Annotated in this window: 48 protein-coding genes and 1 tRNA gene; 21 read left to right on the top strand and 28 right to left on the bottom strand. The window is 71.6% G+C overall.

The window, feature by feature from the left end; genetic code table 11:
• Positions 1–112 precede the first annotated feature (112 nt).
• Together ACGFYV_RS29660 and ACGFYV_RS29655 are read right to left on the bottom strand one after the other, a co-directional pair.
• The gene (locus ACGFYV_RS29660) at positions 113–1,426 is read right to left on the bottom strand and encodes a nitrate/nitrite transporter (protein WP_393881580.1); all 1,314 of its coding nucleotides are present in this window, start codon (positions 1,424–1,426) and stop codon (positions 113–115) included.
• Positions 1,423–2,073, bottom strand: coding sequence for a GntR family transcriptional regulator (locus ACGFYV_RS29655; RefSeq protein ID WP_393881579.1), 651 nt, complete (start codon positions 2,071–2,073; stop codon positions 1,423–1,425). Before ACGFYV_RS29655 ends, ACGFYV_RS29660 begins: the two co-directional genes overlap by 4 nt.
• A gap of 253 nt (positions 2,074–2,326) precedes the next feature.
• Between ACGFYV_RS29655 and ACGFYV_RS29650 the strand changes: the two genes are divergently transcribed.
• A complete protein-coding gene (locus ACGFYV_RS29650; RefSeq protein ID WP_393881578.1) occupies positions 2,327–3,232 on the top strand; it encodes a D-alanyl-D-alanine carboxypeptidase family protein in 906 nt (301 codons plus the stop codon).
• 230 nt (positions 3,233–3,462) lie between these two features.
• Here ACGFYV_RS29650 and ACGFYV_RS29645 read toward each other — a convergent pair whose 3' ends face one another.
• Genes ACGFYV_RS29645 through pdhA (ACGFYV_RS29635) form a run of 3 tightly spaced genes read right to left on the bottom strand, consistent with a single transcriptional unit; the run spans position 3,463 to position 7,116 of the window.
• Complete coding sequence (locus tag ACGFYV_RS29645) at positions 3,463–4,917, bottom strand: dihydrolipoamide acetyltransferase family protein (RefSeq protein ID WP_393881577.1); 1,455 nt, start codon at positions 4,915–4,917, stop codon at positions 3,463–3,465.
• A gap of 11 nt (positions 4,918–4,928) precedes the next feature.
• The gene (locus ACGFYV_RS29640) at positions 4,929–5,906 is read right to left on the bottom strand and encodes an alpha-ketoacid dehydrogenase subunit beta (protein ID WP_393881576.1); all 978 of its coding nucleotides are present in this window, start codon (positions 5,904–5,906) and stop codon (positions 4,929–4,931) included.
• Between the two features lies 1 nt (position 5,907).
• The gene (pdhA, locus tag ACGFYV_RS29635) at positions 5,908–7,116 is read right to left on the bottom strand and encodes a pyruvate dehydrogenase (acetyl-transferring) E1 component subunit alpha (RefSeq protein ID WP_393881575.1); all 1,209 of its coding nucleotides are present in this window, start codon (positions 7,114–7,116) and stop codon (positions 5,908–5,910) included.
• A gap of 553 nt (positions 7,117–7,669) precedes the next feature.
• Between pdhA (ACGFYV_RS29635) and ACGFYV_RS29630 the strand changes: the two genes are divergently transcribed.
• The gene (locus ACGFYV_RS29630; protein ID WP_393881574.1) at positions 7,670–8,713 is read left to right on the top strand and encodes a phosphotransferase; all 1,044 of its coding nucleotides are present in this window, start codon (positions 7,670–7,672) and stop codon (positions 8,711–8,713) included.
• Positions 8,714–8,900: 187 nt separating this feature from the next.
• Here ACGFYV_RS29630 and ACGFYV_RS29625 read toward each other — a convergent pair whose 3' ends face one another.
• Entirely contained in the window at positions 8,901–10,502 is a 1,602-nt protein-coding gene (locus ACGFYV_RS29625; protein ID WP_393881573.1) for a protein kinase, read from the bottom strand.
• 347 nt (positions 10,503–10,849) lie between these two features.
• On the opposite strand from ACGFYV_RS29625, the gene ACGFYV_RS29620 reads away from it, so the two are divergent.
• Positions 10,850–12,502 (top strand): protein kinase, encoded by a 1,653-nt coding sequence (locus ACGFYV_RS29620; RefSeq protein ID WP_393881572.1) that lies wholly within the window; start codon positions 10,850–10,852, stop codon positions 12,500–12,502.
• A gap of 196 nt (positions 12,503–12,698) precedes the next feature.
• On the opposite strand, the gene ACGFYV_RS29615 is transcribed toward ACGFYV_RS29620, so the two are convergent.
• Positions 12,699–13,238: a bacterial proteasome activator family protein gene (locus tag ACGFYV_RS29615; RefSeq protein ID WP_393881571.1), complete on the bottom strand. Its 540-nt coding sequence runs from the start codon at positions 13,236–13,238 to the stop codon at positions 12,699–12,701.
• Positions 13,239–13,499: 261 nt separating this feature from the next.
• On the opposite strand from ACGFYV_RS29615, the gene ACGFYV_RS29610 reads away from it, so the two are divergent.
• The gene (locus ACGFYV_RS29610) at positions 13,500–14,180 is read left to right on the top strand and encodes a hypothetical protein (RefSeq protein WP_393881570.1); all 681 of its coding nucleotides are present in this window, start codon (positions 13,500–13,502) and stop codon (positions 14,178–14,180) included.
• An 83-nt stretch (positions 14,181–14,263) separates the two neighbouring features.
• Here the strand turns inward: ACGFYV_RS29610 and ACGFYV_RS29605 are convergent, their stop codons facing one another.
• From ACGFYV_RS29605 to pdhA (ACGFYV_RS29575), 7 genes are all read right to left on the bottom strand, one after another.
• Positions 14,264–15,244, bottom strand: a complete 981-nt coding sequence (locus tag ACGFYV_RS29605) for an NAD(P)H-quinone oxidoreductase (protein WP_393881569.1) — start codon at positions 15,242–15,244, stop codon at positions 14,264–14,266.
• A 48-nt stretch (positions 15,245–15,292) separates the two neighbouring features.
• The gene (locus ACGFYV_RS29600) at positions 15,293–16,390 is read right to left on the bottom strand and encodes a potassium channel family protein (RefSeq protein WP_393881568.1); all 1,098 of its coding nucleotides are present in this window, start codon (positions 16,388–16,390) and stop codon (positions 15,293–15,295) included.
• The gene (locus ACGFYV_RS29595; protein WP_393881567.1) at positions 16,387–17,937 is read right to left on the bottom strand and encodes a molybdopterin-binding protein; all 1,551 of its coding nucleotides are present in this window, start codon (positions 17,935–17,937) and stop codon (positions 16,387–16,389) included. Before ACGFYV_RS29595 ends, ACGFYV_RS29600 begins: the two co-directional genes overlap by 4 nt.
• Positions 17,934–18,932, bottom strand: coding sequence for an NTP transferase domain-containing protein (locus ACGFYV_RS29590; protein WP_393881566.1), 999 nt, complete (start codon positions 18,930–18,932; stop codon positions 17,934–17,936). Before ACGFYV_RS29590 ends, ACGFYV_RS29595 begins: the two co-directional genes overlap by 4 nt.
• 167 nt (positions 18,933–19,099) lie before the next feature.
• Positions 19,100–20,605, bottom strand: coding sequence for a dihydrolipoamide acetyltransferase family protein (locus ACGFYV_RS29585; RefSeq protein ID WP_393881565.1), 1,506 nt, complete (start codon positions 20,603–20,605; stop codon positions 19,100–19,102).
• A complete protein-coding gene (locus ACGFYV_RS29580) occupies positions 20,605–21,609 on the bottom strand; it encodes an alpha-ketoacid dehydrogenase subunit beta (RefSeq protein ID WP_393881564.1) in 1,005 nt (334 codons plus the stop codon). Before ACGFYV_RS29580 ends, ACGFYV_RS29585 begins: the two co-directional genes overlap by 1 nt.
• Positions 21,606–22,814: a pyruvate dehydrogenase (acetyl-transferring) E1 component subunit alpha gene (pdhA, locus tag ACGFYV_RS29575; RefSeq protein WP_393881563.1), complete on the bottom strand. Its 1,209-nt coding sequence runs from the start codon at positions 22,812–22,814 to the stop codon at positions 21,606–21,608. The genes ACGFYV_RS29580 and pdhA (ACGFYV_RS29575) overlap by 4 nt, the downstream gene beginning before the upstream one ends.
• A gap of 190 nt (positions 22,815–23,004) precedes the next feature.
• Here pdhA (ACGFYV_RS29575) and ACGFYV_RS29570 point away from each other — a divergent pair, with 190 nt between their 5' ends.
• On the top strand, positions 23,005–23,487 hold the full coding sequence (locus tag ACGFYV_RS29570) for an Lrp/AsnC family transcriptional regulator (RefSeq protein ID WP_393881562.1): 483 nt from the start codon (positions 23,005–23,007) through the stop codon (positions 23,485–23,487).
• Between the two features lie 161 nt (positions 23,488–23,648).
• Here ACGFYV_RS29570 and ACGFYV_RS29565 read toward each other — a convergent pair whose 3' ends face one another.
• Positions 23,649–24,236, bottom strand: coding sequence for a TetR/AcrR family transcriptional regulator (locus ACGFYV_RS29565; RefSeq protein ID WP_393881561.1), 588 nt, complete (start codon positions 24,234–24,236; stop codon positions 23,649–23,651).
• Positions 24,233–25,747: a 3-hydroxyacyl-CoA dehydrogenase gene (locus ACGFYV_RS29560; protein ID WP_393881560.1), complete on the bottom strand. Its 1,515-nt coding sequence runs from the start codon at positions 25,745–25,747 to the stop codon at positions 24,233–24,235. Before ACGFYV_RS29560 ends, ACGFYV_RS29565 begins: the two co-directional genes overlap by 4 nt.
• Positions 25,748–25,906: 159 nt before the next feature.
• Here ACGFYV_RS29560 and paaN point away from each other — a divergent pair, with 159 nt between their 5' ends.
• The gene (paaN, locus tag ACGFYV_RS29555; RefSeq protein WP_393881559.1) at positions 25,907–27,595 is read left to right on the top strand and encodes a phenylacetic acid degradation protein PaaN; all 1,689 of its coding nucleotides are present in this window, start codon (positions 25,907–25,909) and stop codon (positions 27,593–27,595) included.
• 6 nt (positions 27,596–27,601) lie between these two features.
• Here the strand turns inward: paaN and ACGFYV_RS29550 are convergent, their stop codons facing one another.
• The 3 genes from ACGFYV_RS29550 to ACGFYV_RS29540 are packed head-to-tail and all read right to left on the bottom strand — an operon-like array spanning position 27,602 to position 30,416.
• Complete coding sequence (locus tag ACGFYV_RS29550) at positions 27,602–28,369, bottom strand: TrmH family RNA methyltransferase (protein ID WP_393881614.1); 768 nt, start codon at positions 28,367–28,369, stop codon at positions 27,602–27,604.
• Between the two features lie 5 nt (positions 28,370–28,374).
• Complete coding sequence (locus ACGFYV_RS29545) at positions 28,375–29,646, bottom strand: HTTM domain-containing protein (RefSeq protein ID WP_393881558.1); 1,272 nt, start codon at positions 29,644–29,646, stop codon at positions 28,375–28,377.
• Positions 29,643–30,416 carry a DUF5819 family protein gene (locus ACGFYV_RS29540; RefSeq protein WP_393881557.1) on the bottom strand — a complete coding sequence of 258 codons (774 nt, stop codon included), beginning with the start codon at positions 30,414–30,416 and terminating at the stop codon, positions 29,643–29,645. Before ACGFYV_RS29540 ends, ACGFYV_RS29545 begins: the two co-directional genes overlap by 4 nt.
• A gap of 548 nt (positions 30,417–30,964) precedes the next feature.
• Between ACGFYV_RS29540 and paaA the strand changes: the two genes are divergently transcribed.
• The 6 genes from paaA to ACGFYV_RS29510 all read left to right on the top strand — a co-directional run bounded on the left by paaA (position 30,965) and on the right by ACGFYV_RS29510 (position 35,960).
• On the top strand, positions 30,965–32,038 hold the full coding sequence (gene paaA, locus ACGFYV_RS29535; protein WP_393881556.1) for a 1,2-phenylacetyl-CoA epoxidase subunit PaaA: 1,074 nt from the start codon (positions 30,965–30,967) through the stop codon (positions 32,036–32,038).
• Positions 32,035–32,322 carry a 1,2-phenylacetyl-CoA epoxidase subunit PaaB gene (paaB, locus tag ACGFYV_RS29530; RefSeq protein WP_361117354.1) on the top strand — a complete coding sequence of 96 codons (288 nt, stop codon included), beginning with the start codon at positions 32,035–32,037 and terminating at the stop codon, positions 32,320–32,322. Before paaA ends, paaB begins: the two co-directional genes overlap by 4 nt.
• On the top strand, positions 32,319–33,038 hold the full coding sequence (gene paaC, locus ACGFYV_RS29525) for a 1,2-phenylacetyl-CoA epoxidase subunit PaaC (protein WP_393881555.1): 720 nt from the start codon (positions 32,319–32,321) through the stop codon (positions 33,036–33,038). Before paaB ends, paaC begins: the two co-directional genes overlap by 4 nt.
• Entirely contained in the window at positions 33,032–33,577 is a 546-nt protein-coding gene (gene paaD, locus ACGFYV_RS29520; RefSeq protein ID WP_393881554.1) for a 1,2-phenylacetyl-CoA epoxidase subunit PaaD, read from the top strand. The genes paaC and paaD overlap by 7 nt, the downstream gene beginning before the upstream one ends.
• Complete coding sequence (locus tag ACGFYV_RS29515; protein ID WP_393881553.1) at positions 33,577–34,638, top strand: 2Fe-2S iron-sulfur cluster-binding protein; 1,062 nt, start codon at positions 33,577–33,579, stop codon at positions 34,636–34,638. Before paaD ends, ACGFYV_RS29515 begins: the two co-directional genes overlap by 1 nt.
• Before the next feature lie 179 nt (positions 34,639–34,817).
• The gene (locus ACGFYV_RS29510; protein WP_393881552.1) at positions 34,818–35,960 is read left to right on the top strand and encodes an acyl-CoA dehydrogenase family protein; all 1,143 of its coding nucleotides are present in this window, start codon (positions 34,818–34,820) and stop codon (positions 35,958–35,960) included.
• Between the two features lie 41 nt (positions 35,961–36,001).
• Here ACGFYV_RS29510 and ACGFYV_RS29505 read toward each other — a convergent pair whose 3' ends face one another.
• From ACGFYV_RS29505 to ACGFYV_RS29495, 3 genes are all read right to left on the bottom strand, one after another.
• On the bottom strand, positions 36,002–36,331 hold the full coding sequence (locus ACGFYV_RS29505) for a rhodanese-like domain-containing protein (protein WP_393881613.1): 330 nt from the start codon (positions 36,329–36,331) through the stop codon (positions 36,002–36,004).
• Between the two features lie 49 nt (positions 36,332–36,380).
• Positions 36,381–37,193, bottom strand: a complete 813-nt coding sequence (locus tag ACGFYV_RS29500) for a hypothetical protein (RefSeq protein WP_393881551.1) — start codon at positions 37,191–37,193, stop codon at positions 36,381–36,383.
• A gap of 299 nt (positions 37,194–37,492) precedes the next feature.
• Positions 37,493–38,962, bottom strand: coding sequence for a DUF2252 domain-containing protein (locus tag ACGFYV_RS29495; RefSeq protein ID WP_393881550.1), 1,470 nt, complete (start codon positions 38,960–38,962; stop codon positions 37,493–37,495).
• Positions 38,963–39,304: 342 nt separating this feature from the next.
• Between ACGFYV_RS29495 and ACGFYV_RS29490 the strand changes: the two genes are divergently transcribed.
• Positions 39,305–41,614: a SpoIIE family protein phosphatase gene (locus ACGFYV_RS29490; RefSeq protein ID WP_393881549.1), complete on the top strand. Its 2,310-nt coding sequence runs from the start codon at positions 39,305–39,307 to the stop codon at positions 41,612–41,614.
• 100 nt (positions 41,615–41,714) lie between these two features.
• On the opposite strand, the gene ACGFYV_RS29485 is transcribed toward ACGFYV_RS29490, so the two are convergent.
• From ACGFYV_RS29485 to ACGFYV_RS29475, 3 genes are all read right to left on the bottom strand, one after another.
• Complete coding sequence (locus ACGFYV_RS29485; RefSeq protein ID WP_393881548.1) at positions 41,715–42,695, bottom strand: M56 family metallopeptidase; 981 nt, start codon at positions 42,693–42,695, stop codon at positions 41,715–41,717.
• A 3-nt stretch (positions 42,696–42,698) separates the two neighbouring features.
• Positions 42,699–43,091, bottom strand: coding sequence for a BlaI/MecI/CopY family transcriptional regulator (locus tag ACGFYV_RS29480; RefSeq protein WP_393881547.1), 393 nt, complete (start codon positions 43,089–43,091; stop codon positions 42,699–42,701).
• Positions 43,092–43,351: 260 nt separating this feature from the next.
• On the bottom strand, positions 43,352–43,735 hold the full coding sequence (locus ACGFYV_RS29475) for an ArsR/SmtB family transcription factor (protein ID WP_393881546.1): 384 nt from the start codon (positions 43,733–43,735) through the stop codon (positions 43,352–43,354).
• 132 nt (positions 43,736–43,867) lie between these two features.
• On the opposite strand from ACGFYV_RS29475, the gene ACGFYV_RS29470 reads away from it, so the two are divergent.
• A complete protein-coding gene (locus ACGFYV_RS29470) occupies positions 43,868–45,847 on the top strand; it encodes a heavy metal translocating P-type ATPase (protein WP_393881545.1) in 1,980 nt (659 codons plus the stop codon).
• Positions 45,844–46,242, top strand: a complete 399-nt coding sequence (locus tag ACGFYV_RS29465) for a (2Fe-2S) ferredoxin domain-containing protein (RefSeq protein WP_393881544.1) — start codon at positions 45,844–45,846, stop codon at positions 46,240–46,242. Before ACGFYV_RS29470 ends, ACGFYV_RS29465 begins: the two co-directional genes overlap by 4 nt.
• Before the next feature lie 377 nt (positions 46,243–46,619).
• Here the strand turns inward: ACGFYV_RS29465 and ACGFYV_RS29460 are convergent, their stop codons facing one another.
• The 3 genes from ACGFYV_RS29460 to ACGFYV_RS29450 form a co-directional block, all read right to left on the bottom strand.
• Complete coding sequence (locus tag ACGFYV_RS29460) at positions 46,620–47,231, bottom strand: sulfocyanin-like copper-binding protein (protein WP_393881543.1); 612 nt, start codon at positions 47,229–47,231, stop codon at positions 46,620–46,622.
• Entirely contained in the window at positions 47,228–47,506 is a 279-nt protein-coding gene (locus ACGFYV_RS29455) for an SHOCT domain-containing protein (RefSeq protein ID WP_393881542.1), read from the bottom strand. Before ACGFYV_RS29455 ends, ACGFYV_RS29460 begins: the two co-directional genes overlap by 4 nt.
• Positions 47,507–48,032: 526 nt before the next feature.
• A tRNA-Leu gene (locus ACGFYV_RS29450) sits at positions 48,033–48,116 on the bottom strand.
• A 594-nt stretch (positions 48,117–48,710) separates the two neighbouring features.
• Here ACGFYV_RS29450 and ACGFYV_RS29445 point away from each other — a divergent pair.
• The 6 genes from ACGFYV_RS29445 to pknB all read left to right on the top strand — a co-directional run bounded on the left by ACGFYV_RS29445 (position 48,711) and on the right by pknB (position 57,105).
• A complete protein-coding gene (locus tag ACGFYV_RS29445; protein ID WP_393881541.1) occupies positions 48,711–49,568 on the top strand; it encodes an FhaA domain-containing protein in 858 nt (285 codons plus the stop codon).
• 10 nt (positions 49,569–49,578) lie between these two features.
• Positions 49,579–50,106, top strand: coding sequence for an FHA domain-containing protein (locus tag ACGFYV_RS29440; protein ID WP_393881540.1), 528 nt, complete (start codon positions 49,579–49,581; stop codon positions 50,104–50,106).
• A gap of 132 nt (positions 50,107–50,238) precedes the next feature.
• Positions 50,239–51,819, top strand: a complete 1,581-nt coding sequence (locus tag ACGFYV_RS29435) for a Stp1/IreP family PP2C-type Ser/Thr phosphatase (protein WP_393881539.1) — start codon at positions 50,239–50,241, stop codon at positions 51,817–51,819.
• A gap of 27 nt (positions 51,820–51,846) precedes the next feature.
• Positions 51,847–53,313 carry an FtsW/RodA/SpoVE family cell cycle protein gene (locus tag ACGFYV_RS29430; RefSeq protein ID WP_393881538.1) on the top strand — a complete coding sequence of 489 codons (1,467 nt, stop codon included), beginning with the start codon at positions 51,847–51,849 and terminating at the stop codon, positions 53,311–53,313.
• Positions 53,314–53,482: 169 nt separating this feature from the next.
• Positions 53,483–54,958: a peptidoglycan D,D-transpeptidase FtsI family protein gene (locus ACGFYV_RS29425; protein ID WP_393881537.1), complete on the top strand. Its 1,476-nt coding sequence runs from the start codon at positions 53,483–53,485 to the stop codon at positions 54,956–54,958.
• Positions 54,959–55,128: 170 nt separating this feature from the next.
• Positions 55,129–57,105: a Stk1 family PASTA domain-containing Ser/Thr kinase gene (pknB, locus tag ACGFYV_RS29420; RefSeq protein WP_393881536.1), complete on the top strand. Its 1,977-nt coding sequence runs from the start codon at positions 55,129–55,131 to the stop codon at positions 57,103–57,105.
• Positions 57,106–57,272 lie beyond the last annotated feature (167 nt).

Genomic DNA, 57,272 nt, shown 5'->3' with positions numbered 1-57,272 from the left:
CGGGCAAAAAATCCCCCACCCAGGGAAAGCCGCCAACGCCCCCTCACCCCCACATGTCGCTCAACCTCTCAACCAACAGTCACGGGCGGGCCGGGTGGGAAACCCCGCCCCCTCACACCGGCACATGCACCGTCTCCACCCTGCTCCCCACCAACCTCTCCCTCTCCCTCCTCGCCGCCACCCCCCGCAACCGCAGAATCTGGCTCACCCCCACCACCTGCAGCACGAACACCGCCGAAAACGCCACCGCATACTCGTCCCCGGTCGCATCCAGCAGCACCCCGATCGCGAACAACGTCGTCATGGAGGCCACGAACCCGCCCATGTTGGTGATCCCGGACGCCGTCCCCTGCCGCTCGGGCGGATTCGCCGGCCGCGCGAAGTCGAAGCCGAGCATCGACGCCGGGCCGCACGCCCCGAGCACCGCGCACAGCGTCACCAGCAGCCACATGGGCGCCCGCTCCCCGGGCCACGCGAGCGTGAGCGCCCACATGACCGCGGTCGCCGCGACCGTCCCGAGCGCGAGCGGCAGCCGGGCCGTGTGGTGCCGGGCGACGATCTGGCCGTAGACGAGGCCGATGACCATGTTGGACAGGACGACCAGGGTCAGCAGCTCGCCCGCGGTGGCCCGGCTGAGCCCCTGCGCCTGGACCAGGAACGGCAGCCCCCACAGCAGCAGGAACACCATCGCGGGGAACTGGGTCGTGAAGTGCACCCACAGCCCGAGCCGCGTCCCCGGCTCCCGCCAGGACGCCGCGATCTGCCGCCGCACATAGGCCGCGCCCTGGTGCGGGGACTGCTCCGGCTCGTGTCCCTCGGGGTGGTCCTTCAGGAACAGCAGGGTCAGGACCAGGGCGACCACACCGGCGAGCGCGCTGCCCGCGAACGCCGGGGTCCAGCCGAGGCCGTGCAGCAGCCGGGCGAGGACGAGGGTGGAGACCAGGTTGCCCGCCATGCCGACCAGGCCCGCGAGCTGGGCGATCAGAGGTCCGCGCCGGGCCGGGAACCAGCGCGTGCCCAGCCGCAGCACGCTGATGAAGGTCATCGCGTCGCCGCAGCCCAGCAGCGCGCGTGAGGCGAGCGCGGTGCCGTACGTGGGGGAGAAGGCGAAGCCCAGCTGGCCGGCGGTGAACAGCACCGCGCCGATGCTCAGCACCTTCTTCGTGCCGAGCCGGTCGACGAGCAGGCCGACGGGTATCTGCATGCCGGCGTAGACCAGCAGCTGGAGGATCGAGAAGGTCGACAGGGCGGAGGCGCCCACGTGGAAGCGGTCGGCCGCGTCCAGGCCGGCCACGCCCAGGGACGTACGGAAGATGACGGCGACGAAGTAGACGGCGACGCCGACGGTCCACATGACGGCGGCACGACGGCCGCCCGGAGGATCACCCGGAAGGGTGGCGTTGTGTGCCGTACCGCTTCCCCTCATCGCACCTCACCCCGCGCGAGGTGCGAGAACCAGCCCACGTGCCGGTGCACGATCCCGACGGCCTCCTCCGCGTCCCCGGCGCGCAGCGCGTCCAGGATCTCCCCGTGCTCGGCGAGGGTCTTGGCGATCCGGTCGGGGTGGGAGTGCATGACGGCGACGCCCATCCGCAACTGCCGGTCGCGCAGCTGGTCGTACAGGCGCGAGAGGATCTCGTTGCCGCCGCTGCGCACGATCTCGGCGTGGAAGCAGCGGTCGGTGACGGCCGCGGCGGCGAAGTCTCCGGCGGCGGCCTGCGCCTTCTGCTGTTCGAGCAGCTCGGTCAGCCGCTCCAGCAGGCTCTGGGGCGCGGGTACGGCCTTGCGGGCGGCGTGTTCCTCGACCAGCAGCCGGGTCTCCACGACGTCGGCGATCTCCTGCGCGGAGACGGGCAGGACCAGGGCGCCCTTCTTGGGGTAGAGCCTGATCAGGCCCTCGACCTCCAGGCGCAGCAGTGCCTCGCGGACAGGCGTGCGCGAGACCCCGACGGCCTCGGCCAGCTCCCCCTCGGTCAGCAGGGTGCCGCCTTCGTAGCGGCGGTCGAGCACCCCCTGCTTGACATGGCTGTAGACGCGGTCGGCGGCGGGTGGCTGCTTGGTGGCCGTTTGCATGGCCACAGGATAGATACAACACGTACGCATGCGGCAGCCGGGTCCAGCATGCGGAACGAATCCGGCCGGCGGGCGAACAGAACCGGTCATCAGGGCGACGAGAACCGGCCCTGCGGGCGAGTGGCCGAAAATTCCTCACCGCAACCGCACAACCTTCTGTGCTACTTACGTGTCACACACCTGCGGCCCCTTGATCTTTCTACCTCAACTCGGCCGCACCCATAGGGCATTCAACACAATCGGGGTAACTCGCTTGAACACCGACATCAAGGGCACCCGCCGTATCCGCAGAGCAGCCGCCGTCGCCGTCACGTCCGGCGCGCTGATCGCGACCGGAGCCCTCACCGCGGCGCCCGCGCAGGCCGTCACGACGCCCTCGATCATCGCCAAGGGCGGCTACGTGATGAACAACGCGAACGGTTCGTCGCTGTACTCGAAGGCCGCGGACACCAAGCGCTCCACCGGTTCCACCACCAAGATCATGACCGCCAAGGTCGTCCTCGCCCAGTCGAACCTCAACCTCGACAAGAAGGTGACGATCCAGAAGGCGTACAGCGACTACATCGTCGCGAACAACGCCTCCCAGGCCCACCTGATCGTCGGCGACAAGGTCACCGTCCGTCAGCTCCTGTACGGGCTGATGCTGCCGTCCGGCTGCGACGCCGCCTACGCCCTCGCGGACACCTACGGCTCCGGGTCCACCCGCGCCGCTCGCGTGAGCAACTTCATCGGCAAGATGAACTCCGCCGCGAAGAGCCTCGGCCTGAACAACACGCACTTCGACTCCTTCGACGGCATCGGCAAGGGGTCGAACTACTCGACGCCGAAGGACCTGACGAAGATCGCCAGCAGCGCGATGAAGAACTCGACGTTCCGCACGATCGTCAAGACGAAGTCGTACACGGCGAAGACGATCACCAAGACCGGCAGCACCCGCACGATGAACGCGTGGACCAACACCAACGGTCTGCTCAGCAGCTACAGCGGCACCATCGGCGTGAAGACCGGTTCCGGCCCCCAGGCCGGCTACTGCCTCGTCTTCGCCGCCACCCGGGGCGGCAAGACGGTCATCGGCACCGTCCTGTCCTCGACCTCGATCCCGAACCGTGAGTCGGACGCGAAGAAGCTCATGAGCTACGGCTTCGCCAAGCTCGGCTGACGCCACCCGCAGAGCACGGGCCCGTCGCACGGAACCACGCGGCGGGCCCTTCGCATACCCGGCGGCACAGCGCCGGTGCATGTGCTCGACCGGTCCTGACCTCTGCCCAGGAACGAGCAGAGGGGGCGGTCGCGCGTCTGAGTCGCGGCCGTCCCCTCCAGGTCCCGAAGGTCCCCCATGCGGTCCCGAAGGTACCCAATGAGGTCCCGGAGGTACCTAACTGCCCGTCATCACGCCCAGGAGATCAACCGCTTCGGCTGTTCCAGGATCGCCGCCACGTCCGCCAGGACCTTGGAGCCCAGTTCGCCGTCGACCAGGCGGTGGTCGAAGCTGAGGGCCAGGGTGGTGACCTGGCGGGGCTTGACCTTGCCCTTGTGGACCCACGGCTGGAGCTTGATCGCGCCGACCGCGAGGATCGCGGACTCGCCGGGGTTGAGGATCGGCGTGCCGGTGTCGACGCCGAAGACGCCGACGTTGGTGATGGTGACCGTGCCGCCCTGCATGGCGGCGGGGGACGTCTTGCCGTCCCGGGCCGTCGTCACCAGCTCGCCCAGTGCCTCGGACAGCTGCGGGAGCGTCTTGGCGTGGGCGTCCTTGATGTTCGGGACGATCAGACCGCGCGGGGTGGCGGCGGCGATGCCCAGGTTGACGTAGTGCTTGAGCACGATCTCCTGGTTGGCCTCGTCCCAGGACGCGTTGATGTCCGGGTTGCGCTTGATGGCGACCAGGAGGGCCTTGGCGACGAGCAGGAGAGGGTTGACCCGCAGGCCGTGGAACTCCTTGTCCTGCTTCAGCTCCTCGACCAGCTTCATCGTCCGGGTCACGTCCACCGTCACGAACTCCGTGACGTGCGGCGCGGTGAACGCGGAGCCGATCATGGCCTGCGCGGTGGCCTTGCGGACCCCCTTGACCTGGATCCGGGTCTCGCGCGCGCCGTCGTACGACGCGACGGCGGGTGCGGGAGCCGGGACGGCACGTGCGGGAGCCGGGACGGCGACCGGGGCGGCGACCGGGGTCTCCACGGCCGGCGCGGCGGCCTGGGGTGCGACCGCCGCGTGGACGTCCTCACGGGTGATGATCCCGTCCGGGCCGGACGGGACGATCACGGCGAGGTCGACGCCGAGGTCCTTCGCCAGCTTGCGCACCGGCGGCTTGGCCAGCGGGCGGGGCCGGCCGGGGACGGCCACGCCGGCGTGCCCGTTCAGCTCGGCCTGGAGCGCCTGCGCGGCAGGCGGGACCGCGACCTCGGGAACCGCGACCTCCGGAACCGTGACCTCGGCAACCGTGGTCTCGGGTCCCTTGCGGGGGCGGCGCTTGGTGGAGGAGGCGGCCACGCCGTAGCCGACCAGGACCGGCTGGCGGCCCTGCGGCTTCTCCTCGGGCTCGGGCTCCTCCGCGGGCGCCGGCGCGGCGGGCGCCGTGCCACCCGTGACGTCCACGGCGATGATCGCCGTGCCCACGTCCACCGTGGTGCCCTCGGGGAAGCGCAGCTCGCGGACCACGCCGTCGTAGGGGATGGGGAGTTCCACGGCCGCCTTGGCGGTCTCGACCTCGCACACCACCTGGCCGTCGGTGACCGTGTCACCGACCTGGACGTACCACTTGAGGATCTCGGCCTCGGTGAGCCCCTCGCCCACGTCCGGCATCTTGAACTCGCGTACGGAAGCTTCCGTCATCGTCGTCACGAACCCTCTCCTCAGTACGCCAGGGCACGGTCGACGGCGTCGAGCACCCGGTCGAGGCCCGGCAGGTACTCCTCCTCCAGGCGCGCCGGCGGGTACGGGGCGTGGTAGCCGCCGACCCGGAGCACCGGGGCCTCCAGGTGGTAGAAGCAGCGCTCCGTGATCCGGGCGGCGATCTCCGCGCCGGAGCCGAAGAACACCGGTGCCTCGTGGACGACGACCAGGCGGCGGGTCTTCTCGACCGAGGCCTGGATGGTGTCGAAGTCCAGCGGGCTGACCGAGCGCAGGTCCAGGACCTCCAGGGACTTGCCCTCCTCGGCGGCAGCGGCGGCGACCTCCTGGCAGAGCTTCACCATCGGGCCGTAGGCGGCGAGCGTGAGGTCCGTGCCCTCGCGGACGACGGCGGCCTTGTGCAGCGGGCCGGGGATGGCCTCGGTGCTGACCTCGCTCTTGTCCCAGTAGCGGCGCTTGGGCTCGAAGTAGATCACCGGGTCGTCGCTCTGGATGGCCTGCTGCATCATCCAGTAGGCGTCCGACGAGTTGGAGGGGCTGACGACCTTCAGACCGGCCACGTGCGCGAACAGCGCCTCCGGGGACTCGGAGTGGTGCTCGACCGCGCCGATGCCGCCGCCGTACGGGATGCGGATGACGACCGGCATCTTGACCTTGCCCAGCGAACGGGCGTGCATCTTCGCCAGCTGGGTGACGATCTGGTCGTATGCGGGGAAGACGAAGCCGTCGAACTGGATCTCCACCACCGGGCGGTAGCCGCGCAGGGCGAGGCCGATCGCGGTACCGACGATGCCGGACTCGGCGAGCGGGGTGTCGATGACGCGGCTCTCGCCGAAGTCCTTCTGGAGGCCGTCTGTGACGCGGAAGACACCGCCGAGCTTGCCGACGTCCTCGCCCATGACGAGGACCTTGGGGTCCGTCTCCAGCGCGCGGCGCAGCGACTCGTTGATCGCCTTGGCCAGGGCCATCTTCTCGGCCATCTCAGTGACCCCCCTCTGCGTCGGCGAACGACGCCTGGTAGGCGGCGAACTGGGCTCGCTCCTCGTCGACGAGCGCGTGCCCGTCCGCGTACGCGTTCTCGAAGATGGCGAAGTGGTCCGGGTCCGGCATGGAGCGGACCGCTTCGCGTACTCGTTTGCCGAACGTCTCGGACTCGGCCTCGAGTTCCGCGAAGAATCCCTCGTCCGCGTGGTTTGAGGCCTCCAGGTACCGGCGCAGGCGCAGGATCGGGTCCTTCGCCTCCCAGGCGGCGCGCTCGTCGTCGTGCCGGTAGCGGGTGGGGTCGTCGGAGGTGGTGTGGGCGCCCATGCGGTAGGTGAACGCCTCGACCAGGGTGGGCCCCTCGCCGGCGCGGGCGCGCTCCAGCGCCCAGCGGGTGACGGCGAGGCAGGCCAGCACGTCGTTGCCGTCCACGCGCACGCCCGGGAAGCCGAAGCCCTGCGCGCGCTGGTAGAGCGGCACGCGGGTCTGCTTCTCGGTCGGCTCGGAGATCGCCCACTGGTTGTTCTGGCAGAAGAACACGACGGGGGCGTTGTAGACCGCGGAGAAGGTGAACGCCTCGCTCACGTCGCCCTGGCTGGAGGCGCCGTCGCCGAAGTAGGCGATGACGCCCGCGTCGGCGCCGTCCTTGGCCACGCCCATGGCGTAGCCGGTGGCGTGCAGCGCCTGGGAGCCGATGACGATCGTGTAGAGGTGGAAGTTGTTGCTGTTGGGGTCCCAGCCGCCGTTGTTCACGCCGCGGAACATGCCCAGCAGGTTCGCCGGCTCGACCCCGCGGCACCAGGCGACGCCGTGCTCGCGGTAGGTCGGGAAGACGTAGTCGTCGTCGCGGGTGGCCCGGCCGGAGCCGATCTGGGCGGCCTCCTGGCCGAGCAGCGAGGGCCACAGGCCCAGCTCGCCCTGACGCTGGAGGGCGATGGCCTCGGCGTCGAAACGGCGGGTGAGCACCATGTCGCGGTACAGGCCGCGCAGGTCTTCGGGGGTGATCCCGGCGACGTACGCGTCGTACTCCGGGTTCTCGACCCGCTCGCCCTCGGGCGTCAGAAGCTGGACGAGTTCGGGATCGGTGCTCTTCTTGGTGGTGCGGCTGGTGCGCTTGGCGCCGGTGGCTCCGGTACTGCTGCCGGTGGTACCGGCCTTGCCTGCGGCGGTGCGTCGCGGCTTGCGCGCGGCACTGCTCTCCACGGTCACGTGTGCTCCTCCGTCGGTCCGGCCCCCGGGGTTGCCGGTAGGCCAGTGCGGCTCACCTGTTGTCGACCACCGGGCACGGGGTGGGTGCCACTCGGCCGGGAACAGGCGTGACAGGTGCCCCGGCGAGCGCCCTGCGACAATTACGTTACCCAGTGCTCCACATTTCTGTGAAACCCCACCTGACCTGCGTTTTTGCTTGGATTTCCAAGTAAATCGCCGCAGCCTGGAAGCTCGCTGGTCACAGCCTCGCAGGAGGCCGGAACAACGGCACGTTATCCCGGGCACCCCGGACACGGGAAGAGTCGACGTGTGACTCCGAACTCGCACACGAAGACGGAAAAGTCGGGGTATCTCCGGTCGGTCACCACGGCGTGGCGAGTGACGGCGAGGGTCAGGCGAGGATCATCGGAAAAGTCTCCGGATTTTTCAGCCGGCCTTTCGATCGCCGTTCCGTAGTTCATCCCATGACCTCGTGTGACCAAAAGCGACCACTGACGACTGCCTGTGACAAGCCCCAGCTCACGGCCCCTTTTCTTGCCCTAGCATCTGCCGCGTGCCGCGCCTTTGTGTACCACCCCTCACGCTCCACGCGCCCCCTCTGAGCGCCCTTCTGCCCCTGTACTCCGCCGGTACGGCGCTCGCCTGCGAACCCGTCGACCAGGGCCTGCTCAACCGCGGCTACCGGCTGCGCACCACCCGCGGCCACTACTTCCTCAAGCACCACTTCGACCCCGACACCGCCGACCCCGCCGCCATCGAGCGCCGGCATCGCGCCACCCAGCGCCTGGCCGCCCTCGGCGTCCCGGTCGCCCCGCCGCTCGCGCACCGCGAGGGCCGCACCGTCGCCGTCGTCGGCGGCCACGCGTACGCCTTGCACCCCTGGATCGACGGCAGGCACCGCCACGGCGGCCAGCTCACCGAGGGCGAGAGCGCACGCCTGGGGGCGCTCCTGGGCGCCGTGCACGCCTGCCTGGAGCGCGTGATGCCCCCGAAGGGGCGCACGCGCCCGGCGACGAGCCCCCATCCCGTGGAGAGCGCCGACCCGGCCGACACCTACGCCCTCATCGACGACCTGCTCGCCCGGGTCCACCGCCACCGCCCCGCCGACGCCTTCGACGAACTGGCCCGCCACCGGCTCCTGGAACGCCGCTCGCTCCTGGAGCAGCACGCCGGCCGGCGCCCGCCCCGAGGCGGCCCGGTCGGCTGGGTGCACGGCGACTTCCACCCGTTCAACCTGCTCTACAAGGACGACGCCCCCGCCGCCATCGTCGACTGGGACCGGCTCGGCGTGCAGCCCCGCGCCGAGGAGGCCGTACGCGCCGCCGCGATCTTCTTCGTGCGGCCCGCGGGCGCGCTGGACCTACCGAAGGTACGGGCCTACGCGCGCGCGTACCGGCGCGCGGCCCGTGCCACGCCCTCGGAGCTGGCGGCGGCCGTGCACCGGGTGTGGTGGGAGCGGCTGAACGACTTCTGGATGCTGCGCTGGCACTACGAACGCGACGACACCCGCGCGGACTGCCAGTTCCCGGCCGCCTCGGCGCTCGCGGTGTGGTGGACGCGGGAGTACGACGCGGTGTGCGACGCGTTCGTGCGATGAGGCCCGCGATCAGGCCATGGCCGGCACGCGCGCGCGTGGCTGCTCGGACGACTGCGCGTGGCTACGGACCGTGGCCCGCACGCGTGCGTGACTGCTCGGACCGCGGGGCTCGCACGCGTGCGTGAGGCCGTGACCCGCACACGCGCGTGAGGCCGTAGCTCGGCTCGCACGCGCGCGTGGTGGCTGCTCAGGGGCCGGTGGTGCCCGTCGTGCCGGTCGTCGTACCCGCGTCGGTGCCGCCGCCGACCGTGGTGCCCGGGTCCGTGCCGCCGGCGGCCGGGTCCGTCGGCTGGGACGGGGTGGTCTGCGGGTCCGTCGGCTCCTGCGTGGTCGGCTCGTCCGTCGGCTGGTCGGTCGGCTCGGAGGTGGTGGTGTCGGTCGGAGCCTGCGTCGAGGTGTCCGTCGGCGTCGACCAGCCCGAACCGCCGTCCGTGCCCGAACTGTCGTCCGTGGTCGTGTCCGTGGGCTGGTCGGTGCTCTCGTCGGTCGGCGCCTCGGAGGGCGTGTCGTCCTTCGTGGTCTGCGAGTGGCTCGGCGGCGGCGTGGTGCCGGAGCCCGTGTCGCCGCCGGTGTTGTGCAGCGCCAGCGCGACACCCGCGACGACCGCGACCACCGCGAGGGCGGCGAGGATCCACAGCTTGCCGCGCCCGCTGCCCCTGTTGCCGTGCCCCTCGAAGCCGCCGTCGTCGCCGTTGCCGTACCCGGCGGGCAGGATCTGCTGCGGGATCTGTGTGGTGCCGGCGCCGAAGTCGCCGGGGTGCTGCATCGCGGTCGTCCGCGCGAAGCCGCCGGGCGGGGTGGCGCGGCCGTCGTGCATGTCCACCGGCCCGGTGTTCCAGGTGCCGGTGTGGCCGCCCTGCTCGTACAGCATCTGCAGGCTGTACTGGATCAGGCCGCGCATCTCCTCGGCCGTCTGGAACCGGTCGTCCGGCTCCTTGGCCAGCGAGCGCATGACCAGCCCGTCCAGCTCCGGCGGGCAGCCGGCCGCGACCTCGGACGGCGGGACCGGGATGTCCTGGACGTGCTGGTAGACCACCGACAGCGGGGTCTCACCGGTGAACGGGGGCCTGAGCGCGAGCAGTTCGTACAGCAGGCAGCCGGTGGCGTACAGGTCGGAACGGTGGTCGACGGCCTTGCCGAGCGCCTGCTCCGGGGAGAGGTACTGAGGGGTGCCCATGACCATGCCGGTCTGCGTCATGGTCGACTGCGCGCCGTGCAGGGCGCGGGCGATGCCGAAGTCCATCACCTTGACGGCGCCGTTGTCGGTGATGATGACGTTGGCCGGCTTGATGTCGCGGTGCACGATGCCGTGCTGGTGCGAATAGGCGAGCGCCTCCAGCACACCGGAGACGATGATCAGGGCCTGCTCGGGGCCCGGCGCCTGAGCGTTGATCAGCAGGTCGCGGATGGTGCGGCCCTCGACCAGCTCCATCACGATGTACGGCACGGACTGGCCGCCCGCGACGACGTCCTCACCGGAGTCGTACACGGCGACGATCGCGTGGTGGTTGAGGCCGGCCACCGACTGGGCCTCGCGCGTGAACCGCGCCTTGGAGACCGGGTCCTCGGCGAGATCGGCGCGCAGCAGCTTGACGGCGACGGTGCGGCCCAGACGGACGTCCTCGGCGGCGAAGACCTCGGCCATGCCGCCCCGGCCCAGGCGGTGGGTCAGCCGGTAGCGGCCGTCACCGACGAGCCCCGCGTTGCCCCACATCTCCGGCGCGTCCGACATACCGCCGCCAGCCGCCTCGGGGTCGGACGGGCCCTGGGCGCTGTGCGTCTGTGCCATCTGTCCTCGCCGTCGTTTCTGCCCGCGGTGCGCGCGGTGTTGTCACGGTCTCCGTCGGCCACGCTACAGCCTTCGCGGGAACCTCCGGTCCGGAACAGGCACCCGGGGTCGGCCCGCGACGGACCGGCCATGAAACCTCGCACACCTGCTGTCGTGCAAATTCTGTGTACCGGACGTACGACTGCGGTAACGCTTCCGCGACGCTTCCTTCGCGTACGGTCACGGAACGGGCACCGAGCTTGACGTGTCAGTGCCCTGGGGCAGACTTGGCCGGGAATGGCACATTCGATCAAGGCATGTTAGCCAGGCGACGGCGCCGGACGGCCAGTGGTGGGGGACGCGGAAAGATGAGCCAGGACGGCGCGCAGGGCCGGTATGCGGGGCGAGCGGTGGCCGGCGGCCGCTATCAGCTGCGTGACTTGCTCGGTGAAGGCGGCATGGCCTCGGTGCACCTGGCGTACGACGCCGTGCTGGACCGTCAGGTCGCGCTCAAGACGCTGCACACCGAGCTGGGCCGGGAGCAGGCCTTCCGTGAGCGGTTCCGCCGCGAGGCACAGGCCGTGGCCAAGCTCACGCACACCAACATCGTCTCGGTCTTCGACACGGGCGAGGACGACCTGGACGGCATGACCACGCCGTACATCGTCATGGAGTACATCGAGGGCCGCCCGCTGGGCTCCGTCCTCGACGAGGATGTCCGCCAGTACGGCGCGATGCCCGCCGACAAGGCCCTGAAGATCACCGCGGACGTGCTCGCCGCGCTGGAGATCAGCCACGAGATGGGGCTGGTCCACCGCGACATCAAGCCGGGCAACGTGATGATGACCAAGCGTGGCGTGGTCAAGGTCATGGACTTCGGCATCGCGCGTGCCATGCAGTCCGGCGTCACCTCGATGACCCAGACCGGCATGGTCGTCGGCACCCCGCAGTACCTCTCGCCCGAACAGGCCCTGGGCCGGGGCGTGGACGCGCGCTCCGACCTGTACTCGGTCGGCATCATGCTGTTCCAGCTGGTCACCGGCAGGCTGCCGTTCGACGCGGACTCGCCACTGGCGATCGCGTACGCGCACGTGCAGGAGGAGCCGGTCGCGGCGTCCTCCGTGAACCGCTCGCTGCCGCCCGCCGTGGACGCGCTGATCGCCCGCGCGCTGAAGAAGAACCCGAACGAGCGTTTCCCGACCGCCGAGTCCATGCGCGACGAATGCCTGCGCGTGGCCGCCTCCTTCCAGGCCGCGGCGCCGAGCATCGTGCAGGGCACGGGGCCGACGCAGAGCGGTTCGGGCGTGGGTTCCGCGGTGTTCCCGCCGGTCGGCCAGCAGACCCCGGCGGCCGGCGGCCCGGTGCAGACGCCGTACCAGCCGACTCCTGCGCCGGGCCCCTACGGCACCCCGCCGCCGACCAACCCGGGCCCGGCCCAGCCCCCGGCCCCCTCCTACGGCTACCCGCAGCAGGGTGGCTACCCGACCCCGGCGGTCGGGTACGGGCAGCAGGGGTCCTCGACCCCGCCGCCGTACAACCTCACGCCCCAGACCACGGCGCAGTCCTCCGGCGGGGGCGGCGGCAGGAACAACAAGCCGGTGATCATCGGCTCGATCGTGGTGTCACTGATCGCGGTCGTCGGCCTGATCGTCGCGCTGACGCTGAACGGCGGGAGCGAGGACAACAAGGGCGGCGGTGGCACCAGCCCCTCGGCGACGACCGTCGCACCGGAGCACCGGGGCCCCGACACCACGAAGACGATCGACAAGACCCTGTGCACGGAGCCCCAGGAGTCGTACAACGACCCGGACAAGATCCAGCTCCCGGACTTCCGGTTCAAGTACATCAAGTCCGTCAAGGAGTGTGCCGCGGGCGCGGGCTGGCGGGTGACGACGGTGAAGGTGGACGAGAACACCTACGGCGAGGGCGCGGTCATCGACCAGTTCCCGAAGCCCGGCACGGACGTCGACCCGAAGAAGGTCGAGATCCAGCTCAACGTGTCGACGGGCGACCCGTCGTAACGTCGGGAAGAACGGCAGGATCAACGGCATACGGAAGGGCCCGGCGGACGTCCGCCGGGCCCTTCCGATTGTCGGAGCCAGTGGCTACGGGTACGAGTTCCGGGGCCGGGGGCTACGGGTACGAGTTCCGGGGCCAGGGGCTACAGGTACGAGTTCCGGGGCCAGGGGCTACAGGTACGAGTTCCGAGGCCGGGGGCTACAGGTACGGGCCGCCCGACCGGCCGCCCGACTGCGGCTCGTCGCCGTCGTGGGACATGCCCGGCGGGAGCGCGCGGCGCATCTGCTCCAGCTGGGCCCGCGCGGCCATCTGCTGGGCGAACAGCGTGGTCTGGATCCCGTGGAAGAGGCCCTCCAGCCAGCCCACCAACTGGGCCTGCGCGATGCGCAGTTCCGCGTCGCTCGGGGTGACGTCGTCCATGAAGGGCAGGGAGATCCGCTCCAGCTCCTCGACCAGCTCGGGCGCCAGGCCGTCCTCCAGCTCCTTCACGGAGCTGCGGTGGATCTGCTTGAGCCGGGCCCGGCTCGCCTCGTCCAGAGGGGCCGCGCGCACCTCCTCCAGGAGTTGCTTGATCATGCTGCCGATCCGCATGACCTTGGCCGGCTGCTCGACCTGCTCCGTCACCGGGATCTCGCGGGGCTCCTCGCCGCCACCTCCGCTGCCGAGGGCCATTCCGTCCTGGCCCACGACGAGGATCTGAGGATTCTCCGGCGACCGTTCGTTCCTCGGCATCTCCATGCGGCCATTGTCGCGCACCGGTCCACGTCACCACCGTGGCACCCCCCGTTACCGCCGATCACCGGTGCCGCCGATGACCACACGGTGGTGCCCGCCAGGAGGGTCGCCTGGGGGTCGCCTGGGGGGGCGCCCGGGGGTCGCCGATCCGGCGTGTAGACCTGTCGGCCCAATCCGAAATGCCTGACCTGTCAGCAAATGTGAGGCTTGATTCCGTCGATTTCTCCGACGGTCACGGCAACAGGGTTCCGGGAGGTCACCGACGTGACTCCATGGCTGCGACTCACGCTCCGCCTCGTGCGGCTGCTCCTCGTCCTCGCGGCGAGCGCGCCCGCGTACGGCTCGGCCACCGCGTACGGCGCGGAGGCGGCCCCACCGGGCTCCCCCGCGTCCTTGGCCCGGACGTCCGCCCCTCCCCCTTCCTCCCCGTCGACGTCCTCCACGGCGTCCCCCTCGCCCTCGGCCTCGTCCTCGGCTTCCTCGTCCGCCTCCGCCGGTGTGCCGGTCCTCGGCACCGCCGACCGCTCCGCGTCCGCCTCGCCGCCCGAGCCCTCGCGGGCCGGCAGCCGGGCGGGCGAGGGACGGACGCGGCCGGGGCGGCCGGACGGGCCGGCGGCCGAGGAGGAGGGCGCCGAGACCGCGTCGGCGTCCGGGACCGCCGCGCCGTCCGAAGCCGCGGACGCCGAGGACACCGAGGACGGCTACGCGCAGGAGCCGGAGACGGTGGACAGCCGGGACGCGACGCCGACGGCCTCCGACACGCCCCGGGAAGCCGGGCTGGCCCCCGTGCGGACCGCGGCGCCGACCACGGCCGGGGCCGCCGTCCGCCAGAGCGAGGCCCCCACCGCGTCGGCGCCGCACATCCTCCCGCTGGGCAGCGGGCTCGTCCTCATCGGCCTGGGCCTGGCCCTGGCATTCGTCGGCCTGCGAGTACGACGAAGCTGACCCGCAGGACCGAGCGCCTGCCACGGCCGACGGCTGACGGCTCACCGTTTACGGCTCACGACTCACCGCTCACGACTCACCGCTCACGACGCGACGAGCAGCACCTTCCCGATGTTCCCGCTGTCCTCCAGCACCCGGTGCGCCTGGGCCGCGTCCGTCATGGGCAGCTCGCGGTCGACCACCGGACGGATGTGCCCCGAGGCGATCAGCGGCCACACGTGCTCGCGCACGGCCGCCACGATGGCCGTCTTCTCGCCCAGCGGCCGGGCCCGCAGCGAGGTCGCGCTGATGGCGGCCCGCTTGCCCAGCAGGGCGGCGATGTTCAGCTCGGCCTTGATGCCGCCCTGCATGCCGATGATCGCGAGGCGTCCGTTGACGGCGAGGGCCTGGACGTTGCGGTCCAGGTACTTGGCGCCCATGTTGTCCAGGATGACGTCGGCGCCCGCGCCGTCCGTGGCCCGCGCGATCTCGGCGACGAAGTCCTGCTCGCGGTAGTTGATGAGCACGTCCGCGCCCAGCTCGGCGCAGAAGTCCAGCTTCTCCTTGCTCCCGGCCGTCACCGCGACCCGCGCGCCGACCGCCTTGGCCAGCTGGATCGCCATCGTGCCGATGCCGCTGGAGCCCCCGTGCACGAGCAGCAGCTCGCCGGGGCGCAGATGGGCGACCATGAAGACGTTGGACCAGACCGTGCAGACCACCTCGGGCAGTGCCGCCGCCCGCTTCAGGTCGACGCCCTGGGGGACGGGCAGCAACTGCCCGGCCGGGACGGGCACCTTCTGGGCGTAACCGCCGCCCGCGAGAAGTGCGCACACCTCGTCGCCGACCGCCCAGCCGGAGACCCCGGGGCCGGCGGCCACGATCCGGCCGGAGCACTCCAGGCCGGGATAAGGGGACGCGCCGGGCGGCGGGTCGTAGAAGCCCTGCCGTTGCAGGAGATCGGCACGGTTGACGGCACTGGCCACCACCTCGACCAGTACCTCGCCCTCTCCGGGCACCGGATCGGGCACCTCGGCCCACACCAGCGCCTCGGGTCCGCCAGGTTCGGGAATCGTGATCGCATGCATGGCGACGACGCTACCCCCGGCGGATGCCCCCCGCTGGGGGAGACCCGCTCAGTCGTGCGGCAACGGGCGGGCCTGGGGCGTGACCCGGGCGCCGGGCGTCGCACGGACGATGGTGATCAGACGGTCCGTCAGCTGGAGGGTGCCGATGGACGGGTCGTCGTAGCCGAGGACCCGGTGGCCGCGGACGACGCTCACCACGAGGTCGTCCGTCTCGCGCGGCTTCTTGCCCACCTCGGCCCGCACCACCGGTCGTTCCATGATGTCCAGGCCGCTGCCCTGCTGGATCAGGTCCTCCATGACCATGCCGGCGGCGGGGCTGAACACGGAAAGGCCGAGCAGCCGGCCGGCCGCGCCGGAGCTGGTGATGACGGCGTCGGCACCGGACTGCTTGAGCAGCGGGGCGTTCTCCTCCTCGCGCACGGCGGCCACGATCTTCGCGCCCCGGTTGAGCTGGCGGGCCGTCAGGGTGACGAGGACGGCGGTGTCGTCGCGCTGCGGCGCCACGATGATCTGCCGTGCCCTGTGCACCTCGGCGCGCCGGAGGACGTCACTGCGGGTGGCGTCGCCCACGACGCCCGCGTAGCCCTCGGAGTTCGCCGCCTCGATCGCCTTGGAGCTGGGGTCGACCACGACGACCTGCTCCTTCTTCAGCCCGGTCGCACAGACGGTCTGGATGGCTGACCGCCCCTTCGTGCCGAAGCCGATGACCACGGTGTGGTCGCGCACGGTGGACCTCCAGCGGTTCAGACGCCATTCCTCGCGGGTGCGTTCGGTGAGGACCTCCAGCGTCGTGCCGACCAGGATGATCAGGAACAGCACGCGCAGCGGGGTGATGACGAAGATGTTGGTGAGCCGGGCGCTGTCGCTGACCGGCGTGATGTCGCCGTATCCGGTGGTGGAGAGGGTGACGGTCGCGTAGTAGAACGAGTCGAGCAGGTCGAGGGCGTTGTCGGCGTTGTCGTGGTAGCCGTCGCGGTCGGCATAGACGACGAACGCGGTGGCGACCAGCACCAGCAGGGCCACGATCAGGCGTTTGCCGACCTGCCGGATCGGCCGGTCGACCACTTTCCTCGGGAGTTTCACCCGGTGGGTCACCAGATCGTCGCCCGCCTGGCGGGCTATGACGTCATGGCCGGGAAGTTTCACGTGAAACACACCCCGATTCCCGCACTCGCCCAGGGCAGATCGAGCAGTTCGGTCTCCTCCCCGTGCCGGGCCCCGCCGGGCGGTACGACGGCCAGCGCGTCGGCGGCGGCGATCCCGCGCAGCATGGCCGGGCCGTTGTAGTGCAGCGGCACGGCGCGGTCGCCGCGCAGTACGACGGGGACGAGCCGGGTGTCGTACGGATGCCCGTGCACCGCCTCCGTCAGCGGCAGGGTGTAGGGCTCGGGGGCGGGCCGGGCGGCGAGGGTACGCAGCAGCGGCTCGGCGAGCGTGACCAGGCCGGAGACCGCCGCGAGGGGATTGCCGGGGAGACCGACGAGGTGCTGGTCCTCCTTCGTGCGGGCCAGCAGCATGGGGTGGCCGGGGCGCACCTTGACGCCGTCGACGAGGAGTTCGGCGCCGATGCGGTCCAGGGTGGGGTGCACGTGGTCGACCGGTCCGGCCGCGGTGCCGCCGGTGGTGACGATCAGGTCGGCGCGCGAGGTGGTGAGCGCCTTGCGCAGCGCCTTGGCGTCGTCCCCGAGCCGGCGTACGGCGATGACGTCGGCGCCGAGGGCACGCAGCCAGGGCGGCAGCAGGGGGCCGAGCGCGTCCCGGATCAGGCCGTCGCGCGGGAGTCCCTCGGTGAGCAGTTCGTCGCCGAGGACGAGGACTTCGGCACGGGGCCGGGGGACGGTGCCGAGCGTGTCGTAGCCGGCCGCCGCGGCGAGGCCCAGGACGGCGGGGGTGACCAGGGTGCCGACGGGCAGCAACTGGTCGCCGCTGCGGCACTCCTGGCCACGCGGGCGGATGTCCTGACCGTGACTCATCTCCCGGGTGGAGTGGAGCCGGCCCTGGGCGTCGGTACGGCCGTGCTCGGTGCGCAGCACGGCGGTGGTGTCGGCGGGGATGCGGGCACCGGTGGCGATACGGACCGCCTCGCCGTCGGTGAGCGGCTCGGGCCGGGCATGTCCGGCGAGCACACCCTCGTCCCGCACCTGCCAGGGGCCGGGGCCGGCGACGGCCCAGCCGTCCATCGCGGAGGTGTCGAAGGACGGCAGGTCGCTGAGCGCGTCCAGGGGCGCGGCGAGGACCAGGCCGAGGGCGTCGGCGAGGGGGACGGAGACGGGCGCGTGACGGCTGCCCGCGCTGCGAGCGGACCCGGTGACTCGGGCGGCGCGCACGGCCTGGGCCGCGATCTCGCGGGCCCGGGGCCAGGGCGTGGCCCGGTGCCGCTCGTGCGGGCGTGCGGTGTGCGGGGCCGGGTGCTCGCCCTGCGGGGCGGGGCGTTCGCTCTGTGAGGCGGGGCGTTCGCTCTGCGAGGCGGGGGTGGGGGTGGGGGCGGGCCGGTGGCCGGCGCGGTCGTCCCCGGGCTCCCGTACGAGGGCCAGGGCCTCCTCGACGTCGAGGTCGTCGAGGTCGTTGAGACCGCCGGGACTGCCGTGGCCGCCGTGGCCGCTGAGACCGTTGCGGTCATCGCGGCCGTCGAGACCGTTGCGGCCGTCACGGTCCCCGGCGGGCCTGCCGGCCCGGGTGCCGGGGGCGGTCATCCGGCGTCCGGGGCGGAGCCGCCCCCCTTGGACTCTGCCGGGTTCCCTTCCTCCTGGCCCTCTTCCTCCCAGCGCCGAGCCAGCTCGGTCACCTTGCGGGCGGCCTCGGCGACGGCCTCGGGGCCGCCCTTGCCCTGGGCGGCGGCGTACCCGACGAGGAAGGTGGTGAGCGGCGCTGCGGGGCGGGCCACACCGTGCGCGACGTCGCGGGCGACGTCGAGCAGGACGGGGGTGTCGACGTCCAGGTCGATGCCCAGCTCGTTCTTGACTGCGGTGATCCATTCATCCAGCACGTGCCCATGCTCCCTGATGCGTGTCCGGGCGCGGGAGATGTCCTCCCAGGTGTCGCAGTCGAAGGACGCGAGGGGGTCCTCGACGCGGGTGAGGCGCAGGGCTCCGGTGAGCCGGCGCAGGGGAAGGCCGGTGAGGCCGCCCTCGGCGGCGGAGAGGCCGGCGAGGGCCCGGCGCAGTGCGGCGGTGCGGTAGGCGGCCACGAGCGGCTGGTCACGGCCGCCCGCGTCGGTGAGCAGCGCACCGTCGGCGCCGGTGTCCCTCAGGGCGGCCAACAGCCTTCGCACGGTGGCTTCTTCGAGGAACGGCAGGTCGGCGGAGAGGACGACGGCATGCGCGGCGGTGGTGAGCCGCAGGCCGGCGTCCAGCGCGGCGACCGGTCCGGCGCCGGGCGGTTCCTCGCGCGCCCAGCTCACCGGACGGGCGGTGGGACGCCGGTCGGCCACGACGACGGTCGTGGCCGCGTCTTCGCAGGCCGCGAGCACCCGGTCGAGCAGGGCGCGCCCGCCGACCCGGACACCGGGCTTGTCGGCACCGCCGAGCCGCCGCGCGGCGCCACCGGCAAGCACGACGGCGTCGTACGCGCCGGTGGTCCCTGGGCCGGTGAGTCCGGGGACTTCGCGCCCGGGGACGGCGGGCCCGGGACCGGTGGGTCCGGTGTCCCGGTCGTCGGGCCCGGGGGCGGCGGGTTCGTGGACGGTCACCCCCCGAGTATGTCCCGCGGGCCGCCGCTCGCGGACCCCGCGTGGATCACTTTGCGAGGCTCGCGTGGATCACTTGGCGGGGCCCGCGTGAGTCACCCTGGGGGCTTCTCGGGTCCTCGCGTGAGTCGCCCCGGGGGCTTCTCGGTCCTCGCGTGGGTCACACGGTGTCACAGGGTGCGCAGCAGGACCGCCGGCTGTTCCACGCAGTCCGCCACGTACCGCAGGAAGCCGCCCGCCGTGCCGCCGTCGCACACCCGGTGGTCGAAGGTGAGCGAGAGCTGCACGACCTGACGCGCGGCCAGTTCGCCCTCGTGCACCCAGGGTTTGGGGATGATGCGGCCGACGCCGAGCATGGCCGCCTCGGGGTGGTTGATGATCGGGGTGGAGCCGTCGACGCCGAAGACTCCGTAGTTGTTCAACGTGAAGGTGCCGCCGGTGAGTTCCCCGGGTGTGAGGGTTCCGCCCCGGGCGGCCTCGGTGAGCCGGGCGAACTCGGCGGTCAGCGCCTCCGCGTCGCGCGCGTGGGCGTCCCGGACGACCGGCACGACCAGCCCCCGCTCGGTCTGCGCGGCGAAGCCGAGGTGCACCTGGTCGAGCCGGACGATCTCGCGGGCCTCGGTGTCGACGTACGAGTTCAGCTCGGGATAGCGGGCGAGGGCCGCGGTGCAGATGCGGGCGAGCAGCGCGAGGAGGGAGATCTTCGGTCCTCCGGCGGCGTTCATGGCGGCCCGCGCGCGCATGAGTTCGGTCGCGTCGGCGTCGACCCAGCAGGTCGCGTCCGGGATCTCGCGCCGGCTGCGGGAGAGCTTGTCGGCGACGGCACCCCGGACGCCCTTGAGGGGGATGCGGGTTCCGCTGCGGACGGGACCGGAGGAGGGGCGGGTGGCCGGTGCCTCCGCGGCCGGGGCGGCGGGAGCGGAGACGGTGGGAGCGGGGGCGGTCCTGGTGCGCAGGGCGGACTCGACGTCGGAGCGCAGGATCAGCCCCTCGGGGCCCGAACCGGCCACCTGCCGCAGGTCGAGTCCGTTGTCCCGGGCAAGCCTGCGGACCAGCGGGGAGATCACGGCGACCGGTCCCTCGGCGAGCACGCGCGCGGGCGCCGACGCGGGGACGGGCTCGGGCACGCGCGCGGGGGCGGACGGTACCGGAACGGATTGACCGGACTGACCGGACTGACCGGACTGACCGGACTGACCGGACTGAGCAGACTGACCGGACTGAGCAGACTGACCGGACTGAGCAGACTGAGCGGACTGAGCAGACTGACCGGACTGAGCAGACTGAGCGGGCTCTTTCACCGTCCCTGCGGCGGCCGCCGTCCCGTTGGCGGTGGCCGTCGTCCGCACCCGGCGCCGACGTGCGGCGGGCGCCTGCGTGCCGTAGCCGACCAGCACGTTGCCCGATCCCTCGGTCTCGGCGGACGTCTGGGAGCCGACGGCGACCGTCAGCAGCGGGGCGCCGACGGGCAGTTCCGTGCCCTCCTCGCCGAAGCGGGCGGTGACCACGCCGCCGTAGGGGCAGGGGACCTCGACCATCGCCTTGGCCGTCTCGACCTCGACGACCGGCTGGTCGATGGCGACGACGTCGCCGACCTGCACCAGCCAGCGGACGATCTCCGCCTCGGTGAGACCCTCACCCAGGTCGGGGAGCTTGAACTCCAGCACCTGTGCCATCAGCCCTCGGCCTCCCACTGCAGGCGGGCCACGGCGTCCAGGATGCGGTCGACGCCGGGCAGGTGGTGCCGCTCCAGCATGGGCGGCGGGTAGGGGATGTCGAAGCCGGCCACGCGCAGCACCGGCGCCTCCAGGTGATGGAAGCAGCGTTCGGTGATCCGGGCCGCGATCTCGCCGCCCGGCCCGCCGAACCCGGTCGCCTCGTGCACGACGACCGCGCGTCCGGTGCGCCGCACGGCGGCGCAGACGGTCTCGTCGTCGAACGGCACCAGGGAGCGCAGGTCGACGACCTCCAGGTCCCAGCCCTCCGCGCGGGCGGCCTCGGCGGCCTCCAGGCAGACCGGCAGGGAGGGGCCGTAGGTGATGAGCGTGGCGCTGCGCCCGGTGCGGCGGACGACCGCCCGGCCGATGGGTTCGACCTCGGCCGGCTGCTCGGGGTTCCAGGAGTCCTTGGACCAGTACAGGCGCTTGGGCTCCAGGAAGACGACGGGGTCGTCTGAGGCGATGGCCCGGCGCAGCAGCCCGTAGGCGTCGGCGACGGTCGCGGGGGTGACGACGTGCAGCCCCGGCGTGGCCATGTAGTAGGCCTCGGAGGAGTCGCTGTGGTGCTCGACGCCGCCGATGCCGCCGCCGTAGGGGACGCGGACGGTGATCGGCAGCGGCATCCGGCCCCGGGTGCGGTTGCGCATCCGCGAGACGTGGCTGATCAGCTGCTCGAACGCCGGGTAGGCGAAGGCGTCGAACTGCATCTCCACCACCGGCCGCATGCCGTACATGGCCATGCCGACGGCGGTGCCGAGGATGCCCGCCTCGGCCAGCGGGGTGTCGGTGCAGCGGTCCTCGCCGAACTCCTTGGCGAGCCCGTCGGTGACGCGGAAGACACCGCCGAGGGTGCCGACGTCCTCGCCCATGACGTGCACGGTCGGGTCGGCGGCCATGGCGTCGCGCATCGCGCGCGTGAGGGCCTGCGCCATGGTGGCCGGCTTGACGGCGACGGTGGTCATCGCTGGTCGCCTTCCTGGTCGTGCCGGTCGCTCTGTCCGGCCTGCCCGCCCTGTCCGTCCCGCTCGTCCTGCCCGACCTCTCCGTCCTGTTCCGCGTCGAGTTCGGCGCGCAGCAGGGCGCGCTGCTCGCGCAGTTGCGGGGTGGTCTCGGCGTAGACGTGGTCGAAGAGGTCCATCGGGTCGAGAGCGGGATCCTGGTTCATGCGCTCGCGCAGGTCGGCGGCCATCGCCTCGGCGTCCTGCCGGGCGGCTTCGATCCCGGCCTCGTCCAGCCATCCGCGCGCGGTGAGTTCGCGCTCCAGCAGCTGGATCGGGTCGTGTGCGCGCCATGCCTCGACCTCGGCGCCGCTGCGGTAGCGGGTCGCGTCGTCGGCGTTGGTGTGGGCTTCCATGCGGTAGGTCACGGCCTCGACCAGGATCGGGCCGCCGCCCGCGCGCGCGTGCCGTACGGCGTCGGCGAGGACCTCGTGCACGGCGGCGGCGTCGTTGCCGTCGACCAGCCGGCCCGGCATGCCGTAGCCGACGGCCTTGTGGGCCAGGGAGGGCGCGGCGGTCTGCTTGGCGAGCGGGACGGAGATGGCGAAGCCGTTGTTCTGCACCAGGAAGACCACCGGTGCCTGCCAGACGGCGGCGAAGTTCAGGGCCTCGTGGAAGTCGCCCTCGCTGGTGCCGCCGTCGCCGACCATGGCGAGCGCGACGACATCGTCGCCCTTGAGGCGGGCGGCGTGGGCGAGGCCGACGGCGTGCGGGAGCTGGGTGGCCAGCGGGGTGCTGAGGGGGGCGACCCGGTGGGCGTACGAGTCGTAGCCGTTGTGCCAGTCGCCGCGCAGCAGGGTGAGGGTCTCGACGGGGTCCACGCCCCGGGCGACGACGGCGAGGGTGTCGCGGTAGCTGGGGAAGAGCCAGTCGCGCTCCTCCAGGACCAGGGCGGCGGCGACCTCGCAGGCCTCCTGGCCGGTGCTGGAGGGGTAGACGGCGAGACGGCCCTGCTTGGTCAGCGCGGTGGCCTGGGTGTTGTAGCGGCGGCCCTTGACCAGCTGGGCATGGAGCCGGCGCAGCAGGTCCGGGTCGGCCTGGCCGGCCGCCTCGGTGCCGAGGACGCGGTAGGGCTCGGCGTCGGGCAGCAGCGGCGCGGGGTCCGTGCGGGGCTGCCAGGCGGGCGGCGGCGATGGCCGGTACGCGCCCCGCTGCTCCATGACCGTCATGACGGCACCTCCTCATGGGAGTGGCTACGGCAGGCGCGTCGGTTGTGACTCGCCTCACCTACCGATTGTTCGGTCGTCGGCACATTTTGGCTACAGGCCCCGCCAGGCTGTGGACAAACGGTTCTGCACAGCCTGGAATGAATGCAGGACGTCCACGGCGGCAGAGCGGGGGGACATGTCACCTGAACAAATGGTCCAAGGGCCGGACGAGGGGACCGTGCTTCCGGCGCGCCCGCTGGACGCCATCGATCAGGACATCCTGAAAATCCTGCAGGCGGACGGCCGCGCCTCGATACGGTCCGTCTCCGAGCGCGTCCACGTCTCCCGCGCCAACGCCTACGCGCGGATCAACCGGCTGGTCGAGGACGGGGTGATCCGCGGTTTCAGCGCGCGCGTCGACCACGAGCGGGCAGGGCACAGCACGTCGGCGTACATCACGCTGAAGATCGTCCAGAACACCTGGCGCACGGTCCGCGAACAGCTCAGACAACTGCCCGGCGCCTCCCACATCGCCCTGGTGGGCGGCGACTTCGACGTCCTGCTCCTGGTGCACACGCCCGACAACAGGGCGCTGCGCGAGCTGGTGCTCACCCGGCTCCAGGCGATCCCCGAGGTGCTCAGCACGCGCACGCTGCTGGTGTTCGAGGAGGAGGATCTGGAACCGGAGACCTGACCGGCGCGCGGCTCGGCGGTTCGGGAGTCGGGGTCCGGGCCCGGAGGTGCGCGAGTCGGGCTCCGGGCTCGGCGGTTCGGGAGTCGGGCTCCCAGCCCGGCCATGCGGGAGTCAGGCCCGGGTCGGCAATGCGGGCGTCTGGCCCGGGTCGGCCCTCAGGCCTAGGCCTGCCGCAGCCCCGAGAAGACCAGCTTGACCACCGCGTCGGCCACCTCTCGGCCGCTGGCGCCGCGCGCCTCGGGCCGGTACCACTCCACGACGGAGTTGATCATTCCGAAGACCAGCCGGGTCGCCAGGCGCACCTCGATGTCCCCGCGGACGTCACCGTCGGCCGCGGCGGCCTTCAGCAGTTCGGCGACCTGGTGGTCGAAGTCGCGGCGCCGCTCCAGCGCCCACCGCTCGGTCTCGGTGTTGCCGCGCACGCGCAGCAGCAGCGTCACGTACGGCAGCTCGGATATCAGCACCTCGACCATGCGGCGCACGACGTGCTCCAGCCGGTCGACGGGCCGCCCCACGCGCGCGTGCTCCTCCTGGAGGATCGCGAACAGGCCGTCCAGCGCCCGGCTGACGGCCCGGCGCAGCAGCTCCTCCTTGCCGCTGACGTGGTGGTAGATCGACGACTTGGAGATGCCGGCCGCCTTGGAGAGGTGCTCCATGGAGGTGCCGTCGTAGCCGCGCTCGTTGAAGACCTGGACGGCGACGGAGAGCAGCGTCTCGGGGGTGTACGTGTCGCGTCTGGCGGTGGTCATGAGGTGGCCTCCCGCTTGTCGGTGGCGTACGCGTGGCGGTAGAGCGCGAGGGACGGCGCGTACCGGCCGGAGGGTTCGCGCAGGTGCAGGTCGTCCAGCAGGTCGTAGGCGAAGCCGCGGCCGAGCCGGCGGCTCCACTCGAAGGGGCCGAGCGGGTAGTTGACGCCGAGGCGCATCGCGGTGTCGATGTCCTCCTCGGTGGCCACGCCCTTGGCGACGGCGTCGTGCGCGAGGTCGATGATCCGGGCGACCGTACGGGCGACGATCATGCCGGGGGCGTCTCCGATGACGCTGACGTCCTTGCCGAGCGCCTGGAAGAGGCCGATGGCCTCGGCGAGGGTCCCCTGCGCGGTGTCCTGGGAGGCGGACAGGGCGATACGGGTGGCCTTGCGGTAGTCGAGGGCGAGATCGAAGTAGACGACGTCACGGAACTCCACGGAGGTCTGTCCGTCGGCGAGGGCGAGCTGGCCGCCGCCGGGCAGCACCAGGCGGGTGCCGTGGTCCTCTTCCTCCTCGTGGACCTGGATGCCCGCCTCGCGGATCAGCGTGACCAGTTCGGCGGCGGGGCCGAGGTCGCCCTCGACGGTGACCCGCGCGGGCGGCTGCTCCCTCTCCGCGGTGTGCGGCTCGGAGCGTTCGGCGCCCTCGGCGTAGTCGAACCAGCCGTGTCCGCTCTTGCGTCCGAGCCGGCCCGACTCGACCAGCCGACGCTGGGCCAGGGAGGGGGTGAAGCGGACGTCCTGGAAGAAGGACTGCCACACGGAGTGGGTGACGGACTCGTTGACGTCCTGGCCGATGAGGTCGGTCAGCTCGAAGGCGCCCATCCGGAAGCCGCCCGACTCGCGCAGGACCGCGTCGATGGTGGCCGGTTCGGCGGCCTGGGACTCGTAGACGGCGAAGGCCTCGGCGTAGAAGGGCCGGGCGATGCGGTTGACGATGAAGCCGGGGGTGTCCGCGCAGGCCACCGGCGTCTTGCCCCAGGCGCGAGCGGTCTCGTACGCGCGCGTGGCCGACGTGACGTCGGTGGCGAACCCGGAGACGACCTCGACCAGCGGCAGCAGCGGGGCCGGGTTGAAGAAGTGCAGGCCCACGAAGCGGCCGGGGTCGGCGAGGGCGCCGCCGATGGCCGTCACCGACAGGGACGAGGTGTTGGTGGCGAGCAGGCAGTCGTCGGAGACGATCTCCTCCAGGTCGCGGAAGAGCGCCTGCTTGGCGTCCAGCCGCTCCAGGACGGCCTCCACGACCAGAGCGCAGTCGGCGAGGTCGGCGAGGCTCCCGGCGGGCAGGAGCCGGGCGCGCGCCGCGTCCCGGTCGCCCGCGTCGAGGCGGCCCTTGGCGACGAGCCGGTCGAGGCGGGCGCCGATCGCCTCGGCCGCCTCCTGGGCGCGCCCGGGGACGGCGTCGTAGAGGCGGACGCGGTGGCCGGCCATCAGCGCGACCTGGGCGATGCCCTGGCCCATGGTGCCGGTGCCGACGACGGCCACGGGGCTGCTGACGTCGAGTGCTGTCATGTCCGCGATCCTCCCGCACGACGTTTTCCACAGATGCGGCGGACCCCCTTGTCCCGACCGATCGTTCGGTTACTCTAGCTCTGACTGGCTGTTCCCGCTCTGTTTCTGCCCAGGTCCTGAACTCGACGAAGAGTTCTCCAGACGAGGAGTTGGTCCCGCATGGCCGCCCAGACCCCCCACGAGCTGATCGCGAAGCACCGGCCCACGCTCGACCAGGCCCTGGAAGCGATCCGCACCCGCGCGTACTGGTCCCCCCACCCCGAGCACCCCAAGGCGTACGGCGAGCACGGCAGCCTGGACGCCGGGGCGGGCAAGGCCGCCTTCGACGCCGTCCTGGGCACCCGCCTCGACCTCGGCCAGCCGGGCACCGACGACTGGGTGGGCGGCGAGGTCTCGCCGTACGGCATCGAGCTGGGCGTGACCTACCCGCACGCCGACCTGGACGCGCTGCTGCCGGCGATGCGGGCGGGACAGCGCGCCTGGCGCGACGCGGGCCCGGAGGCGCGCGCGGCAATCTGCCTGGAGATCCTCAAGCGGATCAGCGACCGTACGCACGAGTTCGCGCACGCGGTCATGCACACCAGTGGACAGGCCTTCATGATGGCGTTCCAGGCGGGCGGCCCGCACGCCCAGGACCGCGGCCTGGAGGCGGTGGCGTACGCGTACGCGGAGCAGGTGCGCACGCCGCAGGCGGCGGAGTGGACCAAGCCGCAGGGCAAGCGCGACCCGCTGGTGCTGACCAAGGAGTTCACGCCGGTCCCGCGCGGCATCGGCCTGGTCATCGGCTGCAACACCTTCCCGACCTGGAACGGCTTCCCGGGCCTGTTCGCCTCCCTGGCCACCGGCAACGCGGTCCTGGTCAAGCCGCACCCGCGCGCGGTGCTGCCGCTCGCGCTGACCGTGCGGATCGCCCGGGACGTGCTCACCGAGGCCGGCTTCGACCCGAACCTGGTCGCGCTGGCCGCCGAGCGCCCCGGCGAGGGCATCGCCAAGACGCTCGCCACCCGCCCCGAGATCCGCATCATCGACTACACCGGCTCCACGTCCTTCGGTGACTGGCTGGAGGCCAACGCCCGCCAGGCGCAGGTCTACACGGAGAAGGCCGGCGTCAACACGGTCATCGTGGAGTCGACCGGAAACTACAAGGGCATGCTGTCCAACCTGGCGTTCTCGCTGTCCCTGTACAGCGGCCAGATGTGCACCACCCCGCAGAACCTGCTGATCCCCCGCGACGGCATCCGCACCGACGAGGGCCCCAAGACCTTCGACGAGGTCGTCGCCGACCTCGCCCGCGCGGTGGACGGCCTGCTCGGCGACGACGCCCGCGCCAACGCCCTGCTGGGCGCGATCGTCAACCCGGACGTGAAGGCCCGCCTGGAAGCGGCGGCCGGCCTCGGCGAGGTCGCGCTCGCCTCCCGTGAGCTCGCCAACCCGGAGTTCCCGGACGCGGTCGTGCGCACCCCGGTCGTCGTCAAGCTGGACGGCGCCAAGCCGGACGCCGAGGCCGCGTACATGAGCGAGTGCTTCGGCCCCGTCTCCTTCGCCGTCGCCGTCGACTCGGCGGCCGACGCGGTGGAGCTGCTGCGCCGCACGGTACATGAGAAGGGCGCGATGACGGTCGGCGCGTACACCACCGACCCGGAGGTCACCCGCGCCATCGAGGAGGTGTGCCTGGAGGAGGCCGCGCAGCTCTCGCTCAACCTGACCGGCGGGGTGTACGTGAACCAGACGGCCGCCTTCTCCGACTTCCACGGCTCGGGCGGCAACCCGGCGGCGAACGCGGCCCTCACCGACGGCGCGTTCGTGGCCGGCCGGTTCCGGGTCGTCGAGGTCCGCCGCGAGGCGTAGCCCGGCTCAGGAGGGCGTGCCCGGCGTGCCTGGCGCGCCCGGGGACGCACTCCAGTGGTACAGCGTCATGGCGACGCTGGTGGCCAGGTTGTAGCTGGAGACCTGGGGGCGCATCGGCAGCCGTAGCAGGTGATCGGCTCGGGCGCGCAGCCGCGGCGACAGGCCGCTGCGCTCCGAGCCGAAGGCCAGCACGGCGTCGTCGGGGAGCTCGACGCCCCGGATGTCGTCGCCCTCCGGGTCCAGCGCGAACAGCGGCCCGGAGGGCAGCTCCTCGACGTCGAGCCGCTCCACCGCGGTCGCGAAGTGCAGTCCCGCGCCGCCGCGCACCACGGTGGGGTGCCAGGGGTCGAGGGTGCCCGTGGTGACCACTCCGGTCGCGCCGAAGCCGGCGGCCAGCCGGATCACGGCGCCCGCGTTGCCGAGGTTGCGCGGGTTGTCGAGGACCACGACCGGGGCGGTGCGCGGCCGGTGCGCCAGGGCCCGGACATTGGCCTCGCGGGACGGCCGCACGGCCAGCGCCGCCACGCCGGTCGGGTGGGGGCGCGGCACGAGCGAGGCGTACGTCTCCCGCGGCACCTCCGTCAGCAGCGCCTCCAGCGCGTCCCTGACGTCACCGGCCAGTTCCTCGGCGAGCGCGAGCGTGGCCGACCGGTCGGTGGTGACCGCCACCGGCACCTGTGCCCCGAAGCGCAGCGCGTGCTTGAGGGCGTGGAAGCCGTCGAGCAGTACGGCGCCGTCGGCCTGCTCCCGCCAGCGGATCACGGGGTCGGTCATGCCGGTCATGCCGTGAACCCTACGTGCCCCGGCGCGGCCTCCTCCGAGCCCTCCATGCCCTGCGCGCCCCCCGTGCCCTGCGAGTCCTGCGAGTCCTGTGGGGCGCGCGGCGACGGCAGCGTGCGGTTCCCCTCGTCGTGCCGGAGCAGCCGCCCACGCGCGCGTGCCGCCCAGCCGCCGAGCAGCAGCAGGAACGACGTCGGCAGGAACACCGAGTCCGCCGCGATCATCGCCAGCGAGAAGAAGGGCAGCCCGAGGACGACGGCGATCACGGCGTGCTCGGTCATCATCAGCACCAGCAGGACGTTCTTGACCCGCCGGTTGAACAGCGTGAACGGGAAGGCGACCTGCACCATGACCGTCCCGTAGGCGACGATCATCATGATCGTGCCGCTGGAGGACATCAGGTCGGCGAGGGCGGGCCAGGGCGAGAAGTAGTCCAGGTGGAGCGGGTAGTAGACGGCGGTGCCGTCCTGCCAGCGCGAGCCCTGGATCTTGTACCAGCCCGCCGTGGCGTAGATCAGGCACGCCTCCGTCATGATCACGACCAAGGCGCCGTTGTGCACCACGTTGGCGATCACGTCCAGCAGGATCCGCGGCTGCGCCGCCCTCGCCCAGCGCCCGACGGCCCACCACAGGCCGAGCGCCGCCCACACCGTCCACAGCACCACCGGCACCAGCAAGCCGTTGTCGACCTTGCCGGCCAGCGTCACCGCGAGGAGCGTCAGACCGGACACGCCCCACAGCACCGGACCCAGCCAGTCGGCGGGAACCCGCTCCCCACGCGCGCGTGCCGCCTCGTCCCGGGCCAGCCGCCGCGCGTCCAGAGACCACACCTGCCCGCAGCGCGTGAACACCAGGTAGAAGGACATCAGGTGCAGGACGTTGTCGCCGCCGTCACCGACGAAGACGCTGCGGTTCTGCAGCGACAGCACCCCGACCATGAACAGCACCGAGGCGGTACGGGTGCGCCAGCCGAGCAGCAGTGCCGCGCTGGCGAGGATCGCCAGCACGTAGAACACCTCGAACCACAGGTGCCCGCGGAACCACATCAGTGCCGTGAAGGCGTGGTTGTCGTCGATCAGCTGCCGGGCGAGTACCCAGCTCCAGGGGCCGTCGGGACCGTACAGCTCCTGGCGGTGCGTGAACTCGCGCAGCAGGAACAGCAGCCAGGTCGTGGCGAAGCCGATGCGGATCACGGCGGTCTGGTACGGGCCCAGCGCCGCTCCGGTGACGCGGGCGATGCCGCGCGAGAGCTTCAGGGAGATCCCGCTCACCGCACACCTCCCGCGGCCTCGTCGGCGCTCACCGACCACCAGGACAGCAAACGGTAGACGGGCTTGTCGGAGATCTTCTCCTGGCTCCACGGGGGCGGCTGCACGTTGGTGGTTCTGGAGCGGACCTGCACACGCTCGATCACACCGGCGGGGCCGGCCGCGTCGCTCCGGTACAGGCGCATCACGACGATCCGGCGCACGTACTGCTCGGAGAGCGCGCCGCGCATGCCCACGGAACGGTTGTCGGCGCCGTGCGTGGCGACGAAAAAGTCCCAGGCGCGGCGCACCTCGTTCTGCTCGGTGTGGCTGGGCACGAGGTTGCCGTCGATCGCGGCACCGTCCTGCGCGGAGAGGTCGGTCCAGCCGGTGACGCGCAGGTCGCCGTCCTCCGTCCGCACCTGGGCGCGCGCCTGGACGGCGACGTTCTGCTGCAACGGGTTCGGGGCGAACAGCTTCCAGTTCTGCTCGAACTCCGGGTACACCCACTCCCCGACGGCCTTGCCGTGCTGCTTGGTCACCGTGTTCGCCGGCGCGACGCTCAGGAACACCATGGCCAGGTGCACACAGACGACGACCGCGACAAGCCCGAGGGCCACGGCCGCGACGACCTGGTAGCCGGAGGAGAGGGCGGCGACGCCGGTGCGGGTCGGCGGCGTGGGGGACGACGGGGCGGAGGACGGCGACTCGGAGGACGGCGACTCGGGCGACGGCGACTCGGAGGACGGCGACTCGGAGGACGGCGACTCGGGCGACAACGGCTGCTCGGACACCTCCGGGCCACGCAACCCAGCCTGCTCGGACGCCCCCAGATCACGCGCCCCAGCCTGTTCGGGAAGCTCTGGGCGACGCGCTCCAACCTGCTCGGGAAGCTCCGGACCACGCGCCCCAGCTTGCTCGGGAAGCTCCGGGCGACGCGCCCCGGTCGACCCGGCGGGCCCGGCGGACCCGGGTGGGGCCCCCGAGTCCTCGTCGTACGCGTCCATCCGCCCCGTCCCCCGCTTCCGCTCGGTGGTCCCTACCGGCGCCGCAGGCGCCGCATCCGTCACGAGCGCCACTCCATCGCGCTCGCACGGAACGGTACTCAGCACCGGCCGTCCGGCGCAGCCCCGGGTACGACCCCGGACAGTGGCTCTCGCCACGCCGCGCCGCCCGCTCCGCGGTTTTCCACAGGCGGCGCGCCCAGGTTGTCCACAGGCGGCTCGCCCAGGTTTTCCACAGCGGTTGACACCCGGAGCGCCCCGGCACACCATTGATGACGCACGAACCGAACGATCGGTCGGGACTGTTCCCAAGGAGAGCCCGAGGTCAGGGGGACCGCATGGCCACAGCAGCCGCGCACCGCACGCCCGGCACACCGGCGGACGGCGCACTCGGCGCCGCCGGCGACACGGCGGCCCACCAGCACGCCTTCGACACAGCCGTCGCCGCCGAGGAACGCATCGAGCCGCGCGACTGGATGCCGGACGCCTACCGCGCCACCCTGGTCCGGCAGATCGCCCAGCACGCCCACTCCGAGATCATCGGCATGCAGCCCGAGGCGAACTGGATCACCCGCGCGCCCAGCCTGCGCCGCAAGGCGATCCTCATGGCCAAGGTCCAGGACGAGGCCGGCCACGGCCTGTACCTGTACAGCGCCGCCGAAACCCTCGGCACCAGCCGCGCCGAACTGCTCGACAAACTCCACAGCGGTCGCCAGAAGTACTCCTCGATCTTCAACTACCCGACGCTGACCTGGGCCGACGTCGGCGCGATCGGCTGGCTGGTGGACGGCGCCGCGATCACCAACCAGGTCCCCCTGTGCCGCTGCTCCTACGGCCCCTACGCACGCGCGATGGTGCGGATCTGCAAGGAGGAGTCCTTCCACCAGCGCCAGGGCTACGAACTCCTGCTCACCCTCGGCAAGGGCACCCCCGAGCAGCACGCGATGGCCCAGGACGCGGTGGACCGCTGGTGGTGGCCCTCGCTGATGATGTTCGGCCCGCCCGACGACGAGTCGCAGCACTCCGCGCAGTCCATGGAGTGGAAGATCAAGCGCCACTCGAACGACGAGCTGCGCCAGCGCTTCATCGACATCGCCGTCCCCCAGGCCGAGTCCCTCGGCCTCACCCTCCCCGACCCCGACCTGCGGTGGAACGAGGAGCGGGGGCACTACGACTCCGGGGCGATCGACTGGACCGAGTTCTGGGACGTCCTCAAGGGCAACGGCCCCTGCAACGACCAGCGCATCAACCAGCGCAGGCGCGCACACGACGAGGGCGCGTGGGTCCGGGAGGCGGCCGCCGCCCACGCCGCCAAGCACGCCGGGACCACCGGGACAGCCGGGACCACCGGGACAGCCGGGACCACCGGGACTGCCGGGACCGCCGGAGGAACAGGAGAGACGCGAGCATGACGAACACCGACTGGCCCCTGTGGGAGGTCTTCGTGCGCTCCCGCCGCGGCCTCTCCCACACCCACGCCGGCAGCCTGCACGCCCCGGACGCCGAACTGGCCCTGCGCAACGCCCGGGACCTGTACACCCGGCGCGGCGAGGGCGTCTCGATCTGGGTCGTGCCCGCCGCCGCGATCACCGCCTCCTCGCCCGACGAGAAGGACCCCTTCTTCGAGCCCTCCGCCGACAAGCCCTACCGGCACCCGACCTTCTACGAGATCCCGGAAGGGGTGAAGCACCTGTGACCGCCACCGTCCCCACGACCGCCGCCCTCGCCCTCGGCGACGACGCCCTGGTGCTCTCCCACCGTCTGGGGGAGTGGGCCGGGCACGCCCCGGTCCTGGAGGAGGAGGTCGCCCTCGCCAACATCGCCCTCGACCTGCTCGGCCAGGCCCGCCTGCTGCTGTCCATGGCGGGCGACGAGGACGAACTGGCCTTCCTGCGCGAGGAGCGGGCCTTTCGCAACCTCCAGCTGGTCGAGCAGCCGAACGGCGACTTCGCCCACACCATCGCCCGCCAGCTGTACTTCTCCACCTACCAGCACCTGCTCTACGCCGAACTCGCCGCAGGCGACGGACCGTTCGCACCCCTGGCCGCGAAGGCGGTCAAGGAGGTCGCCTACCACCGCGACCACGCCGAGCAGTGGACCCTGCGGCTCGGCGACGGCACCGCCGTCAGCCAGGAGCGGATGCAGCGGGCCTGCGACGCGCTGTGGCGGTTCACCGGCGAGATGTTCCAGCCGGTGGAGGGGGTGGACGTCGACTGGGCCGCCATGGAAGCCCGTTGGACACGGTCCATGACGGACGTGCTCACCCGGGCCACCCTGACCGTGCCCGAGGGCCCGCGCACCGGCGCCTGGTCTGCGGGCGCCGGCCGGCAGGGCCTGCACACCGAGTCCTTCGGGCGGATGCTCGCCGAGATGCAGCATCTGCACCGCAGCCACCCGGGGGCGTCATGGTGACCGCCACCGCCCTGGAGGCGGAGCTGCTGGAGCTGGCCGGTTCGGTACCCGACCCCGAACTGCCCGTGCTCACGCTCCACGAGCTGGGCGTCCTGCGCGCCGTGCACGTCAGCGGCGCCGACGCGGTCGAGGTCGACCTGACCCCGACCTACACCGGCTGCCCCGCCATCGAGGCGATGAGCCTGGACATAGAGCGGGTGCTGCGCGCCCACGGCATGCGCGAGGTCACCGTCCGCACGGTGCTCTCCCCCGCCTGGTCGACCGACGACATCACCGCCGAAGGCCGCCGCAAACTCCAGGAGTTCGGCATCGCCCCCCCGCGCGTGCGCGACGACTTCGGACCGGTCCCGCTGTCCCTGGGCCCGACCCGCACGCTCACGGACACCTTCGGCCCCGCCGAGGGGAGCGACCCGGTCCGCTGCCCGCACTGCGGATCCGCCGACACCGAGCTGCTGAGCCGGTTCTCCTCGACCGCCTGCAAGGCACTGCGCCGGTGCCTGGCCTGCCGTGAGCCCTTCGACCACTTCAAGGAGTTGTGATGGCACGCTTCCACCCGCTCCCGGTGGCCGCGGTCGACCGGCTCACCGACGACTCCGTCGCCCTCACCTTCACCGTCCCGCCCGAGCTGCGCGAGGAGTACCGGCACGCACCCGGCCAGCACCTCGCCCTGCGCCGGCGCACGGACGGCGAGGAGATCCGGCGCACCTACTCGATCTGCTCCCCGGCCCCCGACCCGGCCGGCGAGGGCCCGAGCACCCTGCGCGTGGGCGTGCGGCTGGTCGACGGCGGCGCCTTCTCCACCTACGCGCTCAAGGAGATCGCCGTCGGGGACGAGGTGGAGGTGATGACCCCGGCCGGCCGCTTCACCCTGGCCCCGGCCCCGGGCCGGTACGCGGCGGTCGTCGGCGGCAGCGGCATCACCCCGGTGCTGTCCATCGCCGCCACCCTGCTCGCGCGGGAGCCGGGGGCCCGGTTCTGCCTGATACGGAGCGACCGCACGGCCGCCTCGACGATGTTCCTTGAGGAGGTCGCCGACCTCAAGGACCGCTACCCCGAGCGGCTGCAGCTGGTCACGGTGCTCTCCCGCGAGGAGCAGCAGGCGGGCCTGCCGTCCGGACGGCTGGACCGCGAGCGGCTCACCGGACTGCTGCCGGCGCTGCTGCCGGTGGACCAGGTGGCGGGCTGGTTCCTGTGCGGGCCGTTCGGTCTGGTGCAGGGCGCGGAGAAGGCGCTGCGCGGGCTGGGCGTGGACCGCACCCGCATCCACCAGGAGATCTTCCACGTGGACGAGGGCGCGCCGAGGACCACTGCCCCGGCGCCCGCGCACAGCACCGTCACCGCCCGGCTCGACGGACGCGGCGGCACCTGGCCGGTCCAGGACGGCGAGTCCCTCCTGGAGACGGTCCTGCGCAACCGCCCCGACGCCCCCTACGCCTGCAAGGGCGGAGTCTGCGGCACCTGCCGAGCCTTCCTGGTCTCCGGCGAGGTCCGCATGGACCGCAACTTCGCCCTGGAGACAGAGGAGACCGAGGCCGGTTACGTACTGGCGTGCCAGTCGCACCCGATGACGGAAAAGGTCGAGCTGGACTTCGACCGCTGAGGTCCGGAGCCGGCAGAGGGTGAAGGAAAGGGGATCCCTGGAGCAGGGGCCGAAAAGGATGTCCCGCTCGCCCTCGCCGTTCCCTTCTTCTAGAACCTGTTCCATTTTGACGGACCGTCAGATACCCCGTCGGCCGAGACGGGGCGGCGGGGGCGACCGGATTCGCCAGGAGGCAGGCCGTGGACTTCACCTTCAGCGAGGAGCAGTTGGCGGCGGCCGAGGCGGCGTGGGGGGTGTTCGCCGCGGTGGTGCCGGATGCGGTGCCCAGTCCGGCGCTGACCGCCGGTGCCGTGGCCGAGGGGTTCGACCGCGAGCTGTGGTCCCGGCTCGCCGGTGCGGATCTGCTCGGTCTGCTCCTCGACGACGGACACGGCGGGGCCGGCCTGGACGCCATCGCACTGTGTCTGGTGCTGCGCGAGTCCGCCGGGGTGCTCGCCCGGGTTCCGCTGCTGGAGCACAGCGCGGTCGCCGCGACCGTGCAGGCCTACGGGACGAAGGAGTTGGGGGAACGGCTGCTGGCCCCGGCGGGGCGCGGCGAGCTGGTGCTGACCGTCGCCGCGCACGGCCGTACCGGACACGATCCGGCCGAACTCGCGGTCGCCGCACGGCGGGACGGGGACGCGTGGGTGCTGGACGGGGTGCAGACGGCGGTGCCGTGGGCGTACGACGCGGACTTCGTCCTCGTACCGGCGCACGTCGAGGACGCGGCGGCCGACCGGGGCGTGCTCGCGCTGGTGCCGCGCGAGGCGGACGGAGTGGTCCTGGCCGAGCAGATCTCCACCACCGGGGAGCGGCTGGCCGAGATGCGGTTGCGGTCGGCGCGGGTCGCGGCGGGCGACGTCATCGAGGCCGACGGCGCCAGGGAGTGGCTGCACGCGCTGCTGGCCACCGGCACCTGTGCGCTGGCCCTCGGACTCGGGGAGCGGGTGCTGCGGATGACCGGTGAGTACACGAGCGAGCGGGAGCAGTTCGGGCACCCGATCGCCACGTTCCAGGCGGTCGCGGTGCAGGCCGCGGACCGGTACATCGATCTGCGGGCGATGGAGGCCACGCTGTGGCAGGCCGCCTGGCGGATCGCCTCGGGCGCGCCGGGGCCGCTGCCCGCCGCCGGGGATGTCGCCGTGGCGAAGATCTGGGCGGCGGAGGGGGTGCGGCGGGTCGTGCAGACGGCTCAGCATCTGCACGGCGGGTTCGGCGCGGACACCGAATACCCGCTGCACCGGTACCACGCCTGGGCCAAGCACCTGGAACTGTCGCTCGGCCCGGCGGCGGCGTACGAGGAGGCGCTCGGCGACCTGCTGGCGACGCATCCGCTCAGCTGAGGGCGCGGAAGCCTCGGCCCTCGGGCTGCAAGCGCCGAGGGCTACAGAACGAAGCCGGGTGTGCCGGCGTCGGTGGTCACCGGGCGGCCGGCGGACTGCCAGACCTGCATGCCGCCGTCGACGTTCACGGCGTCGATGCCCTGCTGGACCAGGTACATCGTGACCTGGGCCGAACGGCCGCCGGAGCGGCAGATGACGTGTACGCGGCCGTCCTGCGGGGCGGCCTCGGTCAGCTCGCCGTAGCGGGCCACGAACTCGCTGATGGGGATGTGCAGCGCTCCCTCGGCGTGGCCCGCCTGCCATTCGTCGTCCTCGCGGACGTCCAGCAGGAAGTCGTCGTCCTTGAGGTCCGTGACCTCGACCGTGGGCACACCAGCTCCAAAACTCATGCCTTTGACGCTACCTGAAACCGGCCGTGGCTCAGCCCTGTCCGAGCAGGGCCGCCAGCTGGGTCTCCCGCTGCTCGATGTCGCCGTGGAGGCGGACGGCGATCTCGTCCAGGAGGCCGTCGGGGTCGTCGGGGGCGAGGCGGAGCATGCCGGCGATGGCGCCGTTCTCCAGTTCCTGGGCGACGAGGGTGAGCAGTTCCTTGCGCTGGGAGAGCCACTCCAGGCGGGCGTACAGCTCCGCGCTGGGGCTGGGGGTCCGCTCGGGCGGCACGGGGCCTGCCGCCCACTCCTCGGCCAGTTCGGTGAGCAGGGCCGTGTCGCCGCGGGCGTAGGCCGCGTTCACGCGGGAGATGAACTCCTCGCGCCGCTGCCGTTCCTCTTCCTCCTGGGCGAGGTCGGGGTGGGCCTTGCGGGCCAGCTCGCGGTAGAGCTTGCGGGCCTCCTCGCTGGGGCGGACCCGCTCGGGGGGCCGTACGGTCTGGTCGGTGAGCATCGCGGTGGCCTCCGGGAACAGGCCCTGGCCGTCCATCCAGCCGTGCAGGAGTTCCTCGACGCCGGGGATCGGCTGGACGAGGGCGCGGGCCTCCTCGGCACGGCGGACGTCCTCGGGGTCGCCGGTGCGGGCGGCCCGCGCCTCGGCGATCTGGGCGTCCAGTTCCTCGATGCGGGAGTAGAGGGGGCCGAGCTTCCGCTCGTGCAGCCGGGAGAAGTTCTCGACCTCGACGCGGAAGCCCTCCACGGCGATCTCGTACTCGATCAACGCCTGCTCGGCGGCGCGTACGGCCTGTTCCAGCCGCTCCTCGGGCCGCGGGGGCTGGGACTGCTCAGCTTCCGGGGTCGTCACCCGACCAGCCTAGGCCACGGCCGGAAGACACCGGCGCAGCGGACGACCAGGTCCTCGTCGTGCTTGCGGCAGCCACGCCGGAAGCGGATCCCGACGTCCTCCCCACCGGTACGGCGCACCTCGCCGGGCCGGAGGTCCTTCACGCAGCGCTTGCCCCACGCCCCACCGTCATGCCCACGGCTTCCGCCGCCGGACACCGGCCGCCGGACATCCGGCCGCCAGGCGTCCGGCCGACAGACATCCGCGCACCGGACATCCACCCGCCGGACACCCGGCCTCCGCCCTCCCGGCCCCGCGTCTCACACCCCCGTCTCCGCCTTGATCCGGCCCGCGCGTACGGCGGCCGCCAGGTGGGCGTGGTCGGCTTCGGTGCGGTCGGCGTAGGTGACGGCGAAGGCGGCTATCGCCTCGTCGAGTTCCTCGTTCTTGCCGCAGTAGCCGGCGATCAGGCGGGGGTCGGCGCTGTGGGAGTGGGCGCGGGCGAGGAGGGCGCCGGTCATGCGGCCGTAGTCGTCGATCTGGTCGGCGGGGAGGGCGGCCGGGTCGACGCTGCCCTTGCGGTTGCGGAACTGACGCACCTGGAAGGGGCGGCCGTCGACGGTCGTCCAGCCGAGCAGGATGTCGCTGACGACCTGCATGCGCTTCTGGCCGAGAACCACCCTGCGGCCCTCGTGCTCGACCGGCGCCACCTCGAATCCGGCCGTGGGCAGGTGCGGGAGCAGCGCGGAGGGGCGGGCCTCCTTCACCTGGAGGACCAGCGGCTGCCCGCGGTGGTCGAGCAGGAGCACGACGTACGAGCGGGTGCCGACGCTGCCCGTGCCGACCACCCGGAAGGCCACGTCGTGGACGGAGTGCCGGGCCAGCAGCGGCAGCCGGTCCTCGGAGAGCGTCGTCAGGTACGGCTCCAGGGAAGCGGCGACGGCGGCCGCCTCGGTGTCGGGGACGTGGCGCAGGACCGGGGGCGCGGGGACGAAGCGGCGACCGCCGTCCTCCGCCTCCTGCGTCGACTTGGCGGCGAAACGGCCGCTCGTATTGGCCCGTGCCTTCTCCGAGACCCGCTCCAGCGTGCCGAGCAGGTCGTGGGCGGCGGTGTGGGAGACGAGTTCCTCGTCCGCGATGGCGTTCCAGGCGTCCAGGACGGACAGCCTGGCCAGCAGCCGCATGGTGCGGCGGTAGGCGCCGACCGTGTCCCGGGCCGCGGCGCGGCAGGTGTCCTCGTCGGCGCCGGCCTCGCGCCCGGCCAGGACCAGGGAGGTCGCGAGCCGCTTCAGGTCCCATTCCCAGGGGCCGTGGACCGTCTCGTCGAAGTCGTTGAGGTCGATGACGAGGCCGCCGCGCGGGTCGCCGTAGAGGCCGAAGTTGGCCGCGTGCGCGTCACCGCAGATCTGGGCGCCGATACCGGTCAGGGGGGTGCGCGCCAGGTCGTACGCCATGAGGCCGGCCGAGCCGCGCAGGAAGGCGAACGGCGTGGCCGCCATCCGGCCCACCCGTATCGGGGTGAGGTCGGGGATGCGGCCGGAGTTGGACTCCTCGACCGCGCTCACCGCGTCGGGGCGGGCGTCGTCGAGGTCGAGGACGCGGTGGGCGGCGCGCGGCACGCTCGCGCGGAGCGCCTTGCCCTCCTGCCTGGGGGTGCCCTGCGTCGGCCACTGGGCGAAACCGCGGATCCGGGGCACCCTGCGCGCCGTCGCCTCCGCCCCGGCGGCGCCCGTCTCGGCCGCCTCCGCCGTTCCCGTAGCGACACCCACACCGACACCGACACCGGTCATCACGACCGCCTCCCCCGAACACCCACGCACACGAAGTCCTGCTCGAACATCAACTCGTGCAGACCGTACAGCCGCCGCCCGGAACGCGTCAGACCCTGTGGACAACCCGGCGAATGTGGACGACTCCGTGACACCTTCCGCTGAAGCGGCCTGAAACAACCGCCCCCTCCTCCCCCCGCCCGCTGTTGCCTGCGCTCTCCGCCGGGTGCGCACTATAGGGAGGAAGCGAAACAGGACAGAAACAGAACATAGGGGAGGAAGCGGTACAGGAAAGGAGCGCGGACGGCGGCTCGGGGGTGAGGCCTCTGCCCCGGGCATGGGCCGCGACGGAGGTGGACTGCCATGCCCAGCGACGGAGTGTTCATCCTGGTCGCCGACGACGGGCGGGTGATCGACTGGTCCACCGCGGCTCAGGAGACATTCGGCTGGTCCCCGCAGGAGGCCCTGGGCAGGCACATCGGCGAGCTGGTGCGCGAAGGCGACGGCGCATCCGGGATCGGGACGCTCGCCTCGGCCACGGTGCCGCCCCTGGCCGTACGACCGGTTCTCACCGATTCCGCCCTGGTGTGGGAAGTGCGCGCGAGTGACGGCACCGACGACGGGTGGACCTCGGCCGTCCTGCGGGCGCTGTCCGGCTGCTCACCGCTGATCTTCCATGTCCTGGACCGTGACCTGCGCATCGTCCAGGTGAGCGATGACGCAGGCGGAGGGCGGGCGTCCTCGCTCCCCCTGCTCGGCGGGGTGTCCCCCGACGCCTACGGTCTCGCCGTACCCGAGAAGGAGGCCGAGGTCGCGCGCAGGGTTCTCGCGACCGGGGAAGCGGCTCTCGACCGGGTCGTACGCGCAAGGGTGCCCGGCGCCTCCCGGGCCAAGCACTACTCCCTCTCCTACATCCGCCTGGAAAGCCTGCGCTCCCACATCCGCCCGGAGGGCCCGCACTCGATCGGTGACGTCATGGGCCTGGTCGTCCTCGCCCTCGACGTCACCGATCGGGTGCGGGCCATGCAGCGCCTGAAGATCCTCGAAGTGGTGCGCGGCGGCCTCGGTGAACACCTCGACGTCATCGCCGAGTGCCGGGCACTGACCGACGCGGTCGTACCGGCGTTCTGCGGCATCGCGGCTGTCGACGTCGTCGAGGACGTCGTACGCGGCGAGGATCCGCCCCTGGCGCCGGTCGACAACAGCGTCCCTCTCCTGCGCGCCGCTTTCCGTGGGCCGATCGCGGCACATCCCGTGGGCGAGGTCAGCAGGCTGCCCGTCGGCACCCCGTTCTCCCGGGTGCTCGCCGACCTGCGGCCGAGGCTCGTCCCCGTGGACCACGACAGCCCGTGGCTGCCGGCCGACCCGGACCGGGCCGCGGCCATCGCGCAGTCCGCCGCCCATTCCCTGATCGTCGCTCCGCTCGCGCTGCGCGGCCAGGCCATGGGCGTGGTGAGCTTCTACCGGCACGGTACGGAGGAGCCCTTCGACGAGGAGGACATCGCGCTGACGGCGGACGTGTGCGCCCATGCCGCGCTGTGCATCGACAACGCACGCCGTTACGCGCGCGAGCGCACCATCGCCACCACGATCAAGCGCCGGCTGCTGCCCCAACGGCCCACGGCCACCTCGGCGGTCGACTTCGCGCACCTGCACATTCCCGGACCCGGCGCGGGCGGCGCGTGGTTCGACGTCATCGAACTGGCCGGGGCCCGGACCGCTCTGGTCCTCGGCGACGTCGCCGGCCGGGGCATCGCCACGGCCACCACCATGGGCCAACTGCGCACCGCCATCCACTCCTTGGTGACCCTGGACCTCGAACCGGACGAGCTGATGGCCCGGTTGGGCGACACCGCCGCCCGACTGGCCGCCGATCGCGCGGCTCTCCCGGCCGGCGACAGCCTGCACGCCCAGCCGCTCACCGCCGGTTGCCTGATCGCGGTGTACGACGCGGTCGAACAGCGTTGCACGATCGTGCGGGCGGGCCTGTCGGATCCCTACGCGGTCTATCCGGACGGCAGTTCGGCGAGGGTGCCCGTGCCCGAAGGTCCGGTACTCGCCGGCAGCGATCACGCGCCGTTCCCCGCCACCACGGTCGATCTCCCCGAGGGAAGCACCCTCGCACTCGGCAACGAGGACCTGCTGGCACCGTCCGGCCAGGTGTGCGCCCTGCTCGCCGCGGGAGTGGACCAGCCGCTTGCCGACCTGTGCGACACCGTCGCGTACGCCCTGAGGAACCGCGACGAGACGGAGCGACTCCTGCTGCTGGGCAGGGTCAAGGCCTTCCCCGGCGACCAGGTCATGGTCCTGCCGCTGCCCGCCGAGAACCAGGCCGCCCCGCTGGCACGCGCCGCGACCCGCAGACAGCTCGAAGCGTGGAACATCGGGGAGGAGGACGCCTTCACCGCCGAGATCATCGTCAGCGAACTCGTCGGGAACGCGGTCCGCTACGGCGCCCCGCCCCACCGGCTACGACTCATTCTCGACCAGCGCCTGACCTGCGAAGTCAGCGACGCCGCACAGTGCGCCCCGCATCTCAAGCACGCGCGCACCGTCGACGAGGACGGACGCGGCCTGTTCATCATCGCCAGCCTCGCCGACAACTGGGGCACCCGCTACAGCGGCGAGGGAAAGACGGTCTGGGCCCAGCAGTCCACGAACTCGCCGCCCTGAGACGGACCTGAGACGGATACGACGCGCCAGCGAGACGCAAACCGATCCGCACAGCCCCCGTCGCCGCCCCCGTCGCCGTCGGTCTGAAGCATCAGCCCCGTCAGTGCGCGCCCGGCCGCATGGCGGCGGCGTGAGCGGAGTGACCGGCGTGAGCAGAGTGACCGACGTGAGCGGAGTGAGCATGCATGGCGGCCTCGAACAGCCGCTCCGTGTCGTGCGCCGTGACGGCCAGGCTCACGCAACAGGCCGCCACCAGGACGCCGAACACCGCCATCACACCGCCGGTGGAGCGCAGCGGAGGAGCCAGCAGCGCCTGGACGCGCTGGGGCACCGGTCCGCCGGTGGCGGCGAGTGCCGCCCGCTTGGCCCGGCTCGATGCCAGCGCCGCCCGTGCGATCGCTCGGGCGACCAGCCGCCGGTCCCCGACCACGGCCCCGGCCTCCTCGTCCGCCCATCGCTCCACGGCGAACGCCCCGGCCCGCTCCAGCGGCCGCAGCACCGGATTCACGGCGGAGGTCAGGTGCAGCACCAGCGAGAACAGATGGTGCCGATGCCGTAGATGCGCTCGTTCATGGGCGAGCAGCGCCGCCCGCTCCGGCCCGTCGAGCAGCCGCAGCATCCCGGAGGAGACGACGACCCGCCCCGGCATGCCGAGCACGGCGAACGCGGTCGGCATCGGATCGTCGATCACGGCCAGGTCCCCGCCCGCCACGATGTGCCGGCACTCCCGCCAGGCATCGACCAGCGCGCGCCCACGGCGCCAGGACGCCACGGTCAGGCTCACCACCACGACCAGCACCACCCCGGCACACACCGCGGCGACCTCCCGGCTCACCGGGTCCTCCGCCGCGAGCACGCTCACCGACCAGGCCCCCTGCGCCGCCACCAGCGGCACCTGCCCTATCGCGGTGAACGCCAGAATCGCCAGCTCGGTCACCCAGGTTCCGGCCGCCACCACCGCCGCGCACGCCATCGCCCACGCACCCACGCGCGGAGGCATCCGACGCCCCGCCCGGGGCGCGGCCAGCGCCAGCACCGCGCTCACCACCAGCGGCAGATACATCGGTACCGGCCAGAACACGTCTCACCCCCGGTCGGGGAAGTCGCCGTGCAACAACTGCTCCAGCAGGTGCTCGTCCTCCGCCGACAGCTCCGACACGAAGCGGGCCAGCACCGCCGCGCGGTCGCCGCCCTCGTCCAGCAGCGAGTGCATCCCCGCCGCCGCGTGCCCGGCCTGGTCGTCCACGGGCACGTACACGTGGCCGCGCCCTTCCCGCCGCCGGGTCACCATTCCCTTGTCGCACAGCCGCGTCAGGATGGTCAGCACCGTCGTGTACGCGGCACCGGGCACGTGCTCCTGGACCACGGCCGCGGGCACCGGACCGCCGGCCGCCCACAGGGCCGCCAGCACCTCCGCCTCCAGCTCACCGCGCGCACGACGCGAGGCCTGCCCCCGGTCGTCCTTGCCGCCCGTCACCTGGCACCTCCCTCACTGTCGCGCCCAGGTCCGTCTTCGATCGCCAAACCACATCGCCCAACCGAACCGTCAAACTACTACGAGACGTAGAGAATCAGCCATGCGCGCGGCAGGAGACCTCGCCCCGCCCGGCCACGCCGAGAACCTCTCCCCGCCCGTGAGATAGCTCACCGACAGGGCGGGCCGCGTCCGGCTCTCAGGCCCTCCGGCTGTGCGATCCCTCACAACTGCGACCACACTGTCCGACGCGGACGGTCCGCTCACGACGTCTCGGCCGCGGCGACGGCCGTGGCCGGGGCGTCACGCAGGCCGAGGCGCAGGTGCTCGAGGTGGTGGAGGGCCTGCTCGAGGAGCTCGGCGACGTGGTTGTCGTACAGCGCGTAGATGACCGAGCGGCCGCGGCGCTCGCCGGTGACCAGGCCGAGGTTGCGCAGCAACCGCAACTGGTGGGAGCAGGCCGACTGCTCCATGCCGACGGCGTCGGCCAGCTCGGTCGCCGCACACGGGCCCTCCTGGAGGCGGGCCAGAATCCGCAGCCGGGACGGTGTCGCCAGGGCCTGAAGCGTGGCGGCCACGTCGGTGGCGCCCAGGGCTTCCAGGCGCTCGCGCGCGGTGATGGTCTTTCCGTCAGCTCCATGCCCCATGGCCCTCATCCTACGGAGAGCGACACATGAACACATGAATGTCTCTTCATTTAGTCCTGTACGGTAGGAGGGCGGCGCCGGCGCCCCGGTGCTCCGCTGTCCCGTCATGCCGTTTGAAGGACCTGCATTCCCGTGACGTCCACACTCACCCCGCCTGCGACCGACCGGACAGCCCTCGCACCGGAGGGCGACGCACCCCGGCGTCGTACCCGCGTCTTCGCCCTGCCCGAGGCACGCTGGGCGGCTGCCGCCCTGGTCCTCTTCCTGATCGCGTTGCCGCTGCAGCTGGCCGACGCCCCCGCCTGGGCGTGGGGGCCTCTGTATGCCCTGGCCTACGCGGCCGGCGGCTGGGAGCCGGGCTGGGAAGGGCTGCAGGCGCTGAAGGAGAAGACGCTGGACGTCGACCTGCTGATGGTCGTCGCGGCCCTCGGCGCGGCGGCGATCGGGCAGGTGATGGACGGTGCGCTGCTGATCGTCATCTTCGCCACCTCCGGTGCGCTGGAAGCCCTCGCCACCGCCCGCACCGCCGATTCCGTGCGCGGGCTGCTCGACCTGGCCCCGGCCACCGCCACCCGCATCGAAGCCGACGGCAGTGAAGTGACCGTCGCCGTGGAACAGCTGGCCGTCGGCGACACGATCCTTGTCCGGCCCGGCGAACGCATCGGCGCCGACGGCCGCGTCCTGGACGGTGCGAGCGACGTCGACCAGGCGACCATCACCGGTGAGCCGCTGCCCGTGGCCAAGGCGAAGGGCGACGAGGTCTTCGCCGGCACCCTCAACGGGACCGGCGCCCTGCGGGTGTGCGTGGAGCGCGACGCGTCCGACACGGTGATCGCCCGGATCGTGCGCATGGTGGAGGAGGCGTCCGAGACCAAGGCGCCCACGCAGTTGTTCATCGAGAGGATCGAGCAGCGCTACTCGCTGGGCATGGTGACGGCGACCCTGGCCGTCTTCCTCGTCCCGCTCGCTTTCGGTGCCGCGCTGACGGGCTCGCTGCTTCGGGCGATGACGTTCATGATCGTGGCGTCGCCGTGCGCGGTCGTCCTGGCGACCATGCCGCCGCTGCTGTCGGCGATCGCCAACGCCGGGCGCCACGGTGTACTGGTCAAATCCGCGGTCGTCATGGAGCGGCTCGGCGAAGTCGACGCGGTCGCGCTCGACAAGACCGGCACCCTGACCGAGGGCACCCCGCGCGTCACCGACATCCGGCCGCTGACGGGCTCCGGACTGGAAGGATCCACGCTGCTGACGCTGGCCGCCGCGGCCGAGCACCCCAGCGAGCACCCACTGGCGCGGGCTGTAGTGGACGCGGCGCGGGAGAAGGGTCTCGCCCTGCCGTCGGCCGACGACTTCATCTCGACGCCCGGCGTCGGAGTGACGGCCTGCGTCGAGGGCCGCAAGGTCGCGGTCGGCGCTCCGGCACGCCTGCTCGCCAGTTCCGAGGACGCCGCTTCCGCGCGCGCGACGGCCGTCGCCACCGGGCTGGAGGACAGGAGCCAGACTGCCGTGCTGGTCACCGTGGACGGGACGCCGGCCGGTGTCGTGGGCATCTCCGACCGGCTGCGGCCGGACGCCACCGTCACCGTCGCCTCCCTGACGTCCCTGACCGGGCGGGCACCTGTGCTGCTGACCGGTGACAACCCGCGTGCGGCCGCTCGGCTGGGCGCCGAGGTGGGCATCGAGGACGTACGCGCCGGGCTCCTGCCCGAGCACAAGGTGTACGCGGTCAAGCAGTTGGAGGAGACGGGCCGCAAGGTGATGGTCGTCGGCGACGGCGTCAACGACGCGCCGGCGCTGGCCGCCGCGCACGCCGGTGTGGCCATGGGCCGCGCGGGCTCGGACCTGGCGCTGGAGACCGCGGACGCGGTCATCGTCCGCGACGAGCTGACCACCGTGCCCGCGGTGATCGCCCTGTCCCGGCGGGCCCGCGGCCTCGTCGTGCAGAACCTCGTGATCGCCGCGGTGTTCATCGCCGGTCTGGTCGTCTGGGACCTGGCCGGAACCCTCCCCCTGCCGCTCGGTGTCGCGGGCCACGAGGGCTCCACCGTCATCGTCGGCCTCAACGGACTGCGGCTGCTGCGCGAAGCCGCCTGGAAGCGGGCCGCCGAGTGAGCCGCCGCAAGACGCCCGCCGCGCAGGCGGCGCCCCGGTGCACGGTCACCGTATGCCGGGGCTGCTGCTGCGGCACCGCCAAGATCCCCGGTGTCGACCATGCCGCCCAACTCGCCACCCTCAAAGCCGATCTGGGCTCTATTGCGCAGGTCAGGGTGGTGAACTGCCTGGACGCCTGTGAGCAGGGGAACGTCATCGTCGTCCAGCCGTCGCCCCAGGGCCGGGCTGCGGGCGGCCGACCGGTGTGGCTCGGCCTGGTCAACGACCCCGACGCAACAGCCGACATCGCCACCTGGGTGCGCCAGGGCGGCCCAGGGCTCGCCGAGACACCGGACATCCTGGACCTGTACGAATTCAGTCCGTCCCGGCGGATCCGACGAGCTGTGGAGGACTGATCCGCGCGGGCGCGGCCCTGCCCCTAAAACGATCACACCCAGATGCAGCCACTGCGTACGAGCTTCGAGCCGAGCAGGAAGAAGGTGGCAGGGCCCCCGAGCACCTTGAGGAGGCGGTCCGAAGCTGATCATCGAGCGTCAGTCGCGTGCTCGGTGCTGTGAGGTCAGGCGGGGCATCTGTTCAAGGCGCTGGTCTTCTCCCAAGTTGAGCCGTCTTCAAGGGAGACACGGGGACCTCGATGTACGCGTATATCGTCGTCGCCGTGCTGACGCGGGCACCTGGCCGGTCAGGGCCGCTCGGACCACTTCGCCCTCACCTTGGGCAATGGCCCCGACCGCCTGTCCGCCCCGCAGTTCCTCGGTCCTGGGCTCTTCGCTCACTTGGTGACGTCTAGCTCTGTGTACATGCCGGCCGCGTAGTGGCCCGGGACGTTGCACAGCAACTCATAGCGCCCCGCCCGCAGCGTCACCGTTGTCCAGGCCGCCGCACCGGAGACGATGCCATGTCCGGCGCCCGCGCCGCAGGTGCGCGATGCCTCGCCAAGACTGCCCGCTTCCGATACCCGCCCGTCTGAGCCGATGGCACGTTCTCCGGCGGCCCGGCCCGCCGGCAGAGGCAACACGATCACCTCGTGCGTGAGGGTTCCCGCATTGACCACCCGCACCGTCACCCTTCCTGCCGGGACCGTCGCGGGGCGGGCCACCAGGCGCATCATGCCCATGCCGTACCAGCCGTGACGCCCGTTGTTCGGCGCGGGCCCGTTCGGGCCCCTCATCATGTGCCCCATGTCCCACACGGTCACGTCGACCGCACTGCCCTTCGTGGCCGGTGCGCCGCATCGTGTGTCGTGCGCTCTCCAGGAGGCCGGTGTCGTCCTGTGGAAAGCGCCGGACGCGGCCATCAGGACCGTCGTGGCGATGCCCAGCACCAAGGCCGCAGCGGCAATGGCAATCGCCGACCACGCCTGCCGGAGGCGATGCGGGGTCATCGGTGCTCCCGGAGCACCGCGAGTCGGCCTTTGTACTCGTCCTCGTCGATCTCCCCGCGTGCGAACCGCTCGGCGAGCAGGTTCTCGGCCCGTCGGTCCTGTCCTCCACCTTCGCCGGGTGGCGGAGGCGGGCCGGCCTGCTGGTGGTGACGCGTACCGGTGAGGTAGCGCACCAGCGCGACGAGCCCGACGATCAGGACGGCCCAGAACAGCACCATGAACACCGTCATGACGAACCAGCCGCCCCAGCCCCATCCGCCGTCGTACCACATCATGCCGACCACTTCCCTCGGCTGACTGCTACGTCAATGCCAGGGTGGATCAGTCGGACCTCGGTCGCACTGAGCCATAGGTCCCCGTTCTGGGGCCGGAGGACCCTATGCCTCATCCAGACCGGCCGTGGTTGCTGTACAGCAGCGAAGTACAGCAACGACACCCGTTGGCCGTACAGCCAACGGGCTGGACTGTGATGACCTGTTGGTCAAAAGCTCGTACAGGTGACCGTGTCCCTCGGCGGCGAACGCCCTCGCCGGCGCACTCACCACCGCCGCCGGACAAAAGAGCCGAAGACCTGGACCCCGACCGCCACCTCGCACCCGCCGCCCAGCCAGGCCGACGCCGGCGACAACACCGCATCACGCGCACCAAAACCCTTGGCCCCGTCCGTGACATAGCTCACGAACGGGGCCAAGGGCGTCGATCTCCGGCTGTGCGATCCCTCACAACCCCGACCCAACGAGAAACGGGCCCCTGCCGTGACTTCCGTCACCGGCAGAGACCCGTTTCGTCGGTATCTCATTGTGCGCGAGGGGGGAGTTGAACCCCCACGCCCTTGCGGGCACTGGAACCTGAATCCAGCGCGTCTGCCTATTCCGCCACCCGCGCATTGGGTGTGTCTTCCGGCGCTCCCCTTGCGGGCTGGCCCCTTCCGACATCGAGAACATTAGCACGTCGTACGGGGTGGGTTCACACGCCTTTCGCTCCGCCCGGAGGCCTTGGAGAGGCCCTGGAGAGGCCCTGGAGAGACGGGGAGAGCGGGGGGGAGAGCGCGGGAAGAAGCGGCTCCGCAGCGGCCCGACGAGCCGCCCGCCCGACCGCAACTCCCCCACCCGCTCCGCCGGTCTCCCCCGCCCTCCCCGCCGCCCGCACGCCCGTACGTCTCGAAGAATGCTTGTTCGCGTATCAACCTCGTACCGGTCCCCGGCATCTCCCCAGGAGACGGACCGGGTGCACCGCCGGGTGCGGGACACTGGACTTCGGCCCCCTCTACGATCCATGACCGGAGAGTGCGAACCGGAGAGTGCGAACCGGGGAGTGCGAAGGGAGTCGCCGGGGAACCGGCTGATTGCGCGGCGCGTAGATACGATCAGTGGGCGGTGCCGGGCAGGACAGCAGTACAACAGCAGTACCGAGCACAGCAGAGCACAGCAGTACCGAACACGACGACGGCAACATCGGCAGCGACTGAGGAGGTGCCCCGTGGGAGTCCTGAAGAAGTTCGAGCAGCGCCTCGAAGGTCTGGTCAACGGCACCTTCGCCAAGGTCTTCAAGTCCGAGGTCCAGCCCGTGGAGATCGCCGGCGCGCTCCAGCGCGAGTGCGACAACAACGCGACGATCTGGAACCGCGACCGGACCGTCGTACCCAACGACTTCATCGTGGAGCTGAGCGCCCCGGACTACGAGCGTCTCAGCCCCTACTCCGGGCAGCTCGGCGACGAACTGGCCGGCATGGTGCGCGACTACGCGAAGCAGCAGCGCTACACCTTCATGGGCCCGATCAAGGTCAACCTGCAGAAGGCGGACGACCTCGACACCGGCCTGTACCGGGTGCGCAGCCGCACCCTCGCGTCCTCCAGCAACCAGCAGGGCCCCGCCGCCCCGCCGGCCGGGCGGCCCGCCCCTGCGGGCCCCAGCGGCCCCGGCGGCCAGAGCGGCTACGGCTACCCGCCCGCGGGCGCCCCGCCGATGCCGTCCACCCCGCCCCCCGGAGGCGGTGGCTACGGCTACCCGCAGCCCGCGGCCCAGCGGCCCCCGTCCGCCCCCGCGGCCGGCGGACGCACCCGCTACTGGATCGAGATCAACGGCACCCGCCACCAGATCTCCCGCCCGACGCTGGTGCTGGGCCGCAGCACCGAGGCCGACGTGCGGATCGACGACCCCGGCGTCTCCCGCCGGCACTGCGAGATCCGGACCGGAACGCCCTCGACGATCCAGGATCTCGGCTCCACCAACGGCATCGTGGTGGACGGGCAGCACACCACCCGCGCTACGCTCCGCGACGGCTCGCGGATCGTCGTGGGCAGCACCACCATCATTTACCGGCAAGCCGAAGGGTGAAGCGGGGGCAATGTCAGAGCTGACCCTCACGGTCATGCGGCTGGGTTTCCTGGCCGTACTGTGGCTGTTCGTGATCGTGGCCGTGCAGGTCATCCGCAGCGACCTGTTCGGTACGCGTGTCACCCAGCGCGGGTCGCAGCGCGGCCAGCGCCGCGAGGCCGCACGACCTCAGCAGGCGGCCCGGCAGCAGGCCGCGCCCCCGCAGCAGCGCGGCCAGCAGGGCGGCGGCCGGCGTGGCCGCAACGCGCCCACCAAGCTGGTCGTGACCGAAGGCACCCTGACCGGCACCACCGTCGCGCTCCAGGGCCAGACCATCACCCTGGGCAGGGCGCACGACTCCACGATCGTGCTGGACGACGACTACGCCTCCAGTCGGCATGCCAGGATCTACCCGGACCAGGGTGGGCAGTGGATCGTCGAGGACCTCGGCTCCACCAACGGCACCTATCTGGACCGGTCCCGGCTGACGACCCCCGCGCCGATCCCGCCGGGCGCGCCGATCCGCATCGGCAAGACCGTCATCGAGCTGCGGAAGTAGTACGAAAATGAGCGAGCGGAGCGAGCACGCAACGGCGGACCGCACCCCGGTCCCCGGCGCGCTCCCGACCGGAGGGTGGGCAGTGTGGCTCGACACGACCGGCTGCATTCGGAGCCGACGGGCGAGGTGCGCATGAGTCTGTCACTGCGCTTCGCCGCCGGATCGCACAAAGGCATGATCCGGGAGGGCAACGAGGACTCCGGTTACGCCGGTCCGCGCCTGCTCGCCATCGCCGACGGCATGGGCGGCCAGGCGGCCGGCGAGGTCGCCTCCTCCGAGGTGATCTCCACGCTGGTCACGCTCGACGACGACGTGCCCGGCTCCGATATCCTCACCTCCCTCGGCGCCGCCGTGCAGCGCGCCAACGACCAACTGCGCTCCATGGTCGAGGAGGACCCCCAGCTCGAAGGCATGGGCACCACGCTCACCGCCCTGCTGTGGACCGGGCAGCGACTCGGTCTCGTCCACGTCGGCGACTCGCGCGCCTATCTGCTGCGTGACGGCGTGCTCACGCAGATCACCCAGGACCACACCTGGGTGCAGCGGCTCGTCGACGAGGGCCGCATCACCGAGGAAGAGGCCACCACCCACCCGCAGCGCTCCCTGCTGATGCGCGCGCTGGGCAGCGGCGAGCACGTCGAGCCCGACCTGTCGATCCGCGAGGTCCGCGCCGGCGACCGCTATCTGATCTGCTCCGACGGCCTGTCCGGCGTCGTCTCCCACCAGACGATGGAGGAGACCCTCGCCGGCTACCACGGCCCGCAGGAGACCGTGCAGGAGCTGATCCAGCTCGCCCTGCGCGGCGGCGGCCCCGACAACATCACCGTCATCGTCGCCGACGTCCTCGACCTGGACACCGGTGACACCCTCGCCGGGCAGCTGTCCGACACCCCGGTCGTGGTCGGCGCCGTCGCCGAGAACCAGAACCACCTGCACGACAACGGGATCATGCAGACCCCGGCCGGCCGCGCCTCCCACCTCGGCCGCCAGGGCCGCGGGCAGGGCGGCGGCGAGTTCGGCCCGCCCGGCTCCGGCGACACCACCGGTTTCGTCCCCACGGGCAGCTTCGGCGACTACGACGACGAGGACTTCGTCAAGCCGCGCAAGGGCCGCGGCTGGCTGAAGGGCACGCTGTACGGCGGCCTGGCCCTCGCGGTCGTCGGCGCCGGCCTCTACGGCGGCTGGCGCTGGACGCAGACCCAGTACTACGTCGGCGCGAGCGGCGAACACGTCGCGCTGTACCGCGGCATCAGCCAGGACCTGGCCTGGGTGTCCCTGTCGAAGGTCGAGAAGGACCACCCCGAGATCGAACTCAAGTACCTGCCGGCCTACCAGCAGAAGCAGGTCAAGAACACGATCACGGCGGGCGGTCTCCAGCAGGCCCAGACGAAGATCGACGCTCTGGCCGTCCAGGCCTCCGCGTGCAGGAAGCAGGCGGAGCGCAAGGCCGCCGCCAGCGACAGGGCCGCGACCGACAAGAACGCCAAGACGGGCATCCGCGACTCCAAGGGCACCGCGGGAACGACGGGATCCACCCAGACGTCGCAGGCGTCCCTGACGTCCAAGGCGTCGCCGAGCCCGAACCCGTCGGCGTCCTCCTCGTCCCCCTCGACCTCCCCGAAGTCCACGCCGTCCGCGACCGCCACGCCCAACCCCGGCCCGAGCCTCTCCGAGGCCGAGCAGAAGGTCGTCGATCAGTGCGGCAAGCAGTAGGAAAGCCGTGAGGGGCCCCGTCACACGATGAGCAGTACTACGAATTCGCCGACGCACCACACGTCCACGATCGGCTCGATCGGTACGCCGAGCCGGCGCAACACCGAGCTGGCCCTGCTGATCTTCGCCGTGGTCATCCCGGTGTTCGCCTACGCCAACGTGGGCCTGGCCCTCGACGGCTCGGTGCCCGCGGGCCTGCTGGCGTACGGTCTGGGCCTCGGCCTGCTGGCCGCCATCGCCCACCTGTGCATACGCAAGTTCGCGCCGTACGCGGACCCGCTGCTGCTGCCGCTGGCGACGCTGCTCAACGGACTCGGCCTGGTCGCCATCTGGCGCCTGGACCAGTCCAAGCTGCTGCAGCAGATCCACGTGGCCGGCGGCAAGGCGACCAACCAGCTGATCTACACCGCGATGGGCATCGCGCTGTTCGTCGCCGTGCTGGCCCTCCTCAAGGACCACCGCACCCTGCAGCGCTACACCTACATCTCCATGCTGGCCGCGGTGTTCCTGCTGCTGCTCCCGCTGGTCCCGGGCCTGGGCGCCAACGTCTACGGCGCCAAGATCTGGATCCAGGTCGGCAGCTTCACCATCCAGCCCGGTGAGTTCGCCAAGATCGTGCTGGCGGTGTTCTTCGCCGGCTACCTGATGGTCAAGCGGGACGCGCTGGCCCTGGCCAGCCGCCGCTTCATGGGCATCTACCTGCCGCGTGGCCGCGACCTCGGACCCATCCTGGTCGTCTGGGCGATCTCGATCCTCATCCTGGTCTTCGAGACCGACCTCGGTACCTCGCTGCTGTTCTTCGGCATGTTCGTGATCATGCTGTACGTCGCCACCGAGCGGACCAGCTGGATCGTGTTCGGCCTGCTGATGTCCGCGGTCGGCGCGGTCGGTGTGGCGAGCTTCGAGCCGCACATCCAGGTCCGTGTCCAGGCCTGGCTGAACCCGATGCACGAGTACGAGCTCAGCCGCACCCCGGGCGTCACCGGCGTCCACTCCGACCAGCTCCAGCAGGCCCTGTGGGCGTTCGGTTCCGGCGGCACCCTCGGCACCGGCTGGGGCCAGGGACACTCCGAGCTGATCCGCTTCGCCGCCAACTCCGACTTCATCCTCGCCACCTTCGGCGAGGAGCTTGGCCTGGCCGGCCTCATGGCGATCCTGCTGGTCTACGGCCTGGTCGTCGAGCGCGGCGTGCGCACCGCCCTCGCCGCCCGCGACCCGTTCGGCAAGCTGCTCGCCATCGGCCTCTCCGGCGCCTTCGCGCTCCAGGTGTTCGTGGTCGCCGGCGGTGTGATGGGTCTCATCCCGCTGACCGGTATGACGATGCCGTTCCTCGCCTACGGTGGTTCGTCCGTCATCGCGAACTGGGCACTGATCGGCATCCTGATCCGCATCAGCGACACCGCCCGCAGGCCCGCCCCCACCCCCGCCTCGAACCCGGACGCCGAGATGACCCAGGTGGTACGGCCCGGCGCCGGCGGCCCCACCGCGGGGTGACCGTGACCACTTCAGCACGGTCCCTGTCCCGTGCCGACGGGACAGGCGGGACAGGCGGGACAGGAACGGCCCCTAGACTGTGGGCCGCCGCCGAGGCCGAGCGCCATCACCCGCGACTCCGAGAGACAGAAGCAACAGGCGCCCCTGTTGGTTTGTGGAAAGGCCGGACGTGAACAAACCCCTGCGCCGCATCGCGATCTTCTGCGGACTCCTCGTCCTGGCACTGCTGATCCGCGACAACTGGCTCCAGTACGTCCAGGCCGACAAGCTGCGCACCGACACGGCCAACCGCCGCGTCGCCATCGAGCGCTACGCCTACCCGCGCGGCGACATCATCGTCGACGGCAACCCGATAACGGGCTCCGTCGAGACCAAGGCCGGCGACTACAAGTACAAGCGCACCTACAAGAACGGGCCCATGTGGGCACCGGTCACCGGCTACTCCTCGCAGGCCTTCGACGGCAACTTCCTGGAGAAGATCGACGACGGCATCCTCACCGGCAACGACGACCGGCTGTTCTTCCGCAACACCCTCGACATGATCACGGGCAAGCCCAAGCAGGGCGGCAACGTGGTCACCACGCTCAACGCCGCCGCGCAGAAGGCCGCGTTCGACGGCCTCAAGCGGCAGGGCGGCAAGGGTGCCGTCGTCGCCCTGGAGCCGTCCACCGGCAAGATCCTGGCGCTGGCCTCCTACCCGTCGTACGACCCCTCGTCCTTCTCCGGTGACCGCAACAGCGACTCCGCCGCCTGGAACAAACTCCAGAAGAAGAACGACCCGTCCGACCCGATGCTCAACCGGGCGCTGCGCGAGACCTACCCGCCGGGCTCCACGTTCAAGGTGGTCACCGCCGCCGCCGCCCTGGAGAACGGCAAGTACACCTCGGCCGACCAGAAGACGGACTCGCCGCTGCCCTGGGTCATGACGGGCACCCGGACCGAGCTGAAGAACGAAGGCAACATCCCCTGCAAGAACGCGACCATGCGGATCGCGCTGCAGTACTCCTGCAACACCGTCTTCGGCAAGATCGGCGCCGATCTCGGCAACGACAAGATGCTGGAGGAGGCGAAGAAGTTCGGCTTCGACGCCGAGCAGTTCACGCCCGTGCGCGCCAACGCCTCGGTGTTCTCCGACAACATGAACCCGTCGCAGACCGCGCTGTCCTCCATCGGCCAGTACAACACCGCCGCGACCCCGCTGCAGATGGCCATGGTCGCCTCCGCCGTCGCCAACGACGGCAAGCTCATGAAGCCGTACATGGTCGACTCGCTGCAGTCCTCCAACCTCGACCCGGTCGAGACGACCGAGCCGAAGGAGCTGAGCCGCCCGCTGACGCCGGCGAACGCGCAGATCCTGCAGTCGATGATGGAGACGGTGGTCAAGCAGGGCACCGGTACCAACGCGCAGATCCCGAACGCCGTCGTGGGCGGCAAGACCGGTACCGCCCAGCACGGTGTGGAGAACAGCGAGAACCCCTACGCGTGGTTCATCTCCTACGCCAAGCTGCCCGACAACAGCAAGCCGGTCGCCGTGGCCGTGGTGATCGAGGACGACAAGGCGAACCGCGACGACATCTCCGGTGGCGGCCTGGCCGCCCCGATCGCGAAGAGCGTCATGCAGGCGGTCATCAACTCCAAGAAGTGACCCCGCTCACGTCCCCTTCACATCGGCGCACGTTGCGATACCGGTCCTGTATCGGATAACGCGCTTGGCCAGGTCACACAGAACGAGCCGGGTACGGTAGGCCCGGACGGCAGCCTCCGGCCGCACATGCCTGTGCGGCCGGGACCGACGGAGAGGGCTGGTAGGTAGCTATGGAAGAGCCGCGTCGCCTCGGCGGCCGGTACGAACTGGGCCACGTGCTCGGCCGCGGTGGCATGGCGGAGGTCTACCTCGCGCATGACACGCGGCTCGGCCGCACGGTGGCGGTGAAGACGCTGCGCGCGGACCTCGCGCGCGATCCGTCCTTCCAGGCCCGGTTCCGCCGAGAGGCCCAGTCGGCCGCCTCGCTCAACCATCCCGCGATCGTGGCGGTCTACGACACGGGCGAGGACTACATCGACGGTGTCTCGATCCCGTACATCGTGATGGAGTACGTCGACGGCTCCACACTGCGTGAGCTCCTTCACAGCGGCCGCAAGCTGCTGCCCGAGCGGTCCATGGAGATGACCGTCGGCATCCTCCAGGGCCTGGAGTACGCCCACCGCAACGGCATCGTCCACCGCGACATCAAGCCCGCGAACGTCATGCTGACGCGCAACGGCCAGGTCAAGGTCATGGACTTCGGCATCGCCCGCGCCATGGGCGACTCCGGCATGACCATGACGCAGACCGCGGCCGTGATCGGCACCGCCCAGTACCTCTCCCCGGAGCAGGCGAAGGGCGAGCAGGTCGACGCGCGCTCGGACCTCTACTCGACGGGCTGCCTCCTCTACGAGCTGCTGACGGTACGGCCGCCCTTCGTCGGCGACTCCCCCGTGGCCGTGGCCTACCAGCACGTCCGCGAGGAACCGCAGCCTCCTTCGGTCTTCGACCAGGAGATCACGCCCGAGATGGACGCGATCGTCCTCAAGGCACTGGTCAAGGACCCGAACTACCGCTACCAGTCCGCCGACGAGATGCGCATGGACATCGAGGCCTGCCTCGACGGCCAGCCGGTCGCCGCCACGGCCGCGATGGGCGCGGTCGGCTACGGCGGCTACCCCGACGACCAGCCGACGACGGCCCTGCGCGCGGACCAGGGCGCGCCGGCGACGACGATGCTGCCGCCGATGAACCCCGACGACGGCGGCTACGGCTACGACGAGCGCCCCGACCGGCGCCGTCAGCAGAAGAAGAACAACACCTCCACGATCCTCCTCGTGGTCGCGGGTGTCCTGGTCCTGATCGGCGCGATCCTGATCGGCAAGTGGGCGTTCAGCGGGAACAACAACGCCGACAAGCCCTTCCCGGCCCCGAACTTCGTCGGCAACACCCTGAGCGACGCCCAGAAGATGGCCGTGAACTCCCATCTGAAGCTGGACACGCCCACGCACAAGCCGTGCGAGAACCAGCCCAAGGGCAAGGTCTGCGAGCAGGACCCGGCGGTGGGCACGGACGTCAAGAAGAACGACACCATCCACCTGGTGGTGTCGACGGGCGCCCCGAAGGTCGTCGTACCGAACGTCCTCAACCAGAGCTTCGACTCGGCCAAGACGCTGCTGGAGAGCAACAAGTACCAGTTCGAGGTCATCCGGAAGGACGAGGTCTCGACCCAGCCGGCGGGCACCGTCATCAAGCAGTCCCTGGACCTCGGCACCGAGGTCCAGAAGGGCAGCAAGATCACCCTCACGGTCGCCAAGGCCGAGGAGCTCGTGACCATCCCTGACGACATCAGGGGCATGTCCTGCGCCGAGGCCAAGACCAAGCTCACACAGCTGGGCCTGGTACCGAGCTGTAACCCCGACGACGAACAGGGGCAGGTCTCCGGGTCCAACCCGCAGCCGGGCCAGCAGGTCCAGAAGAACACGCCCGTCGCGCTCACCGTCACCCCGGCGCAGGGTGAGCAGGTGCAGGTTCCGCCGCTCCAGAACCAGACGGTCAAGGACGCCAAGAAGATGCTTCAGGACCTGGGCCTCCAGCTGAACGTCACGGGCGCCCAGGACGACAACGCCGTCATCTTCGGCAACTCGACCCCGCCCGCCGGCGCCACCGTCAACAAGGGTGACACGGTCACCGTGATCGCCGTGGACCAGGGCGGCGGCAACGGCAACAACGGCGGCACCAACATCTTCGGCGGTGTCAACGGCTGACACAGCATCCGCGCGATTTGGTTCGTGACGGGTTTTCCCGCCGCCAAAGGCACAAAGTCCCCCAAGGCCTCGCGGCGGATTCTAGGGATCGTCGCAACACGTGATCGGTTGTGTCAGACGGCGAGCAGTTTATGCAGACGCTCGGCTGGGGTTTCCCAGCCGAGCGT

Source organism: Streptomyces sp. NPDC048297 (genome assembly GCF_043201585.1).
Classification (GTDB): domain Bacteria; phylum Actinomycetota; class Actinomycetes; order Streptomycetales; family Streptomycetaceae; genus Streptomyces.
The sequence above is the reverse complement of the archived record's forward strand: the minus strand, read 5'-3'. Positions and strand labels throughout refer to the sequence as shown.

Excerpts from the sequence above, each read along its gene's own strand:
- ACGFYV_RS29435 (WP_393881539.1), top strand. The coding sequence starts at position 50,239 with ATGAGTCTGTCACTGCGCTTCGCCGCCGGATCGCACAAAGGCATGATC.
- pdhA (WP_393881563.1), bottom strand. The coding sequence starts at position 22,814 with ATGACGGTCATGGAGCAGCGGGGCGCGTACCGGCCATCGCCGCCGCCC.
- ACGFYV_RS29490 (WP_393881549.1), top strand. The coding sequence starts at position 39,305 with ATGCCCAGCGACGGAGTGTTCATCCTGGTCGCCGACGACGGGCGGGTG.
- ACGFYV_RS29455 (WP_393881542.1), bottom strand. The coding sequence starts at position 47,506 with ATGATGTGGTACGACGGCGGATGGGGCTGGGGCGGCTGGTTCGTCATG.
- ACGFYV_RS29595 (WP_393881567.1), bottom strand. The coding sequence starts at position 17,937 with ATGACCGCCCCCGGCACCCGGGCCGGCAGGCCCGCCGGGGACCGTGAC.
- ACGFYV_RS29460 (WP_393881543.1), bottom strand. The coding sequence starts at position 47,231 with ATGACCCCGCATCGCCTCCGGCAGGCGTGGTCGGCGATTGCCATTGCC.
- ACGFYV_RS29640 (WP_393881576.1), bottom strand. The coding sequence starts at position 5,906 with ATGGCCGAGAAGATGGCCCTGGCCAAGGCGATCAACGAGTCGCTGCGC.
- ACGFYV_RS29570 (WP_393881562.1), top strand. The coding sequence starts at position 23,005 with ATGGTCCAAGGGCCGGACGAGGGGACCGTGCTTCCGGCGCGCCCGCTG.
- paaD (WP_393881554.1), top strand. The coding sequence starts at position 33,032 with ATGGTGACCGCCACCGCCCTGGAGGCGGAGCTGCTGGAGCTGGCCGGT.
- paaB (WP_361117354.1), top strand. The coding sequence starts at position 32,035 with ATGACGAACACCGACTGGCCCCTGTGGGAGGTCTTCGTGCGCTCCCGC.
- ACGFYV_RS29430 (WP_393881538.1), top strand. The coding sequence starts at position 51,847 with ATGAGCAGTACTACGAATTCGCCGACGCACCACACGTCCACGATCGGC.
- pknB (WP_393881536.1), top strand. The coding sequence starts at position 55,129 with ATGGAAGAGCCGCGTCGCCTCGGCGGCCGGTACGAACTGGGCCACGTG.
- ACGFYV_RS29475 (WP_393881546.1), bottom strand. The coding sequence starts at position 43,735 with ATGGGGCATGGAGCTGACGGAAAGACCATCACCGCGCGCGAGCGCCTG.
- ACGFYV_RS29620 (WP_393881572.1), top strand. The coding sequence starts at position 10,850 with ATGAGCCAGGACGGCGCGCAGGGCCGGTATGCGGGGCGAGCGGTGGCC.
- ACGFYV_RS29605 (WP_393881569.1), bottom strand. The coding sequence starts at position 15,244 with ATGCATGCGATCACGATTCCCGAACCTGGCGGACCCGAGGCGCTGGTG.
- ACGFYV_RS29625 (WP_393881573.1), bottom strand. The coding sequence starts at position 10,502 with ATGGCACAGACGCACAGCGCCCAGGGCCCGTCCGACCCCGAGGCGGCT.
- paaN (WP_393881559.1), top strand. The coding sequence starts at position 25,907 with ATGGCCGCCCAGACCCCCCACGAGCTGATCGCGAAGCACCGGCCCACG.
- paaA (WP_393881556.1), top strand. The coding sequence starts at position 30,965 with ATGGCCACAGCAGCCGCGCACCGCACGCCCGGCACACCGGCGGACGGC.
- ACGFYV_RS29585 (WP_393881565.1), bottom strand. The coding sequence starts at position 20,605 with ATGGCACAGGTGCTGGAGTTCAAGCTCCCCGACCTGGGTGAGGGTCTC.
- ACGFYV_RS29550 (WP_393881614.1), bottom strand. The coding sequence starts at position 28,369 with ATGACCGACCCCGTGATCCGCTGGCGGGAGCAGGCCGACGGCGCCGTA.
- ACGFYV_RS29615 (WP_393881571.1), bottom strand. The coding sequence starts at position 13,238 with ATGGAGATGCCGAGGAACGAACGGTCGCCGGAGAATCCTCAGATCCTC.
- ACGFYV_RS29515 (WP_393881553.1), top strand. The coding sequence starts at position 33,577 with ATGGCACGCTTCCACCCGCTCCCGGTGGCCGCGGTCGACCGGCTCACC.
- ACGFYV_RS29560 (WP_393881560.1), bottom strand. The coding sequence starts at position 25,747 with ATGACAGCACTCGACGTCAGCAGCCCCGTGGCCGTCGTCGGCACCGGC.
- ACGFYV_RS29655 (WP_393881579.1), bottom strand. The coding sequence starts at position 2,073 with ATGCAAACGGCCACCAAGCAGCCACCCGCCGCCGACCGCGTCTACAGC.
- ACGFYV_RS29580 (WP_393881564.1), bottom strand. The coding sequence starts at position 21,609 with ATGACCACCGTCGCCGTCAAGCCGGCCACCATGGCGCAGGCCCTCACG.
- ACGFYV_RS29495 (WP_393881550.1), bottom strand. The coding sequence starts at position 38,962 with ATGACCGGTGTCGGTGTCGGTGTGGGTGTCGCTACGGGAACGGCGGAG.
- ACGFYV_RS29440 (WP_393881540.1), top strand. The coding sequence starts at position 49,579 with ATGTCAGAGCTGACCCTCACGGTCATGCGGCTGGGTTTCCTGGCCGTA.
- ACGFYV_RS29660 (WP_393881580.1), bottom strand. The coding sequence starts at position 1,426 with ATGAGGGGAAGCGGTACGGCACACAACGCCACCCTTCCGGGTGATCCT.
- ACGFYV_RS29565 (WP_393881561.1), bottom strand. The coding sequence starts at position 24,236 with ATGACCACCGCCAGACGCGACACGTACACCCCCGAGACGCTGCTCTCC.